Origin of the sequence: Streptomyces spinoverrucosus (assembly GCF_006539505.1) — a bacterium.
Taxonomy (GTDB): Bacteria; Actinomycetota; Actinomycetes; order Streptomycetales; family Streptomycetaceae; genus Streptomyces; species Streptomyces spinoverrucosus.
Window position 1 is genome coordinate 1 of record NZ_BJND01000003.1, and the last position, 55,207, is coordinate 55,207.

Consider the following 55,207-nt stretch of genomic DNA (forward strand, 5'->3'; position numbering starts at 1 on the left):
GGTGGCCTTCGTGATGCTGCCGGCCCAGCGCGAGGAGGACTCCTCGGTCAGGACACGCTTACGCTGCGCCCACTGCTCACCGTCGTGCTCCAGCCCGGCCGCGCACCGCGCCTTCAGGTCACGCGAGGCGAGCGTGCCGAGCAGATCGCCGACCAGGCGAAGAACTTTCTCGTCCCCGGCGGTCAAGTGCTTGAGCCGGGTACGGATCGCCACCCCCGAGGGGCCGGGCACCACGAGCGGCGCCGCCACCTCGCGCAGTCCACCCATCCCATTCACCCCCGGTCCCGCATCGAGAAGCCCGCCACCACACCCAACGACCACCACCGGCCAAGGTCACGCATTCGATGCAAGAACTCTCGTTCCCCACCGCGGGAGTGTGCCGGTCGCAGCCCGGACGCTCACTCATACGTGCCAGAACGCGCTCAAGTCCCGTCGATCGCTACCTGTTCACCACCCCTCGCGACAGGACGAGTGGACGACCGTGAAGTGCCGTTCGCGGCCGGGGTTCTCGAGTTCGTCGAGCACGGCGACGGCCAGGTTCTCGACGCTGATCCACGACCGGCCGTCAGCGGTGGTGAGCAGGGTGTCGGTGCCGCGCCGGTAGCGGCCGGTGCGTGCATCGGGTTCGAGCAGGGCCGGAGGGCTCAGGTACACCCAGTCCGCGCCGGTGTGGGCCCGGCAGGCCCGCAGCTGGGCGACCCCGGCGACGGCGACGGGCCGGTACTCGGCGGGCACGTACATGGGGTTGTCGGCGACGAGCAGATCCCGGTCGCCGGGGCTGCGCAGGGCACCGGCGCCGCCGACGACGAGGACGCGTATCCCGTGCCGGGCGGCGATGTCCAGCACGGTACGGGTCGCGCCGACCAGGAACTCCTGGTCGGCCGGAATGGTCCGGACGGTCACCACGACGGCGTCCGGGACGGCACCGTGGGCCGCGGAGCCTGCCAGCGCCTCGCGCAGGGCGTGCGGGTCGTTCGCGTCGACCGCGACGGGCGTCACGTTCGGGTCGTCGCTCGCGGGCTTCCGGGACAGGGCGAGCACCCGGTGCCCGCGCGCACCGGCCTCGTCGATCACCCGGCTGCCCACCATGCCGGTGGCACCGAGCACGGCGATTGTCCTGCGGGTCGTCGTCAAACCGGTGTCCATGAAACCTGTGCTCATCAAACCCGTCCTCATCGAACCTGTCGTCATCGAACCTGTCGTCACCGAACCTGTCGTCATCGAACCTGTGGTCATCGCGTCCGCTCCTGTTGGATGTGGTCTCCCACGGGCCCACGGCGCGCTATATGGCCGCGCAGGATCGGGGCGTTGAACTGCGCGGCGAGCAACGCCGCCAGCGCCAGGACGAATCCGCAGGACTGCGGCAGGCTCAGCGACTCGCCCAGCCCGATGCCTACGACCGTCGCGACCAGCGGGGACAGCAGGACCAGCGGTGCGGACGCGCCGACCGGCAGCCGCCCGATCCCGCGGAACCACAGCGTGTACGCGATCAGCCCGCCCATGCTGCCGAGCCACAGGTAGCCGCCGACCGCCGCGGCGTCGATCCGCTGCGGTACCCCTTCGATCGCGAGGGCGAGCGGGAGCAACAGCAGGCCACCGGCCGTCAGTTGCCAGCCCGCCAAGGTCAGGGCACCCACCCCCGTGGGGCGCCCCCAGCGTTTGGTGAGGACGACTCCGCCCGCCATCGCGGCCGTACCGCCCAGGCCCGCGAGGACCCCGACGGCGTCCAGCCGCGCCTGCGGTCCGAGCACGACGAGTCCGACCCCGAGCACGCCGAGCACACCCCAGGTCCACCGCCAGGCCGTCGGCCGGTCGTGGAGCACCGCGATGGCCAGCCCGGCGACCAGCAGTGGCTGGGTGGCGCTGAGGGTGGCGGCGACTCCGCCGGGGAGGCGTTCGGCCGCCAGGAAAAGCAGGGGGAACAGCGCGCCGATGTTGAGCACGCCGAGGACGGCGGCCTTCCACCGCCAGTCCCCGCGCGGGAGCACGCGGGTGAGCGCCAGCCCGACCAGCCCGGCGGGCAGGGCGCGCATCAGACCGGCGAACAGCGGATGCCCGGGCGGGAGCAGTTCCGTGGTCACGGCGTACGTGGTGCCCCAAGCCGCCGGGGCGAGGGCGGTCAGCGCGACGGTCGCCACCTGCTGCGCGGACGCGGTCCGCGGCGAGGCCGGTGACCGCTCGGTCAGAGTCTCCATGCGAGGAAGTCTCGGCTTCCCGGGCCATGAGTCCAAAGCATACTTGTCATGGCAGCCATGAATGATGACGATGGAAGGGTGGATCTGCAGCAGATGCGCTACGTCGTCGCCCTCGCCGAAACCCGCAACTTCACCCGCGCCGCCGAGCGCTGCTCGGTCGTGCAGTCCTCGCTCAGCCACCGGATCGCCGGTCTGGAACGCGAGCTGGGGGTGCGGCTCTTCGCCCGGTCCAGCCGTCGCGTCGAACTGACCAGTGCCGGAGCGGCGTTCGTCGCCGGGGCCCGCGAGTGCCTGGCCGCCGCCGACCGCGCGGCCGCCGACGCCGCCGCGGCGACCGGCGTGGTACGCGGGCGGCTCGCCGTCGGTGTGATCGTGACCGCGGCCGCCGTCGACGTGCCCGAGCTGCTCCAGCGGTACCGCGCCCAGCACCCGCAGGTGAGCGTGGCCCTGCGTTCTGGACGCAGCGACGACCTGGTCATGGCGATCCGCGAGGGTGACCTGGACATCGCCTTCCTCGGCCTGCCGGAGGGCGAGCAGCCGTCCGGGGTGGAGAGCGTCGTCCTCGATCACGACCGGCATGTGCTGGTGGTGCCGGCCGGGCACCGGCTCGCGGGCGCGGCCCGGGTCACGCTGGAGGAGATCGCCGGGGAGACCTTCGTGGACTTCGCGGCCGGAACACCCGCGCGGGCCCAGTCCGACCAGGCGTTCACCGCGGCCGGTCTGGTCCGCGACGTCGCGTACGAGGGGGCCGTCGTGGAGCTGATGACCCGGCTGATCGCGCGGGGGCTGGGCATCGCGCTGATGCCGTCGGCGTACATCCGCCCGCTGGCCGCCGACTCTCCGGAACTGGCCCTGGTCCCAGTGGTCGACGGCCCGCGCCGGGTCGAGTATCTGGCGTGGAGCCGTTTCAATCCCAGCCCCGCGACCCGAGCCATGCTCGACGTCCTCGGCGTCAGAACACCGGCACAGCACGGGCGCCCGACGACCGGATGATTCAACGCCCCTGCCTAGTCGACGGGTGCGAGGAACTCCTTCCGGGACAGTGGCCGGTCGACGATGCGGGTGTCGCCCAGCCAGCCGTAGAAACCCTGGCCGAAACGCTCGTCGAACGGTGTGGCGCCGAGGATGAAGGGCTTGGCGAGGGTGGCGATGCCGGTCGACGGCTGGGAGGGGTTGCGGGATCTTCGAGCCATCCACGTACATCACCGTGCGGCGGCCGTCGTTGACGACGGCGATGTGCATCCAGCGGCCGACGGGGACGGCGTGGCTCCACGAGGTCGGGTCGGCGTCCTGGCGGTGGGGATAGACGACGAATTGGAGGAAGCGCTCCGGGGACACGTTGAGGCCGCAGGTCGGCTCCAGCGGGGACCAACCTGTGGTCTTGCCCGCGTCGCCGCTGCGGCGGCCCTGCCTCGAGAGATCGGGATCCCGGCCAGGCCCTGGGCAACATCCCACCCTGCTCCCGTCTCTCGGACACACGAGATCTGACCATCCACGCATAATGCGGGGCATGGACCTACGCTCGGAGTTGCGTCCGCCGCCCGTGGACCAAGAGCAACTTGATGAGATCTGCAGTGAGATCGAGCGGATCTCAGACCTGATTGCTCGCGGGGGCCCCGCGGACGACGCCGTCGCCGCCTTCAACCAGAAGACCGGGCACGAATACACGATCCTCGACTTCGCCGAGTACTACGGATGGCGCAGCCTGGAGGACTTCACCCGGGAAGCCGCCCGGCCGGCATGGCCCAAGGTGCCCGACATCACGCGCGACGAACTCGTCGAAATTGTCCGTAGAATCCTGGCCAACGACCCCGAGGCCCGCTTCTACCTGCGGCTTTTTGAAGTCAACGTGCCCCATCCGCGGGCAGCTGACCTGATCTTCCACCCTCCGGCCGAGTTGCAGGACGCTCCCGCCGAGACGGTCACCGATGCGGCGCTGAGCTACCGCGCGATCTCGTTGTGACGCTTCGCTCAGCCCCGGAAGATTGTCACACCAGCACTTGAGCTGCGACTTCAAGTTGGCGGAGGCTCACCGCACCGCACCACCCCACCACTCCCCGTCAGACCTCCAACAGCTCCCCCACCCCAACCACCCACCCCGCCCCCAACGACTCATTCGCCGCCAGCCCCGTCACCAACGACCGCGCCCCCGCCGTCGCGTCAGCCGCCCGCCCCAGCGGGTCGGCACCCCCCGCCCCGAACAGATCGCCCAGCATCCGGACATCCCCTCCCCCATGCCCGCCCTCCCCCACCGGCACCTCGATCTCCCGCGGCCGTTCCCAGAACCGCCGCAGCAGCAACTCGGTGCGCCCGGCGTCCTCGTCGGTCTCGGCGCCGTGCAGGGCCGTCTGGATGCCGGGGCGGGACCAGGTCGTCTCCTCGACGAGGAGTTCGAGGCGGCCCTCGCTGCCGTTGAAGGCGATCCGGTAGCCCTCCCACGGCGCGTAGGCGGTGAGGTGATACGTCAGGGTCGCGCCGGAGTCGTAGCGGACGAGGACCGCCATGTCGTCCTCGATGGTCACGCCCGGCGCGAAGACGTTCTGGTCGCGGTGGTAGCCGTCCTCCGACTCGGCGTCCAGGTAGAGGGACTTGAGCAGCGGCTCGTCGGCGAGGCGCAGGGCGAAGGGGTCACCCTCGGCCGCCGGGGAGCCGTGGGCGCGGGTGTAGTCGCGGGCGAGGCCGCGGCGCCGGCCGGCTTCATCGCCGTAGAAGAAGAGCCCGCCCTGGGCGAAGACCGTGTCGGGGCTTGCGTCGAGCCACCAGTTGACGAGGTCGAAGTGGTGGGTGGACTTGTGGACGAGGAGGCCGCCGGAGTTGGCCTTGTCGCGGTGCCAGCGGCGGAAGTAGTCGGCGCCGTGCCGCAGGTCGAGGAGCCACTCGAAGTGCACGGAGCCGACCTCGCCTATCTCGCCGCGCGCGAGGAGTTGCCGTACGGCCGAATGCACGGGGTTGTAGCGGTAGTTGAAGGCCACCCGCACCGAGCGGCCGGTGCGCCGCCGGGCGTCCAGGATGCGGCGGGCGCGGTCGGCGTCCGTCGTCATCGGTTTCTCGGTCACGACGTCGCAGCCCGCCTCCAGAGCGCGCACGATGTACTCGTCGTGTGTGCGGTCCACCGTGCACACCACCACGAGGTCGACCCGCTCGCGGCGCAGCATCTCGTCGAAGTCCTCGGCCCGGTACGCCGGGACCGGCCCGGCGGGCGCGATCCATTCGTTGTGCACGGCCATGCGGTGCGCGTTGACGTCGCAGAACGCCACGAGTTCGGCCCGGTCGGCGTGCGGGCCGGTGAGGGCCTGGGTGTAGAGCCGGGCGCGGGCGCCGAGGCCCACCACGGCACAGCGGCGTCGGGGCGCGGAGTCCAAGGTCATGCGGAGCCTTTCGTTCCGATAATGCGGTGCACGGGTCTTGTCGTGACATCCGGACGTCCCTAGGGTCCCAGAAGGGCGCAAGCGCTTTCTAGAGTCTGGAGAGGGGTGACCCGCATGCCCGGAAACAGGACGAGGAGGTCCTGTGTCACGGCGGTCGTGCTCGCACTGTGCGCGGTGCTGTCCGGCTGCTCGGGTGGGACCGAGTCGGGCGGCAGCGGCGGCAAGGTTGTGCTGCGCTACACCTGGTGGGGCAATCCGGACCGGGCGGCCAGGACCGAGGAGGCGATCGGGCTCTTCGAGAAGAAGTACCCGGGCATCGAGGTGCAGTCGTCGTTCTCCGGCTACGACACCTACAAGCAGAAGCTGGCCACGCAGGCCGCCGGCGGCGACGCCCCCGATGTGATGCAGCTCGACTACCGCATGATCGACCAGTACGCGTCCGGCGGTGTGCTCTACGACCTCGGCCGGCAGAAGTCCGTGCTGCGGACGGATCAGATCGACGCGGGCCTGCTCGCCACCGGCGCGCTGGACGGCAGGCAGTACGCCGTCCCGCAGGGGCGTGGCACGGAGACGGTGGTGTACGACGCGGAGCAGTGGAAGGCCACCGGCGTTCCCCTGCCGAGCGGGGCGTGGACGTGGAGCGAGTGGGCCGACGCCATGCGGGCCCTGGCCGAGAAGACCGGCGCGCCGGCGGCCACCGACCCCGGTCAGAGCGAGGACGCCTTCGAGGTGTGGCTGCGCGGCCAGGGCAAGGACCTCTACACCAAGGACGGCGAACTCGGTTTCAGCGCCGATGACCTGACGCGCTGGTGGACCTTCACCGACCGGCTCCGCCGGGACGGCGTGGTCTCCCCCGCCGAGCAGACCACCCAGCTCGACGGCACCGTGGAGAACACCCCGCTGGGCCGCGGCAAGGCGATCGTGGACATCAACTGGGACGCGCCCGCGAGTGGTTTCGTCTCCCTGGTCGGCGAGGGGGTGACGCTCGCGCCGATGCCGTCCGGCGAGGACGGAACGCCCGGGCAGTACTTCAAGCCGTCGATGTTCATGGGCATCGCCGCCAACACCGGGCATCCCGAGGAGGCCGCCCGGCTGATCGACTTCATGCTCAACGACCCCGGCGCCGCACGCGTCCTCGGTGCGACACGCAGCATGCCGGTCAACGAGACCCTGCGCGAGGAGATCGCCCCCGATCTCAAGGACTTCGACAAGGTCATCAACGACTACCACGCCACCGTCGAGGGCAAGCTCAACGATCCGCCGCAGGCGCCGCCCTCCGGGGACAGCGCCCTGCAGACGACCTTCCAGCGGGACTACGACCAGGTGTCGTACGAGCGGATGTCGCCCCGCGAGGCGGCCGAGAACTACATCACCGAGGCGAAGGCGGAGCTGAGGTCATGACCACCACGGAAGTGCCGACGGCCGCACCCCCGAAGCGTGTTGCCGTGCCGGGCAGGCCCGCACGCCGTCGGCGCGAGGGCGCCGCCTGGGTGTTCCTGTCCCCCTGGGTGCTCGGCGCGTGCGTGCTGACGCTGTTGCCGATGGCCGTCTCGCTGTATCTGTCGTTCACCGACTACGACCTGTTCAACCCGCCGAGCTGGGTGGGCCTGCGCAACTACACGCAGATGTTCACCGAGGACCCCCGCTACTGGCGCTCGGTGGTCGCGACGCTGACGTATGTCGTCATCGCCGTACCGCTGCAACTCGCGCTCGCCCTGGCCGTGGCGCTCGCGCTGAAGTCGATGCGCCGGGGCCGGGCCTTCTACCGCTCGGCGTTCTACGCACCCTCACTGCTCGGCGCCTCGATGTCGATCGCGCTGGTCTGGCGGGCGATCTTCAACGACGGCGGCACCGTGGACAACCTGTTCGGCACCGGCGGCTGGGTCAACAAGCCGGGCTGGGCACTGTTCGCGGTCGCGCTGCTGACGGTGTGGCAGTTCGGTGCGCCGATGGTCATCTTCCTCGCCGGACTGCTGCAGATTCCGGGCGAGTTGTACGAGGCTGCCGCCGTCGACGGGGCGAGCCGCTGGCGCCAGTTCGCGCACATCACGATCCCCATGCTGTCGCCGGTGCTGTTCTTCAACCTCGTCCTGCAGACCATCCAGGCCTTCCAGGTCTTCACCCCGGCCTTCGCGGTCAGCGCGGGCAAGGGCGGACCGGCCGACTCGACCCTCTTCTACACGCTCTATCTCTACGACCGCGGCTTCGTCGCCTCCCACATGGGCTACGCCTCCGCCATGGCCTGGGTGCTGCTGATCGTCATCGGCGCGGTGACCGCCGTGCTGTTCCGCACCTCGCGCTCCTGGGTCTTCTACGCCTCCGAGGGGGACCGATGACTACGGCAACTCCCGCTGTCCGCACGTCTTTTCCGTGGCGGCGCATCGCTCTGCACGTAGGCTGTCTGGCCGCCCTGCTGGTGATGCTGTACCCGCTGGCCTGGCTGCTGGCGACCTCGCTCAAGCCCGCCGACGAAGTGATCGCCAGCCTCAACCTGCTGCCGAGCCGCCTGGATTGGTCCAACTACTCCACCGCTCTGGACGGCGTCAACGACGTCTCCGTGGCCCAGCTGCTCGGCAACTCGCTCTTGATCGCGGGCGGCGCGGTCGTCGGCAACGTGCTGTCCTGCTCGCTGGCCGCGTACGCCTTCGCGCGGCTGCGGTTCCGTTTCCGGGGCCCGCTGTTCGCGTTCATGATCGCCACGATCATGCTGCCGCACCACGCGGTGCTGATCCCGCAGTACATCATCTTCAACCAGCTCGGCATGGTGAACACCTACTGGCCGCTGATCCTGCCCAAGTTCCTGGCGACGGAGGCGTTCTTCGTCTTCCTGATCGTGCAGTTCATGCGCGGCCTGCCGCGGGAGCTGGAGGAGGCGGCGCGGATCGACGGCTGCGGCCCGTTCCGCAGCTTCTTCCTGGTCATCCTGCCACTCACCCGGCCCGCGCTGATCACCACGGCGATCTTCACCTTCATCTGGACCTGGAACGACTTCTTCACCCAGCTGATCTATCTCTTCTCGCCGGAGAAGTTCACGCTGACGCTGGCCCTGCGGGCGTTCGTGGACGCCTCCAGCCAGTCGTCGTTCGGTCCGATGTTCGCGATGTCGGTGATCGCGCTGCTGCCGATCGTGCTGTTCTTCCTCGCCTTCCAGCGGTTCCTGGTGGAGGGCATGGCCAGTTCGGGGGTCAAGGGGTGAGCGTGCGGACCACCCGGGAGCCGGGCGAGCTGTTCGGTCCTCGCACGACGCTGTTCGCGGACGTGCTCAGCGTGGGCCTCGCCACCGCCGTGGTGTGTCTGCCGCTGGTGACCGCACCGGCGGCGCTGTCCACGGCGTGCGCCGTGCTGCGCGGCGTACGTGAGGACCGGCCCGCCACGGCCGGGCGGTACTTCGGTCTGCTGCGACAGCGGCTGCGCGGCGGGGATCTGGCCGCCGGTGCGGTGGTCCTGGCCGGGGTGCTGCTGCTGGTCGCGGATCTGGCGCTGGCGGGGGCCGGGCTGCCGGGGGCGCGGTTGTTCGCCGTGCTCGCGGGGGCGATCGGGGCGGGCGCGGCGGTCGTGGGGCTGCGGGCGTGCGCCCGGCCGGCCTCGCTCACCGACTGGCCCGCGGCCGTGCGCGAGGCGGCCCGGGACGCCGTACGGGATCCGGGTGGGAGCGGCCTGGTCCTGCTGGCTCTCGCGGCGGCCGTGCTGTGCGCATGGATGCTGCTGCCGCTGGCCTTTCTCGCGCCGGGGCCGCTGGCCCTGGCTCTGACCGCAGTCGACGTACGACAGGAGAGCGCGTGATCGCCCGTAGAACCTTCCTCTCCACGACCGCGACGGCCGCCGCGGCCACCGGGATCAGTGGCGCGCCCGCCGCGGCCGGATCCCGTACGGACGCCGCCTTCATGTCCCTGCTGACCGAGACCGCCGACCGGCGGGCCGCCGAGCTGCTCACCACGTACGGCGAAACGGTCACCGACCTGCGCGACCGGGGCCGGGCGCGGGCCGCCGCCCGGGCGCTGCGGACGTTCACCTCGGTCTACGTCCACGAGGACTCGGCGTACCACCATTCCCGCAATCTGCTCGGGCCGCTGGGTGAGCTGGCCGATGTGCTCGCGGCGGAGCAGTACGACGACGGTCTGTACGACCAGGGGGCCGTGCACTCGCCGCCGGACACCGCCTTCTCCGTGGTCGATCTGAACCTGGCGTACGCCCTGCTGGAGCGGGACGGGCACCGGGCGACCGAGGGCATGCGCCGGACCGTCGCCGGGGTGCTGCGGAAGGCGGGGCCGGGGCTCGCCCACGGGGGCGTGCACACGGCCAACCACCGCTGGCTGGTGTGCTCGGCGCTCGCCCGGATCCACGGCCGCTGGCCCGACCCGGCGTACGCGCGGCGCATCGACGCCTGGCTGGCGGAGGGCATCGACCGGCTGCCGGGCGGCGAGTACAGCGAGCGCAGCCCCACCTACTCGGCCGTCGTCACCAACCCGGCGCTGCTGACACTGGCCCGCCACTACGGCCGTAACGAGCTGTACGGCCATGTGCGGGCCAACCTCAAGGCCACCCTCTTCGTCATCGAGCCGAACGGCGAGGTGGAGAGCGTGCATTCGCGGCGCCAGGACCAGACGGCGTTGCGTTTTCTGCCGGAGTTCTGGCTCCAGTACCGGGAGATGGCGATCCGCGACGGCGACGGGCGGTTCGCCGCGGTGGCCGCGCTGCTGCACGAGCGCGGGACGGAGCAGACGTTCGGTGAGACGCCGCTGGGCGACCGTCTGGCGGAGGTGCTGGACCGGCCGGAGCTGGCCCGTCCGCTGCCCGAAGCGGCCCCGCTTCCCGAGGAGTTCGTGCATCACGACACCGACTGCCGGCTGGTCCGGGTGCGGCGTGGCACGGACACCGCGACGATCTTCGGCGGCACCGACTTCCCCGAAAAGCAGGCGATTTCCTCGGGGCTGTCGACCAATCCGACCTTCTTCAAGATGCGCAAGGGAGCGGCGATCCTGGACTCGCTGCGGCTGTCGCCGCAGTTCTTCTCCCTGGGGCATTTCCGCGCCGAGGGGCTTCAGCGGGTGGACGGCGGCTGGCGGCTGCACGCCGAGGTGCGGGCGGCGTTCCACCAGCCGCTGCCGCCGCAGCACCGACGGGCCGACGGCGACTATCCGCTCTCCAACGACGGACGGTTCTGGTCGGCGATGGACTTCCCGCACCGGCCCAAGGAGTGGCGGACCCTGCGCACCGAGGTGCTGGTACGGCAAGTGCCGGGCGGCGGCTGGCAGTTGGACTTCGACGTGTCGCAGTCGGCGGTGCCGCTCGCGCTGGAGCTGTGCTTCCGGCGCGGCGGCTCGCTGACCGGCGACGGGCTCACGCCCGTGGCGGGGCAGGCCGACACCTACCAGCTGGTGACCGGCGAGGCCGCGTACACCGTCGGCGACGACCGGATCGTGTTCGGGCCGGGCAATGGCGCGGGCGGCAAGCAGCCGCCGGTCGTCGACGCGGGGGAACGCTACTCGTGGATGAACGGCTCCCTCACGCCGGACGGCATCCGTGTCCTGATCACCGGGAGGTCCCCGCTGCGGTACCGGCTCACCATCGCCTGAGTCACCGCGCGGGCTCGGCGGGCCGCCCCATGCGGCAGTAGCAGGACGACTCGATCGGTACGTCCGCCAGGGCAGCGGCGATCTTCAGCTGCTGCGCCACGATCCCGGCCTCCGCCGTCTTGCCGAGCCGCATCAGGCATTCGTGGAAGCCGTGCAGGGACCAGACGTTGCCGGGGTGCTGCAACGGGCGGGGCAGTGTTTCGTCGAGTCCGAGGTCGGCCCGGTAGACCGCCTCGGCCTCGGCGACCCGGCCCTGTTCGAGGAGCAGGGCGCCGTAGGCGTGGCGGGTGGGCTGCATCCAGCCCCAGGGCTCGTCGTAGGGCAGGCTGTCGTCGAGTTCGATCGACCGTTCCAGCGCGGCGAAGGCCTCGGTGTGGTTGCCCTTGCGGTACTCCAGCTCACCGTCGAGCATCTCCGAGGCGACGGCGAGGATGTCGACGCAGGTGTTGTTGAACAGGGTGCGGGACGGCGGGACCCGGGCGACGGCCTCGCGGAACAGCAGCCGTTCGGCCTCGGCCTCGTCGATCCGGCCGGTCGCGGAGAGGGCGACGCCGCGGGCGTAGTGGAGCATCGCGGTGGTCACGCAGTAGAGCTGCGCGTCCTCGGGGAGGGGCAGGTGCAGGATGTCCGCCCAGCGGCCGAAGCGGATCAGGACGTGGACCCGCATGGCCAGGAAGCCCTCCAGCCAGTCGGCCATGGGCGGGCTCTGCACCCGCAGCAGCTCCTCCGTGATGGTCTCTTCGAGCTGGGCGGCGGTTTCCAGGGCGGTCCTGGACTGGCCGAGGAACATCGCGCCGTAGATCTTGAAGTGGTAGTTGTGCGACCGGTACAGGGTGTAGAAGTTCATCGCGCCGGACTGGGCGAGGAACTTCTCGTCGGCGGCGATCGCGTCGCTGTTGCCCGAGACCACGCGCCGGTAGTCGCCGCACAGCACGTCCAGGTGCGAGGGCATGTGCAGGAGGTGCCCGGCGTCCGGCACCAGGCCGCGCAGCCGGTCGGCGACGGTCAGGGCCGATTCGGGGGTGGCGGACATCTCCATCAGGTGGATGTACATGTGCAGCACGCCGGGGTGCCGTGCCCCGTCCTCGGTGGCGATCGCGCGCTCCAGGACGTCCTTGGCCTCAAGGGTGCGGGAGCCCTCGGCGGGCTCTCCGGTGGTGATGTCCCACAGCTGCCAGGGGGTGAGGTTCATCAGGGCGTCGGCGTACAGGGTGGCGATGTCGAGGTCGTCGGGGGCGAGGTCGTACACCGCGCGCATGCGGTCGGCGTAGGGCTCGTTCCACACCGAGCAGTCCTCGACGGCATTCGGCTGCGGGTAGCGGGCGCGCAGGGCCTCGATCAGGGCGCGTTCGACGGGCGAGGCGCCGGCCGCCTTCTCGTGGGCGCGTTCCACGGCGGCGTGGGTGCGGTCGACGCTGTCGACCAGTTCCCGCGCGTCGAAGGCCTCCCAGGGTTTGTTGTAGTTGGGGCCGAGGGCGTAGGCGATGCCCCAGTAGGCCATGGCGCAGTCGGGGTCGGCGGCCGCGGCGGCTTCGAAGCAGGAGACGGCTTCCTCGTGGTGGAAGCCGTACGTCCAGTTCAGGCCGCGGTCGAACCACAGCTGGGCTTCGGGGGACGTGGTCGTCACCGGGCGGGTGTGGGTGCCGAGGTCGTAGTAGTCCATCCGTGTCTCCTGTGATCGCGCGGGCGTCGCGGCGCCGGCGCCCCGGCGTCGAGGAGGCCTGCAAGGCCAAGGATGCCCCTCGGTCACACCAAGCGCACCTCAACCCCTGGCCATGAATTCACCATGCCAGTCCATGATTCAGTAGTGTGAACACCGCGGGCCCCTCCCGGGCATACGTTCAGGCCGTGAACCTCGATGACACCCCTCTCAGAACCACGGCGGCGCCCGCCCGCCGTGGCCTTCTGCGCGCCGCTCTGACCGGCGCCGCGGCGCTCGGTGCCGGCCTCGCCCTCGACGCCTCCCCCGCGTCCGCCGTCACCGCAGCGCCGCACCACCGCCCCAGCACCCCCGCGCAGGCCCTGCGCGCACTGGAGGCGGGCAATCGGCGCTGGCGCACCTTCCGCGAGCGGCACCCGGACGAGACACCGGCCGTCCGGCAGGCGCTGACGTCGGGTCAGCATCCATTCGCGGTGATCCTCAGCTGCGTCGACTCCCGTGTTCCTCCGGAGCTGGTCTTCGACCAGGGACTCGGTGACCTGCTCACGGTGCGCAGCGCCGGTGAGGTCCTGGACGAGGCGGTGCTAGGCAGCGTCGCCTACGGGGTCCTCGAACTGGCCATACCGCTGGTCCTGGTCCTCGGCCACCAGTCCTGCGGCGCCGTGGGGGCCGCCGTCGCGGCGGAGGAGTCCGGGGAGCCACTCCCGGCCCACATCCAGTACCTGGCCGACCAGATCAGCCCGGCCATCGACCACACGAAGGAGGGCTCCGCCCGCGTCGACGCGAGCATCGACGCCAACATACGGCTCGTCCGGTCCCGCCTCGCCGCCGAGCCCGACCTCGCGGCCAAGGTGAGGTCCGGTGATCTCGCCATCGTGGGCGCGCGGTACGAGCTGACGACCCAGCGGGTGCATCGCATTTCCTGACGTGCACGCAAGGGGGCGGGCGGGCCGGTGTGGTCCGCCCGCCCCACGGTGGGTCGGGGCGGGTCAGTTGGGGTTGTCCCCATGCGTGAGGGTCTCCCAGGCCACGAACAGGTTGTTGCTGCCGGACGGGCGGTTGCGCTCGGTCAGTGCCTGGGTGTTGGTCATGGCGTGGCCGAGCCGGTTGTGCAGGGCGTTGTAGCCGACCTCGGTGACCGGCCCGAGCCCCAGGTGCAGGGAGCCGCCGCACAGCCAGCTCGGGACGGCCGCGCCCATCTCGTACTTGGCCTGGAAGCCGAGCGCGTGCCGCAGCCGTTCGCCGACGTCGGTGCCGTAGAGGTCCTGGCCCTGGATGCGGCTGGTCTCGGCGACGTGGGAGATGGCGGAGATGCCGTAGCCGGTGTGGGTGAGGTCGCGGCAGGTCTCCTGGGTGAGGCCGGTGACGAAGGTGGACTGGCCCTGCCAGTACTTGACGATCTTCTCCCGGGTGTTCAGGTTCTGGCTCGGGACCGTCTTCGGCAGGTCGCCGTCGGAGGCGAGGTAGACATAGGCGGCGGTGCGGGTGCGGAACTTCGCCATGGCCTTGTCGTACGAGGTCTTGTCCTCCAGGAAGACGGAGATGCCGATCGCGGCCTCCATCATCGACAGCTCCCAGTTTCCGTTGGAGTTCGAGCCGTTGATGATCTCGGGGAGGTAGACGGTGCGGAGCATGGTGGCGAAGCGGCCGGAGTTCGCCCAGCCGCCGGTGTACGTGTACTTGATGATCTCGGCGGCCTTGGGCCAGGAGGAGCCCGCCCAGCCGGTCTGGAGCGGGGCGTTGCTGTTGGTGTGGTCGCGGATCACGGCCGACCAGGCGTCCATCAGCTCGATGGCCTTGCGGGCGTGCCGGTCGTCGCGCGTGATGTACCAGGCGAGGGCGTGGGTGTAGGCGGCGATCGCGTCCTCACGCTCGTCGGTGCAGCCGTAGTTGGGGTTGGAGTACGAGCCGCACTCGACGACCGCACGGGGCTTGGGGGTGCGGTTCAGGTCGGCGTACTTGCTGGCCATCATCCGGTCGAAGGCGCCCTTCCAGGGCTGGGCGCCGGCGTTGACCTTGCTCCGGGTGAAGTCCAACTGGCTCTTGGAGACGGTCACTCCGGGGTGGACGAAGGTGGCGGGGGCGGCGTCGGCGCGGGGCGCGCCGGGACCGGCGAGCACGGTGGCCACAAGTGCGGCCGCGGTGGCGGTGGTTGCGGCGAGGAGTGAGCGGCGGAGCCTGCGGCGGGGTCGAACGGGTGCGTCGGCCATGGGGGGGTCCGTTCTTGTATGTGAACGACGGGTGAATGACTGAACGCGCGCGCTGGCCGTGACCATAGGTACAGACCAGCCTTCCGTCAAGACGCAAGGGAAGACGAGGCGTCGGGAGGTGGGGCGCGAAAAGTTACCTATAGGTATGTCGTGACTTCGTATGCCGACGGCAGTAGAACCCGTTTCGATTCACTCGAAAACGAGGAGTGCCGTATGAGCGCTGACCTCCAGAACAGACGCCCACTAAGCGGAATCTCCCGCCGCCGATTCATCGCTGGAACGAGTTTCATTGCAGGCGCGGCGGTGATCGGCGGCCACAACTCTCCGACCCTTGCGGCCCGGCAACAGAACACCGCCGTCATCGAACCGGGTGCGCGGATTCCGGTCCTGGTGATCGGCACCGGATACGGCGGCTCGGTCGCCGCTCTCCGGCTCGCGCAGGCCGGCGTCGAAGTCCACATGGCCGAAATGGGAATGGCCTGGGACACCCCGGGTCCGGACGGAAAGATCTTCGCCAACACCACGAGCCCCGACTATCGGTCTTTCTGGCTGCGCACCAGAACCAAACAACCCATCAGCAACTTCCTGGGCTATCCGCTCGACAAGGACGTGCCCCGCTACACCGGGATTCTCGATGCCGAGGAAATGGGCGGGATCACGGTCTATCAGGGACGCGGAGTCGGCGGCGGATCACTGGTCAACGGCGGCATGGCCGTGACGCCGCAGCGGGAGAACTTCGGCGCCGTGCTGCCGTCCGTCGACGCCGACGAGATGTACGACGTGTACTACCCGCGCGCCAACACCGAACTCGGCGTCAGCACCATCGACCCGGCCTGGTTCGAGACGGCGGCGTGCTACCAGTACGCCCGCGTGGGCCGCAAACACGCCCAGCGTTCCGGGTTCCCCTTCGTCTTCGTCCCGGACGTCTACGACTGGGACTACATGAAGCAGGAGGCCGCCGGTACGGTCCCGAAATCGGCGCTGGCCGGCGAGATCCTTTACGGCAACAACCACGGCAAGAAGACCCTCCAGCAGACCTATCTCGCCCGGGCCCGGGCGACCGGAAAGGTCACCGTCTCGCCGCTGCACAGGGTCGTCTCCGTGGCTCCCGCGGCCTCCGGTGGCTACACGGTCGGCATGGAGCAACTCGACACCGGCGGCGCCGTCACGGCCACGAAGACGGTCACCGCGGGCCGCGTGTTCTTCGCCGCCGGCAGCGTCGGCACCTGCAAACTCCTGGTCCGCCTGAAGGCGAACGGCGCGCTGCCCGGGCTGAACGGCGAGATCGGCAAGGGCTGGGGCGACAACGGCAATGTCATGTGCGGGCGGGCCAACCACATGTGGGATCCCACCGGCGCCCTGCAATCTGCGATTCCCACCGCGGGTATCGACAACTGGGCCGCGGGCGGCGCCTTCGCCGAAGTCGCGCCGCTGCCCACCGGAATCGAGACGTACGCCTCCTTCTATCTGTCGATCACCAGGAATCCGCACCGCGCGGAGTTCTCGTGGAACCCGGCCAGCGGAAAGGTCGAACTCAACTGGCAGACGTCCTGGAAACAGCCGTCCATCACCATGGCCAAGTCGATATTCGACCGGATCAACGCGAAAGAGGGCACGATCTACCGCACCGATCTCTTCGGCGCGTACAAGATCTGGGGCGACCACCTCACCTACCATCCCCTGGGCGGCGCGGTGCTGAACAAGGCGACGGACAACTACGGCCGCCTGCACGGCCATTCCGGCCTCTATGTCATCGATGGGGCGCTCATTCCGGGCAACACGAGCGTGAACCCCTTCGTCACCATCACGGCGCTCGCCGAACGGAACATCGAAAAGATCATCGCCGCGGACTTCTGAACCGCCTCACCGCTGGGGCAGGACACAGACGCTGTCCAGCCCCAGCACATGGTTGAGCCGGCCGAACGCCAGCCAGGACCCGATGCTCATGGTGAGTTCCACGATCTCCGCCTGGCTGTAGTGGGCCGTCATCCGGCTCCAGAAGTCCTCGTCGAGGCCGTGGTGGTCCAAGGCGTAGCGCTCGGCGTACTCGGCGGCCAGGCGGGTGCGTTCGTCGAAGGCGTCCGTGGTGCGCCAGGCGGTGACCGACTCCGGGAAGTCGTCCTCCACCATCTTCCCGTCGCGTTCGGTGCGCCAGTCCAGGCAGAAGGCGCAGCCGTTGATCTGCGCGATGCGCAGCCGCGCCGCCTCGAACTCACGCAGGCCCAGGGTGGTGTGGGCGTACACGGCCAGCGAGAAGTTCGACGCCGCCGCGCCGATCTGGGGGACCATCTCGCCCCACACGTACGGGATGGGGTCCGCTCCGTCGGGGATGTCGATACGCAGGGTCACCGGTCAGGTCCTTCCGAGTCGGCCGGCCGAGGGGCGCAGCGGGACGTCGAGCGCGTCGTAGAGGCCGGGTTTGGCCTCGGTGAGCCAGTCGATGGCGTTGACCAGGCGGCCGGCGGCGGTGGCGTTGCCGCCCGCCGACCGGTTGCCGCCCTCGTCGCTCGCCTCGACGGTGACCTCGATACGGGGGCGGCCCTCGATGACGACCCGGTGTGCTCCGGCCCCGCCGTCAGGGGCCTGCGGCCAGTCCGGGGCGCAGGAGCCGTGGATGCGGGTGACGTGCTCGACGACGATGCGGGGCCGTCCGCCGACGAGGCCCTGCACTTCGAAGCGCACGGCGCCCTGGGTACCGGCCGCGAACTCGCCCATGGTGGGCGTGGTGACGGTGGCCTCCAGGGGGCGTCGCTCCAAGGTCTCCCGAATCTCGTCCAGTTCCACTCCCAGCCCTCGGGCCATCATCCGCAGCTGCCCGCCCCACACCATCGTCGGCACCCCCTCGACGAGCATCGGCGGCTGGTAGTCCATCGGATGCCCCATGCCGACCAGGTGCCGTACCGAGTCCTCCTGGTCGTACGTGGCGTAGTCGAAGATCTCCTGGCAGCGCACCGCGTCGATCCGTGAGCCGAGGCCGGTGATCAGCAGGGGCAGGGTGTCGTTCGCCCAGCCGGGGTCCACGCCGGAGACGAACAGGGACCCGCCGCCCGCCGCGACGGCCTCCAGCAGCGGTTCCCTGATCTCGGGCGGGGCGCCCCGGTGGTCGTACATCCCGTACACGGACGGGGTGACGACGACCGCCCCGGCCCGGACCGCCCGTCCGATGTCCCGCAGGGCCTCGTCGGGTCGTACGTCCCCCGAGGCCGCGTAGACGACCGCGCGGGGGCCGGTCGCGAGCACGGCGGAGACGTCGTCGGTCGCCGTCACGCCCAGCCGACGGCCCAGTCCACTCAGGTCGCCCGCGTCCCGGCCGACCTTGGCGGGGTCGGCGACCAGCACGGCCGCGAGGCCCAGCGACGGATGCGCGTCGACGGCACGGATCGCCGCGCGGCCGACATTGCCCGTACCCCACACAACCGTGGAAATCATGGGCGGAGGGTAGCCAGGCGTGGCAAAGGTTCCCAGAGCCGTGCGGGGAGATCTTTCCGGGCCGAAAAGGGATCTTTCTTCGGAACCGGCGACAGCGGGGTGGGCAGCAGGTCGGCGAGGTCATGATCATCCGTGCCGAAGTGTGCCCCGCGATCCAGGGGTAGGCTGCGGACAGGGCAGCCGAGGCGGTGCTCGGTCATGCTCCGACCGGTGCGTGAGTGGCCGGGTCCGGCGGGTGGGTCCCGGCGGTCGGCCTTCGGGTTCCTTCCGACGCGAAGGTACGACGAGCGGGACGGTGGACACGGATGGACTGGCGTGCGTTTGCCGAAGAGATGGCCGAGCTCGCCCGGCATCTGCTGGCGCAGGGCTCCACGCAGGAGACGCTCGACGCGATCGCCGAGCGGGGCGTGGAGTTGCTCGACGGGTGCGACGCGGCCGGGATCCTGGCCGTACGCAAGGGCCGGGCGGTGACGCTGTCCGCGTGCGGGGACATGGCCGTGGAGTCCGACCGGTTGCAGGGTGAACTGGGTGAGGGCCCGTGTTTCGACGCCGCCCGTCGCACCAACGGCGAGCGGCTGTTCCGGATCACCGACATGACCAAGCCGCAGCCGGAGTGGCCGCGCTTCGCGCCCGCCGCCCGCGAACTGGGCGTGGGCAGCATGATGGGCTTCCTGCTCTACACCCGGGACGACGACTTCGGCGCGCTCAACCTCTACTCCGGCCGGCCCGGCGCCTTCACGCCCGAGATGGAGACGGCCGGCTGGCTGCTCGCCTCGCACGCCGCCGTGGCCCTGGCCAGCGCCCGCACGGTCGACCAGCTCGAACACGCCCTGGACACCCGGCACGCCATCGGCGAGGCCATGGGCATCCTGCGCGAGCGGCACCACCTGAGCGAGGACGAGGCCTTCGACGTACTGCGGCGCATCTCCCAGACCCACAACGTCAAGCTGCGCGACGTCGCCCAGTCCATCCGCGCCAGGGCCGTCCCGGAGCGCTGAGCCCGCCTCGCTGGGAATGCCCACGGCATCGTTGTTCGGATGCCGACAAGGGCGATTCAGCCGCGCGCGAGGAGGGGTACCTGGAGGGCAGACGAAGCCGGTGCCGCGGACCCAGCTTCGTCAGGTGTCGTGGTTCGGACCAGAGCCACGACACCGCCGTGTCCGCACACGCCGCCGTGACCGGGCACTCTTAGGACGGCGGACTCGGGTTACTCGGCGGTCATGGCGAAGCTGCATCTCCCAGGGCACAGAGATCACCGCGACGGAGCGAATCCGGCGCCCGAGGAGGCCGGGCCCCGGCCGGAGGTGGAACGGGCCGCGCCCGACTCGCCGACGAAGCTGCCGAGGCGGTCGTGGGGCGCGGTGCTGAAGGGGAGCCTGCGCGAGTTCAAGGACGACGAGCTGACCGACCGGGCGGCGGCCCTGACGTACTACACGGTGCTGTCGCTGTTCCCGGCACTGCTGGTGCTCGTGTCGCTGCTGGGCGTCACCAGCAGGTCCGTCACGGACCGGCTGCTGGACGAACTCCAGCAGTTCGCCCCCGGGGCCGGCCGGGACATCATCACTCAGGCCGTGCAGCAACTGCAGAACAATGCGGGCATCGGCTCGATCATGGCCGTCGTCGGCCTGGTGCTGGCCGTGTGGTCGGCGTCGGGCTATGTGGCGGCGTTCATGCGCACCTCGAACGCCGTGTACGACATCCCCGAGGGGCGGCCGATGTGGAAGATCCTGCCGGTGCGCCTCGGGCTGACCGTCGTCCTGATGGTGCTGGCCGTGATCAGTGCGGTGATCGTGGTCTTCACCGGCGGTCTGGCTCGCCGGGCCGGGGACATCCTGGGCCTGGGCGACGCCGCACTGACGGCGTGGTCGATCGCCAAATGGCCGGTGCTGGTCCTGCTGGTCACGCTGATGATCGCGATCCTCTACTGGGCCAGCCCGAACGCCAAGGTCAGGGGGTGGCGGTGGATCACCCCGGGCAGCTTCCTGGCGCTGCTGGTCTGGATGATCGCGTCCGCGGGCTTCGCCTTCTACGTCGCCAACTTCGCCTCGTACAACAAGACGTACGGCACGATGGCGGGCGTCATCGTCTTCCTCATCTGGCTGTGGGTGACCAACCTGGCTATCCTCCTCGGCCTGGAGTTCGACGCGGAAACCGCACGTCAGCGAGCCATCGCCGGCGGGCATCCCCCCGAGGCCGAGCCGTACACCGAGCCGCGGGACACCCGCGCGTGGGACGAGCAGGACCGGCGGAAGGTGGATGGCGGAACCTCCTGACCGCTTCGATGGGTGGCCGCTGATGGCGGCAACGGGCCGCCAGAGACGCGGCTGGCCGCACCGCGGGCGAGGGCCGCAGCCACTCCGGCAACTGCGCTCAGGTAGCGCACCGGGGACGGGTCGCTGCACGCACGTGTGCCGCCGCCCCGGATCGCCCCACAGACCCCACGCCGTCATCCTGGAACGGTAGGGACTCGCCTCGCTGCCGGAGGGAGGGGCGATGAAGGCAGTACGAACCCATGATCGTGACGCGGCTGTGGACAGCCTGGTCGTGGAGGAGGCACCGTACCCGTACGCGGGCGAGGGCGATGTCATCGTCAGGGTGCGCGCGGCCTGCTTCACCCCGAACGAGCTGGACTGGCCGGCCACTTGGGTCGACCGGGGCGGCAGGGACCGAGCGCCCGTCACTCCAGGACACGAGGTGTCGGGTGAGGTCGCCGAGGTAGCGGTCGGCACGACCGGGCTGTCGGCCGGCCAACGTGTCATGGGGCTCACCGACTGGAACCGGGACGGCACTCTCGCGGAGTACGTCGCGGTGGAGGCGCGCAATCTGGCACCGCTGCCCGCGGGAATCGACCACGTGCAGGCGGCGGCTCTGCCGATGCCGGGCCTGACCGCCTGGCAGGGCCTCTTCGTGCACGGAAGGCTGGAGGCCGGGCAGAGCGTGCTGGTGCACGGAGCGGCAGGGGGCGTGGGAATGGCCGCGACTCAGCTTGCCGGCGATGCCGGGGCGCGTGTGATCGGGACGGGGCGCGGGAGGAACCGGGACCTGGTGCTGGAGTTCGGCGCAGAGGTGTTCCTCGACCTCGAACAGCCGGGGTGGGAGGACGCCGTGGGGCGCGTCGACCTCGTCTTCGACGCCATCGGCGGGGACGTACTCGACCGCTCGGCCGCCCTGCTCAGGCCCGGCGGCACCCTGGTGACCATCGCCGAGCCCCCGACCGTACGGCCCGAGGACGGCCGGGCCATGTACTTCATCGTCGAACCCGACCGTGGTCACCTCCTGGAGATCCTCCGCAGGCACCGGGAGGGCCGGCTGCGCCCGCTGGTGGGCGCAGTCCATCCCCTCGACCGTGCGCCGGAGGCGTTCCGCGCGAAGAAGGGAACAGCCGGCAAGACGGTCATTCGAGTTGCGTGAGCTCACGCAGAGGCCGGAAGACGCGGTCGCCGAGAACGAGAAGTAAGCCAAAGGAAGAAGATGGCCCCCCATGGATCTGAAGCTCGAACTCATCGTGCTGCCCGTCTCCGACGTCGATCGGGCCAAGGCCTTCTACGAGGCCGCGGGATTCCGTCTGGACCTCGATGCCGCGCCCAGTGAGGGCTGGCGCGCGGTACACCTCACGCCGCCCGGTTCGGAGTGCTCGATCATCTTCGGCAAGGGGCTCACCCGCGCCGCGCCGGGCTCGGTGCAGGGCCTGTACCTCGTCGTCTTGGACATCGAGGAGGCCCGCGCCGAGCTCGTCGGCCGAGGCATCGAGGTGAGCGAGGTGTTCCACGATGACGGAGGCATCTTCTACCACGGCCATGAAGCCGGCGGGGTCGTCCACCATGGCCAGGACCAGGGGCGGTTGGCCGGCCCGCACCCCGACCGTGCCTCCTACGGCTCCTACGCCACCTTCAACGACCCGGACGGCAACGGCTGGGTGCTCCAGGAGGTCAAGCAGCGGGCCCCCGGCCGCTGACACGGCCTCAGACCCTCGGTACGGCAACGGCGCACAGTGATGAACCAGGCCATTGATGAACGGTGACCGGGCGCACCTACGATGTGATCATCCTCGGTTGGCCAGGGCCGACGCGCGCCGGGTGCACGGGCTGCGCCAGGCGGTGGATGGGCCCCTGCACGTCGCCGCGGTCCCCGCCCACCGTGGCCGTCGAGATGGCCACCGCCTGGCAGGCGCTCGGCTCTGAGGTGACCATGTTGGTCCGCGGCGCCGGACTGCTTGCCAGGATGGAGGCAGACGGCGCGGAGCTGGCCGCGGATGAGATCCTCTTCGCGACCGGCCGGGCCCCGCGGACCGCCGACCTCGGCCTGGAGACCATCGGTCTCACTCCGGGCACCTGGGTGACCGTGGACGACACATGCTGGGTGACCGCCGTCGCCGTGGAGAGACTCTGGCACGCCGTGTCGGCGTTTCCCACGATCATCGAGGTACGGCTGAGGCTGCTGGAGACCTACCGGGACCTGTCAGCGGAGCCTTCTTGACGGACTCCCTCGACGTAGGCCGCCTCGACCTGGGCGACGCGGTTGGCTTCTTCGAACACGCTGACGACCTGTGCGGCGGGGACGACGACAGCGCCGGACGCGTCCGCGAACACGTAGTCACCCGGGCGGACGGTCACGCCGGACACGACGACCGGCCGGTTGGCCTCGAAGGGCGTGACGACATCGCCGCCCCACTTGGTCGTCTGCCCCAAGCAGTAGGCGGCGAAGTCGTACGTCGTGATGTCGACGAAGTCCCGAAGACGACCGTCGGCCAGGACGCCCGCGAGACCGTGCGCCGCCACCAGCGACAGCTTTGATCCGCCCCCGAGGGATACGTCGGTATGCCCGTTGCTCGCCAGAACCAGCACGCGGCCCTGTGCGCCCTGCCGGATGGCCTCACGGAACAGTCGGGAGAAGGTGTACTGCTCAGGTGGGAGCGCTTCCTTGCACGAGGGGAGATAAGAGATCGTTATCGCCGGGCCCAGGAGGACGCGCCCCGGGGTCGGGCTCACCAGGTCGTTGATGTGACACCGATGGCGGTGCATCCGTCCCATGGCATCGACGACGTCGGGGGTACGTACGCGCGAGGCGAGTTCTCGCACACGGTCGTTCATGTCTGTACCGGTACCGGCATCCGGACGTAAGCCAGTCCGCCGGCGTCGAGCCACATCTGGGTGGGAGAGCGGACCAGGCGAAGCAGGACGCTGTCGCAGCCGGGGCAGCGCAGCACCATCCCTGGACCGCCGAGGTAAGCGTGCGTTTGGGCAAGCACCATCTGTTCGCTGCAGCCGCGGCACCGTCCGGACGCCATGGTCATATCGGTTCCGAACAGAGACTCGAGCTCCCCGGCGGCGGCGTTGCCGTCGAGGAAGTCAGGCGTCAGGCTCATGGAGATTCGCTCCTTATCCGCTGGGTCCGAAACGCTCGGTTCGGATACGGCCCGGGTGGTGGCCGAGGGCCACCAGCAGTCCGGCGGCCGTCTCGACAAATCCGGTGGAACCGCAGACGTAGCAAGTGGGCTCGAAGTCCGGTGGCCACCCGGCGCCTGACAGGTCGGAAGCGGTGAAACGCCCGGGAGGACGCGGCCACTCCGGTGGGGTCGAGCGGCTGTAGAGGTACCTCTTGTCGAGGCCCGGGTCGTCCCGTCTCAACTCGGGGACGAAGAGTTGGTACTCAGGGCTGCGTACGGAGTACACCAGCTTGAAGGGCGTGCGGCTGCCGACCGCGCGGCGCATGCGGATCATCGCCATGAGGGGTACCACGCCGGAGCCGCCGGCGACGAGCAGAATCGGTTCCTTCTGCTCGGGCCGCCACACGAACCAGCCTCCGACCGGCCCACGCAGTTCCACCACGTCGCCCACTGCGAGTTCGTCCGTCAGGTACGGGGAGACCTCGCCGTCGTCGACACGCTGAACGGTCAACTCGACGCTCTCGCCGTCGGGCGCCGACGCCAGTGAGTAACTGCGCTGGGTGGAGTAGCCGTCCTCCGCCGTGAGCCGCAGATCGACATGCTGCCCAGCCAGATGACCCGGCCAGTCCGGCACCTCGAACACGAGGGTGCGCGCAACCTGGGACTCGCTGCGCCGATCAGCCAGACGGGCGGGCTTCCAGCGCAGTCGGCCGCCTAGTCGCCCTGGTACCGCTGCTCGCGCCATGGGTCCCCATAATCGTGGTAGCCGATGTTTTCCCAGAAACCCCGCTCTTCGTCGTCGAGCAACTGAATTCCGCGCACCCACTTGGCGGACTTCCAGAAGTACAGGTGCGGAATCAGCAGTCGGGCGGGGCCGCCGTGTTCCGGCGCGAGTTCCTCACCGTCGTATCGGTAGGCGATCCATGCCTGCCCGTCGAGGAGGTCCTCCAGGGGCAGGTTGGTGGTGTAGTCACCGTAGGAGTGAACAAGCGCATACTCAGCACCGGTCGCGACGGCCTCCAAAAGGACGTCCAAGGACACTCCTTGCCACTCCGTGTCGAACTTCGACCACTTGGTGACACAGTGCAGGTCGACGGTCGGTGTCTCGGCGGGCAACGCCATGAAATCGGCCCAGTTCCAGATGTGCCGTGCGCCCGTCTCCGTGCGTATGGTGAACTCCCAGTCGTCGAGGTCCACCGTGGGTGTGGGCCCGGCGGACAGAACGGGGAAGTCGGCGGTCTCGTACTGCCCAGGAGGAAGTTTGTGCCGCGCATCGCGCGCCCGGCCGTGAAATCCGCGTGAAATGATGGGCATGTCGTGCCCCTTGTTCTTCGAATTGGGCCTTTCCCATTCTCCCGGACACCGCACAGCAAAGCATCTCGGCAGGAGCTTGATCGATGGTCGCCAGCAACCTGGTTCTCCTCGGCAACGCCGGTGACGTGGGCCGCGCGGTCCTCAAGCAACTGCGCGCACAGGACGTGCCCGTACGCGTCATGGTGCGTCGCGACGACGAACGGGCGGCTGAGCTGCGTGGCCTCGGCGGGGAGGTCGTCCTCGGCGATCTGACCCGGCCCGAGAGCGTCGCGGCGGCGCTGGAGGGCGTCGGCAGGATGTACTTCGCCATGCCCGTATCACCGGACCATCTGCTGGCCGCGACCGTGGTGGCCAGCGTGGCGCGCGAGCACGGAGACCTGGACGCACTCGTGGGCATGTCCCAGATGACGGTATCGCAGATGACCGCCACCAGCACCGCCGAGTCGCGCCAGCAGCGGCTGCACTGGCTGGCGGAGCAGGTACTGAACTGGTCGGGCCTGCCGGTGGTACACATCAGGCCGACGTCGTTCCTGGACAACCCGCTGTTCACCGTGTTGCCGGCCCGCACGATCCGGGAGAGCGGCACGATCGCGCTGCCGTTCGGCACTGGGCGCACCTCGCCGGTCGCCGTGGAGGACGTCGCCCGAGTCGTCGCCACCGTGCTGCGAGACCCGGGCCCGCACATCGGACATGTCTACGAGCTCACCGGCCCGCGCTCGGTGGACATGACGGAGATGGCCGAGGAGTTCTCCCGGGCGTTGGGGACTCCGGTGACCTATGTGGACGTCCCGCCGGACGAGTGGCGGGCCGGAGTCCTCGCCAAGGTGGGCCTGCCGTCGCACACCGAAGAGCACATCGCCACCATGGCCCGGCTGCATCGCGAGAACCGCTACGACCGTGCGACGAACGACGTACAGCAGGTCACGAGCGTACCTGCGCGATCGGTCGAAGAGTTCGTGGCCGCTCGCAGGGACTTCTACCTGGGCTGAGCCGCGACGTGTGATCGCGCCCCCTCCGGTCGACCGCCGCGGCTCCAGCGCTCCGTGGCACTACTGTCGACGGCATGAGTGAGAAATCCGAGCGATCCGCGCGTTCCGTTGTCGTAGAGCGCACGAGCAGTGGCCACTTCGTCGCGACCAACGCCCGCGGCGGATCGATCAGTTTCGGTACGGCCTCCGGTGCCGGCGAGGACACCGAGTTCACCCCGGTCGAGCTGTTCCTTGCCGCGATCGGGGGCTGCACGGCCGTGGACGTCGATGTCGCGACCAGTCGCCATGCGGAGCCCACCGAATTCTCCGTCGCGGTGACCGGCGACAAGATCAGCGACGATCTCGGCAACCGCATGGTCAACCTCGCGGTCACCTTCACCGTTGCCTTCCCGGACGGCGAGGGCGCGGAGCGCGCACGCGCCATTCTTCCCCGCGCCGTCAGGACATCCCATGACCGTCTGTGCACGGTCAGCCGCACGGTCGAGACCGGCACCCCCGTGACCGCGACAATCAAGGACGTCTGACGTTCTGCTCGACGTCACGCACAGGGGCCGGGCCGTGCGGCCCGGCCCCGGCGAGGGTGGCTACGACGACGCCGCCGTGCGGTCGCGGCGTACGAGTCGCTTCAGCAGGGGCCAGGCCAGCAGCACGACGATCACCGCGTACACGGTCACCGCGAACGGCGTGTTGACCAGGCCGGTGACGCTGCCGTCGCTGATCTGCAGGGCGCGGCGGAGCTGCTGCTCGGCGTTGGGGCCGAGGATGACGCCGATGACAGCGGGCAGCACGGGCAGCCCGTAGCGGCGCATACCGAAGCCGATCAGGCCGATGATCAGCAGGATCACCAGGTCGACGACCTCGCCGCCGACCGCGTACGCGCCGACCGCCGCGAAGAAGAGGATCCCCGCGTAGAGGTACGGCCGCGGAATGCGCAGCAGCTTCGCCCACAGCGGCGCGAGCGGCAGGTTGAGGGCGAGCAGCAGCACCATGCCGACGAACAGCGAGGCGATCAGGCCCCACACCAGCTCGGGCTCGCGTTCGAAGAGCAGCGGGCCGGGCTGGATGCCGTACTGCTGGAAGGCAGCCAGCATCACCGCGGCGACCGCCGTGGTCGGCAAGCCCAGCGTGAGCATCGACACCAGCGTGCCGGCCGCCGAGGCCGACGCGGCGGACTCGGGTCCGGCGACGCCCTCGATGGCGCCCTTGCCCCACTCGTCCTTGTGCTTCGACAGGCGCTTTTCGGTGACGTAGGAGAGGAAGGTGGGGATCTCGGCGCCGCCCGCGGGGATCGCGCCGAAGGGGAAGCCGATGAACGGGCCGCGCAGCCAGGACTTCCAGGTGCGCCGCACATCGCCGCGCCCCAGCCACGGTCGGCCCACCGGGATCGGCTCGGCCGGCCGGCGCCGCAGATGGGCGGCGACCCACAGGGCCTCGCCGATCGCGAACAGGCCGACCGCGACGATCACGACGTCGATGCCGTCGGCGAGTTGGAGCGAGCCGAAGGTGAGTCTTTGCTGTCCGGTCATCTGGTCCAGGCCCACCAGACCCAGCGTCAGCCCGATGAGCAGCGAGGCGAGCCCGCGGATGCGGGAGGAGCCCAGGACGGATGTCACCGCGATGAAGGCGAGCACCATGATGGCGAAGTAGTCGGGTGCGCCGATGTCGACGGCGAGCCGGGCGACCGTCGGGGCGAGTGCGACCAGCAGGATGGTGCCGACCATGCCGCCGGCGAAGTGGCCGATGGCGGCGGCCGCCAGCGCCTGTGCGCCGCGCCCCGCCTTGGCCATCGGGTTGCCTTCCATCGCGGCGACCACGGCGGCGCTCTCACCGGGGGTGTTGAGCAGGATCGAGGTGGTCGAGCCGCCGAACATGGCGCCGTAGTAGATGCCCGCGAACATGATGAACGCGCCGATGGGGTCGAGTCCGTACGTCACCGGCAGCAGCAGCGCGACCGCCATGGCCGGGCCGATGCCGGGCAGGACGCCGATCGCGGTACCCAGCAGGACGCCCAGGGCGGCCCAGAGCAGGTTGATCGGGGTCAGTGCCGTGCCGAAGCCGTCCAGCAGGGAGTTGAGGGCGTTCATCTCACAGCGCTCCCATCAGGGGGCCGCCGGGCAGCGGCACTCCGAGCAGGTTGTTGAACACGGCGTAGGTGACGAGGGACAGCACGGCCGCGATGAGCGGATCGCGGTCGAGGCGACGGCTGCCGAGGGCGAACGCGGCACCCCAGAAGAGGAGAGCGCCCGCGATGGGGAAGCCGAGCGGTTCGATGAGGACGGCGGCGCCCAGGAACACGCCGGCGAGCAGCAGGACCGTACGCCAGTCGGCGGGTTCGGACAGGTCGATGTCCTCGCCGGTCTCGGCCTGGCCGCGGCCGCCGCGCAGCACGTCGACGGCGAGCAGGGCGGCGATGAGCAGCAGTCCGGCGCCGACGACAATGGGCACGGTCTTGGGGCCGACGGGGCCGCGCTGGGCGATGTCGACGTCCATGGCGAGCGCGTCGGTGAGGACCAGCACGCCGAGGGCCAGCAGCAGGACGCAGACGCCGAGTTCGGAGTGGTCGCGAAGCCAGGAGCGGCGGGCGGAGGCGGGCGCCGGGGGGATGTCGGTGGTCTGAGTCGTCACAGTCCCAGCTCCTTCAGTACCGAGACCACACGCTGGTCCTGGGCGTTGAGGAAGTCCCCGAACTCCTCGCCGGACAGGAAGGCGTCGTCCCAGCCGTTCTGTTTCAGGGACGCCTGCCACTCGGGCGAGTCGTGGAGTTCCTCGATGAGGCGGACGAGTTTGTCGCGCTCCGCGTCGGTCAGGCCGGGCGGGGCGACGATGCCGCGCCAGTTGGTGAAGTTCACGTCGTAGCCCGCCTCTTGGAGGGTGGGCGCGTCCAGGCCGTCGACCCGCTCGGGGCCGGTGACCGCGAGGAGGCGCAGTTCGCCCGCCTTGATCTGGTCGAGGTACTCGCCGACGCCGGAGACGCCGAAGGCGACCTTGTTGCCGAGGATGGAGGCGAGGAGTTCGCCGCCGCCGTCGAACGGGATGTAGTTGACCTGCTTCGGGGAGATCCCGGCGGCCTGCGCCATCAGCATCGGCGCGAGGTGGTCGGGGCCGCCGGGTGAGGAGCCGCCGCCGACCGGGAGTTTGCCGGGGTCGGCCTTCCAGGCGTCGATGAGGTCGTCGATGGTCCGGTACGGGGAGTCCTTGGCGACCACCACGACGTCCTGTTCCTCGGTGAGGCGGGCGATCGGGGTGGTGTCGGCGAGGGTCTTGGGCGCGTCGTTGGAGCGGACGGCGCCGACGACGCCGAGCCCCATCGACATCGCGAGCTTGCCGTTGCCGTGCTCACTGACCAGGCGGGTGAGGCCGACGGTGCCGCCGGCGCCGGGCAGGTTGAACACCTCGATGTTGGGGGTGAGTCCGGCGTCCTCGGCGTTCTTGGCGGCCGTACGGGCGGTGATGTCGTAGCCGCCGCCGGGTGTGTTGGGGACCATGAAGCGCAGGCCGGGGATCTGGGTGCCGGTCTCGGTGCTGCTGCCGGTGGTCAGCAGCGGTGGTCCGAGGAGGACGAGCACGGCGGCCCCGAACAGGGCGAGGGGGGTGCGCAGGCGCACGAGTGCCACCACCTGTCGGTTGGTCGATGCGGTTGGGGAAAGCCCTGTGGGGGAGGGTGAGGTGGGCCACATGTTGCCCCCGCGTTAACGGGCTGTCCCGCTTGCGGAACCAACGAAGGTTTTGGTCTTTGTGTCAACTTCGTCTTTGTGTCGACGGCGCCCGCGGCTGCCGTCTTGCCGGCGACCGGTCTCTTTCCTCCGGCGCAGGTGGAGGCCATGATGGGGCGACCCCGCCCCGGAAGCCCCCTGCCGAAAGATCGAGTACGTCGTGGTCGCCACCTTCCGTCGTCAGACCCTCGCCGGCGAGATGCTGGTGCTCCAGCTCGCCATCGTGGTGGTCGTGCTGGTGGCGATCGCCGCGGTCTCGCTGGCCCAGTCGGAGGCGACCTTCGACCGGGTGGAGGGCCGCCGGGTGAGCGCGCTGGCCGAGCAGCTGGCGGCGAATCCGCTGGTGCGCGGCCAGCTGGTGCTGCCGTTGCCGCGGGAGGCGCTGGCGCCGCTGGTGAACGCCACGCAGTCGCAGTCCGGGGTGACCTCGGTCACGGTGGCGGACGCGGAGGGGCGGATCGTCAGTTCCACGGACCCGACGGCGATCGGCAAGGCGCTGCCGCTCGGGGACGGCGCGGTCGAGGGGCGCGGCTGGTCGGGCGAGCTGTCGCTGGACGGCGGGCGCGAGCGGGTGGCTCAGGTGCCGGTGCTGGGGGCGACGCGGGAGAACCTCGGTGAGCACCTGGGCACGGTGATGATCGGCGAGGCCTCCCCCACCGTGTGGCAGCGGCTGAGTGGCGCCTCCTCGTATCTCCTCGCCTATCTGGGCATCGCGAGCGGGCTGGGGCTGGCCGGGTCCCTGCTGCTGGCTCGGCGGGTCAAGCGGCAGACGCTCGGCCTGGAGCCGCGGGAGATCGCGGGGCTGGCCGAGCACCGGGAGGCGATGCTGTACGGGATCGCCGAGGGTGTGGTCGCTCTCGATCCGCAGCACCGGCTGACGCTGGTGAACGAGGTGGGGCGGCGGTTGCTCGACCTGCCCGAGGACTGCGTGGGGCGGAGCCTGGCCGACCTCGGTGTCGAGGGGCGGCTGCGGGACGTGCTGGCCGGGGACCGGGACGGTGCGGCCGACAAGCGGGACGAGGTGGTCATCCGGCGCGGTCGGGTCCTGGTCATGAACCGGATGACGGTACGCAAGGACGGGCGGCTGCTCGGCTCGGTCACCACCCTGCGGGACCGTACCGAACTGGCGCGGCTGGAGCGGGAGATCGGCTCCTTCCGCAGCTCGTCCGAGCTGCTGCGCGCCCAGGCGCACGAGTTCGCCAACCAGCTGCACACCATCTCCGGGCTGATCCAGATCGGCGAGCAGGAGGAGGTGGTGCGCTACATCCGCGCCCTGAACCAGCACCGCCAGTCCCTGGACATCACCCTCAGCCGCCGCGTCCGCGACACCACGGTGGCCGCCCTCCTCATGGCGAAGTCCTCCCAGGCCGCCGAACGCAAGGTCCACCTGCGCATCTCGGACCACACAGCCCTCGACCGCCTGACACCGGAGGACGCGGCGGACGTGGCGACGGTGGTGGGCAACCTGGTGGACAACGCGGTGGATGCGGCGGCGGGAGGTGCCGGGCGATCGGACAGTGGGGGTGAGTCCTGGGGCGGCAGCGAACCGGGCGGAGGCGATGAGGACGGGCGTGACGGCCGACCCGACGGGGGCGACGAGGACCGGCGTGACGGCCAGCCCGGCGGGAGCGATGAAGACCGGCGTGACGGCCAGCCCGGCGGGGGCGACGAGGACCGGCGTGACGGCCGACCCGGCGGCCGCCGTCAAGCCTCGGGCAGCGGTCAACCCGGCGGTCGGCGTGAGGCGTGGGTCGAGGTTGAGTTGCGGCAGGATGCCGCCAGTGTGGAGATCGCTGTGCGGGACTCCGGGCCAGGTGTGGCGCCTGAGCTGGCGCGGGAGGTGTTCTCGCACGGCTTCACCACCAAGGCCGCCCAGAACGGCGAGCGCGGGATCGGCCTGGCGCTGACCCGGCTGGTCTGCGAGCGTCACGGCGGGGAGATCTCGGTGCGCAACACACCCGACGGCGCCCTGTTCACCGCACGCATGACCGTCAGCCACCTCACCGACGCGGTGGCGGAAGGAGCGGGCCGATGACCGGCAGAGAGGAAACGTCCGGTACGCCGGACGCGATCGACGTCCTCGTGGTCGACGACGACTTCATGGTGGCCAGGGTGCACCGCGCCTTCGTCGAACGGGTCAGTCCGTTCCGCGTGGTCGGCGTCGCCAGCAGTGGCCGGCAGGCCATCGACGCCGTCGACGAGCTGCGCCCCGACCTCGTCCTGCTCGACCTGTATCTGCCGGACATGTTCGGCCTGGACGTCATCCCCCGGCTGCGCACCGCCGGCCACGACTGCGACGTCATGGTGATCAGCGCCGCCCGCGAGGCCGACACGGTACGCGGTGCCGTGCGCCATGGCGTGGTCGACTACCTGCTCAAGCCGTTCGAGTTCGAGGACCTGCGGGCCCGCCTGGAGCGGTACGCCGCCCAGCGCGGCCGTCTGCTGACCACCGTCGTACGCGGCCAGGCGGACGTGGACCGTGTCCTGGCCGGAGCCGCGCCCACGCCTGCCGCGGGCGGGCTGCCCAAGGGCATGAGCGTGGAGACCGCCGAACTCATCGAGCGCGCCCTGCGCACCGCCGACGGCACCCTCTCCGCCACCGAGTGCGCCACCCTGACCGGCGTCTCCCGCGTCAGCGCCCGCCGCTACCTGGAGTACTTCCACACCACCGGCAACGCCGACGTGTCCCTGCGGTACGGCGTGGCCGGACGGCCCGAGCGGCGGTACAGCTGGCGCGTGTGAGCACGGCCCCGCCCGTGTTAGTCCGCCGCGCGCAGGGCACTCGTGCGGCGGCGGGTCTCATCCGGAGCCGCCGTGCTCACGCAGGAGGCAAGGATCATGGGACATGGTGGAAACGTCATCGACGAGCTGGTGACCGATCACCGAGAGGTCGAGGAGCTGTTCGGTCGCATCGAGGCGCTGCCGCCCGGTGAGAAGGACCGCAAGCTCCACGCCGACCAGGTCACGATGGAGCTGGTCCGGCACTCGGTGGCCGAGGAGGCCTACCTCTACCCCGCGGTACGCGAGCACGTGCCGAACGGCGACGCCCTGGCCGACAAGGAGATCGACGACCACTCCAAGGCCGAGCAGATCATGAAGGACCTGGAGAGCTGCGACGCGGACGACCCCGAGTTCGACCGCCTCATCGGCATGCTCATGAACGAGATCCGCGCGCACGTGGCCGACGAGGAGGAGAACCTCTTCCCCAAGCTGCGCGCCGCGTGTTCGCCGCAGGCGCTGGAGGAGCTGGGCGACAAGGTCCGCCAGGCGAAGATGATCGCACCAACCCGTCCGCACCCGTCGGCCCCGGACAAGCCGCCGCTGAACAAGCTGCTGGCGCCGGGCGCGGGGCTCGTGGACCGGGTGCGGGACGCGCTGACGGGTCGCGGGAAAGAGGCGTGAACCGACGGCAAACCGAGTGAACCGCCGAGGCTGTCCGGCCGGCGGAGGCCCGTCGGCCACGGCCTCAGGCGATCAGCGCCTGCCCCGGCCCCAGCCGGTCCAGCAGCCCGTCCTGGTGCAGCTCGGCGACCGGTGCCAGGAGGTCGGGGTGGCGCAACAGCGCCGCCGCCCGCCGGTCGCTCGCGTCGGGCGCGAGCAGGCGGCGGAACTCCGTCGGTATCCCGGTCGTATGACTGCCGTCGGCCAGCGCGGCCACCGCCAGGTGGGCAAGCTCGGGGTCGGTGAGCAGGCAGGCGGCCCAGCTCGCCACGACCTCGTCCACCCAGGTCCGCCAGGCGTAGGCGTCCGGGTCGTCCGCCCCGCCCGCGTCCGCGCCGGTGATCCAGTCGAGCCGGTCGGAGCCTCCGGGCCCCGCCATCCCGACCAGCGCGGCGTCCATCTGCGTCGGATACCGCAGCCACGCCGCGACGGTCACGGCCTGCCGCGCCTGCACCTCGCACAGGGCGGAGGCCAGGGCTCCGCCGGACGCCGGGTAGGCGCGCGTGAGCCACTGGGCGGTCGCCGCGATGAGGGGGGAGAGATCTGCGAGCACTGCCGAGCCGTCCGAGTCCTGGGTGCGGAGGGGCGTCCGCGCCGTGTGCGAGGGGATGGGTCTGGCCAAAAACGGTAGCCCGCGACCCTGGGGTGACGACATGGCTCGGAGCTCATCGATGGCGTGGTTTCGGACACACGTCCGGGACCCCGTTGGGTGTCACACGGTCGATGCACCCGGGTGGCGAGGCGTCGGGGCGGGACCTAGTAATGGTCAGGGACATCGCGTGTCGCGCTTCGGCAGCGCAGGAGCGGCCGCACGAACTCCCTTGGAGCTCAGGATGACCACGCGTTCTTCACCAGAGCAGTCGAACCCGTCCGACATAGTCTTCGGCGAGCCCGCCCCCGTCGGCGAGCCGCCGCCGTCCGCTGCCGCCCTCGTCGGCACCGCACCTGTCGGCGAACCGGCACCCGCTACCGCCCTCGTCGGCGAGCCACCGACCGGTACCACCCCGGCCGTCGGCACGGCGTCCGCCATGGGTGCAGCGCTCGGCAGCGACCCTTCGGCCCTCCTCGGATCCGCGCACCCGCTGGACGACACCGCTCCCCAGCGCCCCGCCGCGCCCGACCCCGGCGCGGGCGGCAGTGTGCCGGATTCGGCGTTCCTGGATCCGGTCGGTGACCTCGTCCATGCCGCGGTCAGCGATCGGCCGCTGGAGGAGATCGTCCGGCTGGTCACGCTGATGGAGCAGTCGCCTGAGTACGCGCAGACCGTCGGCGCCGTGCTGCGGGCGGTCGCGTTGGACCGTCCCGTCGAGGACGTGGCCCGACTGGTCGTCGAGTTGACCCGGCCGCCGCGCGAGGCGGACAGCGCGGACGAAACGATCCGCGTGGCGGTCGAGCGACGGTGCCTTGAGGACGTGTCCCGGCTGATGGCGCTGCTGCACCAGGCCTCGCTGCAGCCGCACTGCGGACAGGAGGCGGTTCGCGCGGCGGCCACCGGGCGGCCCATAGAGGAACTCGTGGAGCTGATCGGCCGGCTGGCCCAGGAACGGCAGTGCGAGGCGGAAGCGGCGGCGGACGTGCGGCCGCTCGCCGAGGGCACCCCGGAGACGGCTTTCGCACAGGCCGCGATGCCTGCGCCGGACTCGGAGGTGGCGCGTCCGCGCGCCAGGCGGCACCTGCGCATACGGCGCGCGCGTCCCCCGGCGCAGCCCAAGAGGCCGGTCTTCTGGCCGAGTTGGCTCGCTGCTGCGGCGCTCGTCGTGTGCGGTGCGGCGTACTTCCCGCTGCGCCGGGACGGCGCGCCGCTCAGCGTCTTCGCGGTCACGCTCGGCATGTCCGGGCTGTGCCTGACGCTCGCCGTGGTGCTGGCGCTGCGGACCAGTGTCGCGGCACTGATGACGGGCATGCTGCTGCCGGCGGGGCTGGCAGGTGCCGGGCTTCTGGAGAGCCGGGTCCATTCGGCGGGGCTTTCGCAGGCCATGCACCTCACGGTGGCCCCACCCTGGAGCGCAGGCCTCACGGCGGTGTCCGCCTCACTGGCCTCACTGGCGGCCCTGCTCCTGCTGCTGATGGTCCAGGTGGCGGAGCGCTATCCGGCAGTGCATCCGACAGCCGAGGCGAGCCGGGCTGCGGAGTGATCGGCCCCGTCGGGGTGGGGCGGACGACCACCCGGGCTGGGCGGATGCCGCGCGTGCGGATGACCGGACCGCCGGTGCGGGCTGACGCAGGAGCCTCTGGAGACCCCAGAGGCCGCGATCGCAGAGCCGGGGCTGGGCGGATACCACGCCTGCGGACGACCGGACCGCCGGTGCCGGCTGACGCAGGCGCCTCCGGAGACCCCGGAGGCCGCGATCGCCGAGCCGGGACCGGGCGGATACCGCGCCTGCGGACGACCGGCCCGCCGGTGCGGGCTGACGCGGGAACCCGGACGGTCGCGATCGCCGAGCTGAGGCTGGGCGGATGCGGGCGGCTCCGCCCCCGGCTCCATCAGCCCCTACAGCCACATCAGCCCTGCGGCTCCATCAGCCCCAGGGCCCGGCGCACACGGCCCCATCGGCACCCACCGCTCCCTCGCCGCCCACCGCTCCCTCGCCGCCCACGGCTCCATCAGCCTCCCACCGCTCCCTCGCCGCCCACGGCTCCATCAGGCACCCAGCGCTCCCTCGCCGCCCACGGCTCCATCAGCCTCCCACCGCTCCCTCGCCGCCCACGGCTCCATCAGGCACCCAACGCTCCCTCGCCGCCCACGGCTCCATCAGGCACCCACCGTTCCCTCGCCGCCCACAGGCCCCATCGGCGCCCTCAGCTGCATCAGCCCCTACGACTCCATCAACCCGGCCGCAACCGTCGCCCCCAGCTCCCAGCAGCTCTCGATGTCGGCCCGGTCCGGCTCGCCGGTCACGGTGACCGCCTCGGCCGTGCGTCGCCAGCCCAGGCCGGTCGTGATCGACTCGATGCCGCGCACCGCGCCGGTGACGTCGTTGCCGCCGTGCACGTAGTAGCCGAAGGGTCGGCCGCGCGTCTCGTCCAGGCACGGGTAGTAGACCTGGTCGAAGAAGTGTTTGAGGGCGCCGGACATGTAGCCGAGGTTCGCCGGGGTGCCCAGAAGGTAGCCGTCGGCGGCCAGCACGTCGGACGCCGTGGCGGACAGCGCCGCCCGTCGCTCGACCCGGACGTTCTCGATCTCCGGCGTCGTCGCACCGGAGATCACCGCTTCCAGCATGGCCTGGCAGTTGGGCGAGGGCGTGTGATGCACGATCAACAAGGTGGTCACGCCCGCACCCTGCCGTGACGGCCCAGCCGACCGCAACCGCCCCAGCCGCAAGCCACTCCCCCCCAAGGGCACCTTGCCCGCCATAACCCGTTGTGACCCCGGCCCGTGAATGGAACGATGCACGGCACATCCGTGACGAAGGGACGCATCGTGACCGACGGGGATCACCGGCCGCCCGCCGCAACCGCGTTCGACGCGATCGGGGCGGCGTACGAGAAGGCGTTCGCGGGGTCCGATGCGCACCGGGCGTCGCTTGAGTGGTTGCTCGCGCAACTGGAACCCGGCAGCCGCGTACTGGACGTCGGCAGCGGGACCGGACGTCCCACGGCGCAGACGCTCGCCGAGGCGGGCCACGACGTCCTGGGCGTCGATGTCTCACCCGTGATGGTGGACCTCGCGAGCCGGCAGGTGCCGGGCGCCGCCTTCCAGTGCGCCGACATCCGCGAACTGCCGCTCGCCGACGGGTCGTTCGACGCGGTGTGCGTGTACTTCTCCCTGCTCCAGATGTCCCGCGAGGAGCAGTCCGCGCTCGTACGGCGGCTGGCGCGGGCGGTGCGGTCCGGCGGTCACCTGGTGCTCGCCACCGTGCCGCTGGACGTGCAGGACGTCGAGGCCGTCTTCATGGGGCAGCCCGTACGGGTGACGAGTTTCGGCGCCGAGGAGTTCGCCGCGATGGCGGGCGGGGCGGGGCTCACGGTGCTCCGGCAGGACCGCACGGTCTTCACTCCCGCACATCCGGAGGCGATCCCCGAGCCGCACCTGTTCCTGTACTGCCGACGTGACGGAGACCCGGCCCACTGACCGTCCTAGGACCTGTCGTTTGGATCACGCCGGCGTCGCGGGGCCTGGCACGTACTCCCCCAGAGGGGGTGCCCCCAGCCGCGTTGTCGTCGGTTGCCGACTCCCCCACGCTCGAACCAGCTCGCGCGGGGGCACCCCCATCGCCCCCGCTCGGGTCGGCTGAAAGCCGCAGTCTCTCTCAGCCGACCTGATCCAAACGACAGGCCCTGGGCCCGGACCTGCCGACCGGGCGGCGTCCGCGTTTCTGCGCGACCATGGCCAAGTGGCCGCCCACCGGCGAAGGGACTGTGACGTGCGGGAACTGGCGATCATCGAGGCGCCGTCCGTCCTGGGGCTGCGGCCGTCCGGCGTCCAGGACCTCCCGGCGGCCCTTTTCGCCGCCGGTCTGCTGGACATCCCGGGCGCGGTACGGGCCGGCCGGGTCGAACCGCCCGCCTACGACCCGAAGCGGGACCCCGACACCGGGGTCCTCAACAGCACCGGCATCGCGGAGTACTCCTTCCGGCTCGCCGACGCGGTCGGCGAGGCGCTCGACTCCGGCCGCTTTCCCGTCGTGCTCGGCGGCGACTGCAGCATCCTGCTCGGCAATCTGCTCGCCCTGAAGCGGCGCGGCCGGCACGGCCTGCTGTTCCTCGACGGCCACACCGACTTCTACCAGCCGGAGGCGGAACCGATGGGCGAGGCCGCCTCGATGGACCTCGCGCTGGCCACCGGCCGCGGCCCCCGGCTGCTCGCCGACCTGGCGGGCCGCGGCCCCCTGGTGCGCGACGAGGACGTGGTCGTACTCGGCTACCGCGACGCCGCGGAGTCCGCCCAGTTCGGTATGCAGCCCCTGCCGCCCGAGTTGTACGCCATGGACCTCGACGGGGTCCGTGCCGTCGGCGCCGGCACGGCCGCACGCCAGGCGGTCGAGCGGCTGGCGAGCGTACCCGGCGGCTACTGGGTGCACCTCGACGTCGATGTCCTGGACGACGCGGTCATGCCGGCCGTCGACTACCGCCAGCCCGGTGGACTGACGTGGCTTGAGCTGGAGGACGTGCTGAGCACGGCCCTGGCCGACGAACGAGCCGTCGGCCTGGACGTCACGATCTTCAACCCCCGCCTGGACCCCGACGGGAGCATCGCGGCCGGTCTGACGGAGTGCCTGCGTCACGGGCTGTCGGCCCGCGCGGACGCGGGCTGACGACCCGGATCGCCATCCGGGCTGACGACCCCGGGAGACGACCCGCATCCGCCCGGGTTCAGCGCCGGCCGAGCGCCTTCAGTACGGCCTCGGCGGTCGCCGTGCTGGACTGCGGGTTCTGACCGGTGATCAGGTTGCCGTCCACCACGACCGTGTTGCTCCACGCGGGGCCGGTCTCGACCACGGCACCCTGCTCACGCAGCCTGCTCTCCAGGTAGTAGGGCATCTTGTCGCCCAGACCGCCCTGGCGCTCCTCCTCGTCGCTGAACGACGTCAGCGTGCGTCCGGCGAAGGTGAAGCCGCCGTCCTGCCGCTCGGCGCTGAGCAGACCGGCGACACCGTGACACAGGGCCGCCACCGCCCTGCCTGCCGCGTCGGCCTCGTTGAGCAGCCGGCCCAGGTCGGCGTCCTGCGTGAGGTCGGCCATCGGGGCGTGGCCGCCGGGGAGATAGAGGGCGTCGTAGTCGTCGAGCCGTACGCCGGACAGGGCGAGCGGCGCGGCAAGCTGGTCGGCGAGGGTGTCGAGGTAGGCGCGGAACCGCTCGGCGTCGGCCTCCGGCACGCCGCCCCGCTCGTCGAGGCTGAGGGCGTCGACGGTGGGACGTACGCCGCCGGGGGTGGCGATCGACACCTGGACGCCCGCGTCGGTGAGCACCTGGTGGGAGGCGGCGACCTCCTCCGCCCAGTAGCCGGTGGGGTGGGTGGAACCGTCGGCCAGCTGCATGCTGTCCGCGCCTGAGATGACCATCAGAATCTTCGTCATGGCTCCAGGTTCCATCAGCGATCAGCGAAGTGCATTCCTCAGGCCATAAGACTGCTTATGGCTCACACTTGCGCACCGGAGCCGCACCGACTACCGACCCTTGACGACCCGAGAATGTGAGTGATTAAGTACTCACATGAAGGCAGAACAGCGTCGACTCTCCACCGCCGAGGAGCGCAGGGAGACCGTGCTGCGCACCGCCATCGGAGCGTTCGCGGCCCGCGGCTACTTCGGCACCACCACGACGGAAGTGGCCAAGGCGGCCGGTATCTCACAGGCGTACGTCTACCGGCTCTTCCCGAACAAGGAGGCACTGTTCACCGCGGTCGTGGAGCACTGCTTCGTCCAGGTGCGCGCCGCCCTCGAACGCGGGGCAGCCGAAGCGAAGGGCAGTACACCCGAAGCGGCACTGGAGTCGATGGGCGATGCCTACGCGCGTCTGATCAGCGACAACGACCTGCTGCTGGTACAGCTGCACGCCCAGGCGGCGGCGGTCTCCGAGCCCGCCATCAGGGATGCGGTCAGGGCGGGATACGCCCGGACGGTCGAATACGTCCGCGGCGCCTCCGGCGGCAGCGAGCAGCAGATCCAGCAGTTCTTCGCGACCGGCATGCTCTGCCACCTGATCGTCTCGATCGACGCGAACGCCGTCGACGCGCCCTGGACGCGCACGCTGGCGGCGGGCATCACGCACTACTGACCGACCGAACCGACCCGGGCGGCCGTCCGGTTCCTCCACGGACCGACAGCCGCCCCTCACAAGCCCCAGTGAGTGAGTGGTTAATCACTAACTCAGTCGAAGAAGGAGCCAACCATGCGAGCCACCGAAGTCGTCCTCCCCGCCGTCGGAGAGCCCGAGAGCCTCGAACTCAGGATGCGGGACCTGCCGACGCCCGGCCCGGGCCAGGCCCTGGTGCGGGTCGAGGCCAGTGGCGTGACCTTCGCCGAGCAGCAGATGCGGCGCGGCAAGTACTACGACATGCCGAAGTTCCCCTTCGTCCCCGGCTACGACCTCGTCGGCGTCGTCGAGCAGCTCGGCTCCCCGGAGTCCGGCCCCGTGGCCCTGGGGCAGCGGGTCGCCGCGCTCACCAAGACCGGCGGCTGGGCGGACCGTGTCCTGCTGGACGCGGCGGATCTGGTGCCGGTCCCCGAGGGGGTCACGGCGGTGGAGGCCGAGACGTTGGTCACCAACGGCGCGACGGCCTGGCGCATGCTGTTCCGCACGGCGAAGGTCCGAAGCGGCGACACCGTCGTGGTGCACGGCGCCAATGGCGGCGTCGGAAGTGTGCTGGTCCAGCTGGCCCGCAGCAGCGGCATCCACGTCATCGGCACCGCCTCCGCCCGCAACCAGGAGGCCGTCGCCGCGATGGGCGCCACGCCGGTCGACTACCGCGGGAATGTCCTCACCCGCGTCCGGGAGCTGGCGCCGCGCGGGGTGGCGGCGGTCTTCGACCACGTGGGCGGCAAGGGCATCGAGGACTCGTGGCGGATGCTCGCCCCCGGCGGCACCCTCGTCTCGTACGGCAGCGCCTCGACCCGCGATCGGCCCGGCAGCGGCACGATCACGGTCCTGAAGCTGGTCGTGAAGCTAGCGGTGTGGAACGCCCTTCCCAACGGCCGCCATGCCCACTTCTTCAACCTGTGGGCCGGGAAGGCCCGGCATGCGGAGCGGTACCGGACGGAGTTGGGCGAGGACCTCTCGCAGATCTTCGGGATGCTGCGATCCGGCGCGATCGAGGCCAGGATCGACCGGGTCTATCCACTCCAGGAGGCGGCCGCCGCGCTGCGGCACGCCGAGTCCGGCACCGTCGTGGGCAAGGTCGTGATCGCCCCCGGCGCGGGGCAGGCGGGGTGAGGCTCAGAGCGTGTTCCACCGGCGCGCGGCCTGCTGGAGGCGGTCGCGGAGCACGGTCACGGCGGGGCCGGCCGGGGCGCCCCGCCGTACGGCCAGATACAGCGTGTTGAGCGGCGCCACCTCGGGGTGGTGGAGCTGCACGACCTCCCCGGCGGCGAGGGCCGGGGCGGCGATGTAGCGGGGCAGGACGGAGATCCCGGCGCCCGCGACCACCGCCGCCAGGACGGCCCGCAAGTCCGGGACGACCATGGCCACCGGGTTCGGTGGGCGGCGGCCGAACTCGCTGCGCCAGTAGCGGCGCACGACGGGCAGCTCGTCGGCGTACGCCACCAGCGGCAGATGGGCGAGCGCGGCCACCGGTTCGGCCCGCAGCCGGTCGGCGTCGATGGTGTGGGCCAGCGCGGGCGGGGCGACCAGGACGAACTCCTCGTCCACCAACGGCACCGCGAGCAGGGCCTGTTGGGACGGACGTACTGCCGAGACGACGAGGTCGAGTCGGCCGTTGGCCAGCTGCGACAGCAGGTCGTCGGCGAGTCCCAGAGTAACGTGGACGGTCACGCCCCGGCCGACCAGTTCGGCCAGCACCGGCAGCACCCGCAGGGTCATCACCTCGGCCGCTCCCCCGACCTTCACCGTCCCCTGGAGGGGCGCCTCGGTGTCGGCCGGGTGCAGGGCCTCGCGCAGGCCGTCCACATGGACGCCGATGCGGGACGCGAGCGCGGCGGCCCGCTGTGTCGGCGTGACGCCCCTGTGCGTACGGACGAACAGGGGCTCGCCGATCTGCTCCTCCAGCCGCGCGAGTTGGCCGGTGACGGCGGGCTGGGTCACGCCGAGCCGCTGGGCGGCGGCGGACAGCGAGCCCGCCCGGTAGATCTCCAGGAACGTCGACAGCAGGTCCAGGGGCGGCATACCACCGCGGGTTTGGTTCACGGCCACAGGCAGAAGGAAAGCACCGTGGCAGGTAGCGTGCCGGGAGGGCCACGGTGGCCGCTTATGGATCCCATAAGGCGGCCTTATGAGCTCATAGGTCGGACCCGCGTACCAGGTAAGGCATGCCTTAGCTTAGGCTTCCCGTCGAGTCGCAACATCACCGCTCGAAGGGAACCTGATCATGCCCCGCCCGCTGCGGGTAGCCATCGTCGGAGCCGGCCCGGCCGGGATCTACGCCGCCGACGCCCTGCTCAAGTCCGACGTGGCCGCCGAACCCGGCGTGTCCATCGACCTCTTCGAGCGGATGCCGGCGCCGTTCGGACTGATCCGTTACGGCGTCGCCCCCGACCACCCCCGGATCAAGGGCATCATCACGGCCCTTCACCAGGTCCTCGACAAGCCGCAGATCCGGCTCTTCGGCAACGTCGACTACCCGACCGACATCAGCCTGGACGACCTGCGCTCGTTCTACGACGGTGTGATCTTCTCCACTGGCGCGACGGCCGACCGCGCGCTGCCGATCCCGGGCATCGACCTCGACGGCTCCTACGGCGCCGCCGACTTCGTGTCCTGGTACGACGGCCACCCGGACGTGCCGCGCACCTGGCCCCTGGAAGCGGAGAAGGTCGCCGTCCTGGGCGTCGGCAACGTCGCCCTCGACATCGCGCGCGTCCTCGCCAAGACCGCGGACGAGCTGCTGCCGACGGAGATCCCGCCGAACGTCTACGACGGCCTGAAGGCCAACCGGGCCAAGGAGATCCACGTCTTCGGCCGACGCGGCCCGGCGCAGGCCAAGTTCAGCCCGATGGAGCTGCGCGAGCTGGACCACTCCCCCAACATCGAGGTCATCGTCGACCCCGAGGACATCGACTACGACGAGGGCTCGATCGAGACCCGGCGTGGCAACAAGCAGGCCGACATGGTCGCCAAGACACTGGAGAACTGGGCGATCCGCGACGTCGGCAACCGGCCGCACAAGCTGTTCCTGCACTTCTTCGAGTCGCCGACGGAGATCCTCGGCGAGGACGGCAAGGTCGTCGGCCTGCGCACCGAGCGCACGGAGCTGGACGGCACCGGCAACGTCAAGGGCACCGGCACGTTCACCGACTGGGACGTCACCGCGGTCTACCGCGCCGTCGGCTACCTCTCCGACAAGCTCCCCAAGCTGCCCTGGGACATCGACTCGGGCACGGTCCCGGACGAGGGCGGCCGGGTCGTCGAGGAGGGCGGCACGCACCTTCAGTCGGTGTACGTCACCGGCTGGATCCGGCGCGGCCCAGTGGGCCTGATCGGCCACACCAAGGGCGACGCCAACGAGACGGTGTCCAACCTGCTGGACGACTTCGCCAACAGCCGTCTGCACACGCCGTCGGCGCCGGAGCCCGAGGCCGTGGACGCCTTCCTCGCCGAGCGCAATGTCCGCTTCACCACCTGGGAGGGCTGGTACAAGCTGGACGCCGCGGAGAAGGCCCTCGGTGAGCCGCAGGGCCGGGAGCGCGTGAAGATCGTCGAGCGTGAGGACATGCTCAGGGAGAGCGGCGCGTAAGCGAGCCCGTTCTCAAGGGGTCCGGCGGCTATGCCGCCGGACCCCTTGCGTGTCTTACGGACCTGTGACGTGCCGGGCGCGGATCGGCGGCGGGGCCGGTCCGCCGACCTAGCGTGTGGACATGCGAGTACTGGTCACCGGCGGTGCCGGGTTCATCGGGTCCCATGTGGTCGAGGCGCTGACGGCGGGCGGGCACGAGCCCGTCGTGTACGACGTGCGCGTGGACGCCGGTTCGGACGTGCGGGACGCCGACGCCGTCCGCCACGCCCTGTCCGGCGTCGACGCCGTGTGCCACCAGGCGGCGATGGTCGGCCTGGGGACCGGCTTCACCGACGCGCCGGACTACGTCTCCGCCAACGACCTCGGCACGGCCGTCCTGCTCGCCGCGATGGCCGAGACCGGCGTACGGCGGCTGGTGCTGGCGGGGTCGATGGTGGTCTACGGCGAGGGACGGTACAGCTGCGCGCGGCACGGCGTGGTACGGCCCGGGCCCCGGGCCGTCGCCGATCTGGCGGCGGGACGCTTCGAACCCCTTTGCCCCGCGTGCGGTGCCGAGCTGACGCCCGGTCTGGTCACCGAGGACGCCCCGGTGGATCCGCGCAACGTGTACGCGACGACCAAGCTCACCCAGGAGCATCTGGCGGCGGCCTGGGCGCGGACCACGGGCGGATCGGCGGTGTCGCTGCGGTACCACAACGTGTACGGACCCCGGATGCCCCGCGACACGCCGTACGCCGGGGTCGCGTCCTTCTTCCGCTCGGCGCTCGCCCGCGATGAAGCCCCGCGTGTGTTCGAGGACGGTCGGCAGCGGCGGGACTTCGTGCACGTACGGGATGTGGCGGCGGCCAACGCGGCCGCGCTGGAGGCGGGTTCCGCGCCGGGCGCGCTCACGGCGTACAACACCGGCAGCGGCGAGCCGCACACGGTCGGCGAGATGGCCCGGGCGCTGGCGCACGCGTACGGCGGGCCGGAACCCGTGGTGACCGGCGAGTACCGCCTGGGGGACGTACGGCACATCACCGCCGACTCCGCACGGCTGCGCTCCGAGCTGGGCTGGAAGCCCGAGGTCGGGTTCGAGGACGGCATGCGGGAGTTCGCGCGGGCCGGGCTGCGCGAGGTGTGAGCCGAGGGCCGCGCCCGCCCTCCGACGTCCGTGTTTCGTAAGCAACCAAAGTCCGATATGCCCGCCTTCCATTCGTAGGGTGAAAGCCGTGACGACCCCTCACCCCTCCCCCGCTGTCGACGTGATCCTGCCCTGCCTGAACGAGGCCGAGGCGCTGCCCTGGGTGCTGGAGCGCATCCCGGCCGGATGGCGCGCCCTCGTCGTGGACAACGGCTCCACCGACGGCTCGGCGGACCTCGCCCGCGCGCTCGGCGCGACCGTCGTCCACGAGCCGCTGCGCGGATTCGGCGCCGCGTGCCATGCGGGCCTCACCGCCGCCACCGCGGACATCGTCTGCTTCTGCGACTGCGACGCCTCGCTCGACCCGTCCCTCCTCGTCCCGTTCGTACGGGAAGTGCAGGCCGGTGAGGCGGACCTGGTACTGGGCCGGCGCCGGCCACGGGGCCGCAACGCCTGGCCCGCACACGCGCGCGTGGGCAACGCCGCGCTGGCAGTGCTGCTGCGGCGGCGCACGGGGCTGCGGCTGCACGACCTGGGTCCGCTGCGGGCCGCCCGGCGTGCGGCGCTGCTCGGTCTGCGGCTCACCGACCGGCGCAGCGGCTATCCGCTCCAGATGGTCGTGCGCGCCGCCGACGCGGGCTGGCACGTCACCGAGCACGACGTGCCGTATCTGCCCCGCACCGGCGCGTCCAAGGTCACCGGCACCTGGCGCGGCACCTGGCACGCGGTACGGGACATGCGCCGCGTCCTGGCCGAACCGCCCACCGCACTCGAAGGGAGCCGCCGATGACCACCCTGCTCGTCATCGCCAAGGAGCCCCGCCCGGGGCGTGTCAAGACACGGCTGACGCCGCCGTTCACGCCCGTCGAGGCGGCAGCGCTGGCCGAGGCGGCCCTGGTGGACACCCTGCGGACGGTGGCCGCGACACCGGCCCGCCGCCGGATCCTGGTGCTGGAGGGGCGTCCGGGACCCTGGCTGCCGCCGGGTTTCGACGTCGTACCGCAGTGCGCGGGCGGGCTGGACGAGCGGCTGGCCGCGGCATTCGCCGGGTGTGGGGGACCTGCGCTGCTGATCGGGATGGACACGCCGCAGGTGACGCCGGAGCTGCTGACGGTGGACTTCGCCGGGTGCGACGCGTACCTCGGTCCGGCCGAGGACGGGGGCTTCTGGGCGCTGGGGCTCGCCGAGCCCGCGCCGGAGTTGCTGCGGGGGGTTCCGATGTCGACGCCGGTCACCGGGGCCGTCCAGCGCGACCGGCTGGTCGCCGCCGGGCTGCGGGTGCGGGATCTGCCGCGGCTGCGGGACGTCGACACGGCCGCCGACGCCGACGCGGTGGCCGGGCTGGCACCGCACGGCCGGTTCGCCGCGGAACTGGCACGGCTGCGGGCGGCCGCCCACCGATGAGCGCCCCCCAAGAGACGCGGAGTCTGCTGCCCTGGACCGCCGACGACCCCTATGTGCACGCCCTGCGCACCGGGCGCGGCCCGCTCTTCCTGCGCCGCAGTGACGGCTGGCTGCTCCCGCTGGACGTGGAGCGGTGGTGCGCCCGCCCGGACGAGGCCGACCTCACCGTGCTGGCCCGCTGCGAGGGCGCTGTGCTCGACGTGGGCTGCGGTCCCGGACGGCTGGTGGCCGAACTCGCCGCCCGAGGTCGTACGGCGCTCGGCATCGACGTCAGCGAGGCCGCCGTCGCGCACACCGCGCGCCTCGGCGGCCGGGCCCTGCGCCGCTCCGTCTTCCAGCCGCTGCCCCGCGAACGCCGGTGGGGCACCGCCCTGCTGATCGACGGCAACCTCGGCATCGGCGGCGACCCGCACGCCCTGCTCGACCGGCTGGCCCGGCTCCTCGCGCCGGGCGGTCTGGTGATCGCCGAGACGGTGCCCGTGGACGTCGACGAACGTGTCCAGGTCCATGTCACCGACGGGCGGGGCACGGCGGGCGCCCCGTTCCCGTGGGCCCGCCTCGGCACCCCGGCGCTGCTGCGGCACGCGCGCGTGCTGGGCCTCGCCGTGGACGGTCAGTGGTCGGTCGAAGGCCGCTGCTTCGTCGCCCTGCGCACCCGCAGCGCCAGCAGCAGCGCCGAGCCGCCGAACAGGACGGCGGTGATCAGCAGCCAGCGGGCGAGGAAACCGTCCGCCGACAGCCCGGTGGCCAGCCGGTAGCGCTCGTCGACCCGGCCGCTGATCAGCGGGAACCACACGAGCAGCAGCAGCCCGGACAGGGCGGCCGGGACCCGGACGTACCCGATCCACTCCCGCCGCCGCACCGCGCCCAGCGCGCCCGTCAGCGCCCGGTCGGCCGCCGCGTACAGCGGCACCAGCACCAGGTCGTGCAGCACGGCCGCACCCACGAACCAGAGCACGACCTGGAACCAGTCGCCCGCGAGCAGCCGTACGCCCGCGTACCCGGCGAGCGCGAACGAACAGCCGAGCAGCAGCAGCTGGAACGGGCTGCCGACGACGAGGCGCGGTCGGATGAGGGTGCGGCGCATCAGAGGTCTCCGAACGTCATCCGGGCCACCCACTTGGTGTTCAGCACGCCCGGCGCGGCGGGCACGATGATCCGGGCGGGGTAGCCGTGGTCGAGGGTCAGCGGCTCGCCGTTGACATCGAGGGCGAGCAGGGAGCGCGGGTCGGCCACCTGGTTGGCGCGCAGCGCGGCCCGGCGGAAGGCGCCGCGCCGTTGCAGGGACTCCACCAGGACGTCGGCCGGGTCGTCGTACCCGACGAGGGCGGCGAGGTCCCGCAGTCGGACGCCGCGCCACCACTGGTCGGACGTCGACCAGCCCTCCACGCAGGCGATCGGCAGCGCGGCACTGTGCAGCGGCAGTCGCAGCAGGTCCTCGCGGCTCAGCCGGACGTCGCCCGTCCGCCCGGTGACGACCAGCTGCCAGGTGTCGCCAGTGGTCTCCCGGGTGTCGATCCCGGCGTAGGCGGCCGTCTTGTTGATCTGGAAGCCGCCGGGACCACTGCCGGGTTCCGGTCCCCCGTGCGGCGTGAGGAGGGCGGTCTGGCGCAGCGGCCCGTCGAAGTTGCGGCCCACGGACGTCGCGAACAGCAGCAGGGAGGCGCCTCCGACCAGCCCGAACGCGCCCCGCCGGGACACGGTGGGCTCGGCGGGCCGCGGAGTCACCAGATCGCTGTCCTCCGGTTTCTCCGCATTCTCCGGTTTCTCCGCTTTCTCCGCGCGGAGTCGGCGCAGATTGCGCAGCGCCGTCGGCAGCTTCAGGGCGACGTGTGCGACGAACGCGGCGAAGAAGACCCAGGCGCCGTAGAAGTGCAGCGTGTAGAAGGAGCCCGGGAAGACGTAGTCCAGCTGGACGTTGAGCACACCGGTCGTGAACTGGAACAGGGCGCCCCCGACCAGCAGGAGCAGCGAGATCCGCTCCAGGGCGTGCGCCAGCGATCGGGCCGGTGGCAGCGTGAACAGCCTGGGCACGACCGACCACAGCTTGGCCAGCAGAACGGGGATGAGCGTGATCCCGAGGGTGACGTGGACGCCCTGGTTGAGCCGGTACAGCCAGTACGGGTTCGTCGGCCAGGAGAACAGGTAGAAACCGAGGATCCCCTTGTCCGGAGTCTGGTCGTTCACCGGCGACAGATTCGGGTTGTAGGCGGCGTACGACAGCAGTCCGGTCACGAACAACACCGTGATGCCCACCAGCAGGACGATCCCGAGCACAGCGGTGAAGCGGGGGCCGCGCAAGGGGCTGCGCCAGAAGCCGGGCGAGGAGGGAAGCCGTAGGTCTCGCATGTCCCGACGGTAGGCCGGAACCGGGCGGAAAGGGGCCGCGCAACCGATGACGAAACGCTGACGTCAGGGCGCCGGACCTGCTGACCGGGCCGGTGGCGGCCTAGCGTCCAGCGTGTGATCCGCTCCTCTCATCTCCGTGACCTGGCCGCCGCCCTGGCCGCCGTGCTGCTGTTCGTGGCGGCGGTGCTGGTCGGCCGCCACATCCAGAACACCGACGGCACGCTGTTTCTCAACTGGCCCCCTTTGTTCGCGTCCTGGGGCCCGCACGTGGGGCCCGGTACCCCGGCCGCCGTGGTGGTGGCGGGCGCGGTGGTCGTGTACGGGCCCGCGCTCGCCGCCCGGCTGTCGTGGCGTGCGCTGCTCGCCGTGTCCTGCGGCGCCGCGATGGCCTGGACGTGGTCCCTCGCCCTCATCGACGGCTGGCACCGGGGCATCGCCGCGCGGCTGACCACGCGGTACGAGTACCTCCAGGTCATCGACCGCTTCCACGACATCCCGGCGGCCCTGCGCGACTTCACCGAGCACATCCTGATCCAGGGCCCCGAATACCACTGGCCCGCGCACGTCGCCGGTCACCCGCCCGGGGCCACGCTCACCTTCGTCTGGCTCGACCGGATCGGGCTGGGCGGCGGTGCCTGGGCGGGCGTCTGGTGCATCACCGTGGGGGCCACGGCGGTGGTGGCCGTGCTGGTGACGGTCCGGGCGCTGGCCGCGGAGGGGCTCGCGCGGCGGGCGGCGCCGTTCCTGGTGCTGGCGCCGGGTGCGGTGTGGATGGGGACGTCGGCCGACGGGTACTTCACGGCGGTCGCCGCCTGGGCCGTGGCGCTGTTCGCGCTCGCGGTGACGGGGCGACGGCCACGGGCGGCGGCGTTCGGGGCGGGACTGCTCTACGGGCTGACCTGTTATCTGTCGTACGGGCTGACGCTGATCGGGGTCATCGGGCTGGGCGTGCTGGTCCTCGGGCGCAACCGGCGAGCGGTGCTGTTGCCGCTGGTGGCCGGGGTGATCGTGGTGCCGTTGGCGTTAGCCCTCGCCGGGTTCAACTACTGGGAGGCGTACCACCTGCTGGTGGAGCGCTACAACCAAGGCGCCGGTGGTGTCCGGCCCTACTGGTACTGGGTGTGGGCGAATCCGGCGTGCACGGTGCTGGTGGTGGGGTTGGCGACGGTGGCGGGGCTGGTGCGCGCGGGTGGGGTACTGCGGCGGCAGCGCAAACAGGACGGCTTCCTGAGCACGCCCGAGCCCCGTCTCGCCGTACTGCTCCTCGCCGCGCTCCTCGCCATCCTCGTCGCCGATCTGTCGGGGATGAGCAAGGCGGAGACGGAACGGATCTGGCTGCCGTTCGCCATCTGGCTGCTGGCCGCCGGTGCCTTCCTGCCCCGTCCCCGCGCCTGGCTCGCGGCACAGGCCGTGGTCGCGCTGCTCGTCAACCACCTGTTGTGGACGGGCTGGTGAGCGGCGGATCCATAGATCTAGGGCAGGATCGAGTCCACGTATCCCCCGTCGACCCGCACGGCCGCGCCCGTCGTGGCGGACGCCAGCGCTGAGCTCAGGTACACGACGAGGTGGGCGATCTCTTCAGGCTCGATCAGGCGCTGGAGCAGTGACTGCGGGCGGTAGCTGCGCATGAAGACGCGCTGGGCCTCGTCCCAGGGCAGGTCGCGGTCGACCAGCTGGTACACGAAGTCCTCGACGCCCTCGGTGTGGGTGGGGCCGGCGATGACGGAGTTCACGGTGACGCCGCTGCCCGCCGCCTCCTTCGCGAAGCCTCGGCTCACCGCGAGCAGCGCGGTCTTCGACATGCCGTAGTGGATCATCTCGGCCGGGATGACGACGGCGGAGTCGCTCGCGATGTTCAGCACCCGGCCCCACCCCTGGTCGATCATCCGGGGGAGGTACGAGCGGATGAGCCGGACTCCCGACAGGACGTTGATCTCGAAGTAGCGGCGCCACTCGTCGTCGCTGATGTCGAGGGCGGGGGTGGGGCCGAAGATGCCGAGGTTGTTGACCAGGATGTCGACGTCGGGCATGGCGTCCACGGCACGGGCGGCGCCCTCCTCGGTGCCCAGGTCGGCGGCGACGGGCACGAACAGGCCGTCCGGCACCTCGGTCCGGAGTTTCTCGACACTCCTTTCGAGGCGTTCGGCGTCCCGTCCGTTGACGCCCACACGGGCGCCCGCCCGGGCCAGGCCCACCGCGATCGCCGCTCCGATGCCCTGGGAGGAGCCTGTCACCAGCGCGGTTCGCCCGCCGAGGTTGACGTTCACAGGGGTCACCCCTTTTCCGGTTTCCGCCGTAGAGTCAGCCGATGTCCTCCTGCCCACCATCGCCGACCTCGCACGTGACCGCAGGCGGACCGCCTCCTCGCCGGGTGCCCCCCGGATGATCCCGGACCGTCCGCGGCGACGATACTGGCAGCAGCACGTCGCCCCCGTTCACAGATGGACTCATGCCGACCTCCACCTCCGTCCGCCCCATGACTCCCCCCACGGTGTGGCTGGCTCGCGGCCGCCATGTCGGGCCCGCCGCGGAAGACGTACTCCGACGGCATGTGCAGCAGCTCAAGGACAGCGTGGTGCTCCGCGACTGGCTGGAGCTGCCCGAGGCCGAGGACGCGCAGGAGCGGGTCTTCGAGGCGCGCTGGGAGACCGGCGAAGGGGTGACCGTGCGGGCCAGGCTGTCACTGGCGCACGACGGGGAGTGGGTACTGGCGGCGGAGGCGGCGGCCGCGTGGGATCCGCGGTGGCCGTCGCCCGCGACCATGTTCTGGCCGGACGATCCCGACGCGCCCTGGGACCACGAGGTGGAGACGGGCGCGGAGCTGCGGTTCCGGGACGTCAACCCGCTTCCGTCGGACGACAAGGAGCTGCGGCGCGTCCTCAAGGGCGCCGCGCGCAGCGGGTGGTCCGTCCACGTGGTCGTCCACGAGGCCATGACGCCCGACGCGCGCGGCCGCCTGCCGCTGGCCCGGCTGCTGCCGCCGGGGCTGCGGCACCGGGTGGTGGAGCACCGGGCCGCCCCGCACCAGCTGCGGGCCGTGAACTGGGCGCTGCGGGACTCGGGGGTGCAGGTGCCGCGCGGTGGTGCCGTGGTGCTGCCCGGCGCACCGGCGCCGGAGGGGTACGACGGTGACGCCTTCGCCGTCCGCAGTGTCTTCCTGGACGGCTCGGAACCGGCCGAGCTGATCGAGACGCTGAGCCGGTTCGCCGCCTCGACGCGGCCGCTGCCCGACGGGGCCGAGGAGGTGCTGACCGCGCTGCGGGATGACTGGCATCTGCTGACCCTGGAGGAGGAGCTGACGCGCGAGCGGGCGCTGGTGAAGATGTACGCCGAGGCGCTGGAGGCCATGACCAGGTCCCGGGACCTGTACCGGGAGGCCGCCGAACGCGCCCACGAGGCCCTGACCGCCTACCGCGAGTCGGCCGCCGCCCTCCCCGAGCCGCCGCCCACCCGCGAACAGCCCCAGGACACGCCCACCGCGTCCCCGCTCCAGCAGCTGACCCGCACCCTGGAACGCCTCAAGGTCGGCAAGGGCCGCCGCCCGACGGATTAGCCCCGCTCCACGCGTTCACGGGCGTCAACCCAGGCACACCCGTACCTGGTCAGGATGTGCCGAGGGGCACAAACGCCGCAACAGAGGCAATACCGGAGCCATATCAGGGAATCCAAGAAGTGCACGCGCGTAGCGCGTGCACCGGACCGAGGAGGGCCCGTTGGATTCCACCACAGCAGTGCTCGCTGTCGTCGCCGTGCTCGCGGCGCTCCTGCTCGCCGCGGCCGTGGGGCTGCTGGTACGGCTGGTCCGGGCCCGGCGCGGACTGCGGCGGGCCGGGCTGCCGACCGGGCCACGCTGGGTGTTCTGGGGCGCCGTCCTGTATTTCGTACTGCCGACCGACCTGTTGCCCGATCCGGTGTACCTCGACGACATCGGCGTACTGCTGCTCGCTCTGCGCACCCTGCGCGCCCCCCTTGCCGCCCGGGCTCCCCGTACCCCCGCCGAGGTCGGCAGGCCCGGCGAACCCGTCTGACGTTTCCGGACGGATCCCCGCACTCCGCACCTCACTCAAGGGCGCGGCCCGAGCCACACGCCCCCGCGACCGCCCCGATGCGCCCCACCGCCGCTCCGTGTGCGCGGCTCTCGACCCAACGACCAGTCAACCGACCGACTCTGTCGGCCGTCTCAGGTTCAGAGCGGCCAACTCGCCCGCGATCACGGAGCGTAAGGAAACCAACCACCCGTTCGATTCGTATAAGTCCATGGAAGCCCCGGACAACGAGCGGGAGATGCCACCACACGGCAGGCCGACGGCCTGACCGGGGCAGCACCGAGAGGGAGAGACGATGCAACCGTTCGCGCTCAACTACGCACGCCCGGCGGCGGAGTTGGACGTCGCCACGCCGTACGCGTACGACCCCGGCCTGCAGTTGAACGTGCTGTTCGACGGGCGGATAGCCGCCACGGACCTCGCGCTGCTCAGAGAGCTGGCGACAACGACCTCCACCGCCGGCTCGAAGACGCACTTCGACGACTGACCCCGGGCCGTCGACATGACCGTACTGATCCTGACCAACGACGAGGACGTCACGGCGGACATGGTGGTGGTCCACCTGCACGCGTCCGGGGTTCCGGTGGTCCGCCTCGATCCCGCCGATCTGATCGGCGGTGCCGCCCTGTCGGGCGAGTATGTGCACGGCGCGTTCCGCGGACACCTGTGGTCCGCGGGCCGCCTGGTGAGCATGGACGGACTGCGGTCCGTGTGGGTGCGCCGGCCCGGGGCTCCGGCCACGCGGGTGGCCGAGCCGTCCGCGTGGCTGACGGAGGAGTCCTCGCAGGCGCTGTACGGCATGCTGCGCAGCTCCGGCGCGCGCTGGATGAACCACCCGGACGCGGCCCGCCGGGCCCGGCACAAGCCGTGGCAGCTACGGCTGGCCCAGCGCTGCGGGCTGCCGGTGCCGGCCACGCTGATCACGACGTTCCCGCAGGCCGCGCGGGACTTCGCCGAGCGCTTCCCCGACCTGGTGGTCAAACCGGTCTCGGGGGCGCACCCCCAGGAACCGCCGAGGGCGGTGCCGACCAGCCGGGTGGCACCGGACGCCGACTTCGCCGCGGTCGCCTTCGGGCCGACGCTCCTGCAGCGGCGTATCGCCAAACGGGCCGACATCAGGCTCACCGTGGTCGGCGAGCGGCTGCTGGCCGCCCGCAAGCCGACCGCGCCCGACGCCGATCCCGAGGAGGTGGACGTCCGCTTCGCCGCGGACCGAACGCCGTGGCGGTGCACCGAGGTGCCGCCGAGGGTCGCCGAGGGCGTGCGGTCGTATCTGCGGGAGGCGGAACTGGCCTATGGCGCCTTCGACTTCGTCGAGGACGCCGATGGGACGTGGTGGTTCCTGGAGTGCAACCAGTCCGGGCAGTTCGGCTTCGTCGAGGCCGACACGGGTCAGCCGATCGCCCGGACCATCGCCGAGTGGCTGGCGAGACCCGCCGCCGAAAAGCAGCGGCGGGTCAATGGCACCACGACGACCGTGCCGTGACGGCCATGGACCGCGCGGCGCTGGTCAGACGGCCAGCGACAGTCCGCTCTCCCCGTCCGGGTCGGTGGGGCGCTCGCCCATCAGCAAGGCGTCCGCCTTGGCGATCGCGTCATGGATGCTGGTCGTGCCCATCATCACGCACAGTGTGTAACTGACGTCCTCCAACTCCCGTGCAGTCGTCGACGTCTCACTCTCCGCCTGGGCGATGCGCAGCGATGCGTACCGGGTCAGCAGCTTCCTGACGACCTTCGGGTCCGGAACAAGCACGGGGCGCCCCTCTCTCGACTTTTGCGCACCGTATGCCCGAATGGAGCCGGACCATTCACCTCCTTGGGCCCGGGACACCCAATTGACGCAATACCGTTGCCTACCGGGACAGTCCCGCCGCCCGCCGTTCACCTCTCAGGCCACCTGGCCGCTGTGCAGCGCCGCGTAGGCTCCGCCCCGGCGCAGCAGCTCCTCGTGGCGGCCGATCTCCTGGATCCGGCCGTCGGCCATGACCACGATCCGGTCCGCGCCGCGCACGGTGGACAGCCGGTGCGCCACCACGAACGTGGTACGTCCCCGCAGCAGCCGGGCGAGCGCCTGCTGGACCAGGGCCTCGGAGCGGGTGTCCAGCGCGGAGGTCGCCTCGTCCAGGACGAGCACCTTGGGGTCGCGGATCAGGGCGCGGGCGATGGCGAGGCGCTGCCGCTGCCCGCCGGACAACCGTGCCCCGCGCTCGCCGACCAGGGTGTCGAGCCCCTGCGGCAGCGCGTCGACGAACTCCAGCGCGTTGGCGTCCCGCAGTGCCGCCCGGACCGTCTCCTCGTCGGCGTCGTCCATGCCGTAGGCGACGTTCTCCCGGACCGTCCCGTCGAACAGGATCGACTCCTGCGGCACCACCGACACGAACCGCCGGTAGGTGCGCAGGTCGAGGGTGGCCATATCGGTGCCGTCGAGCAGCAGCCGGCCCGAGGTGGGGCGGATGAAGCCGATGACGAGGTTGAGCACCGTGGACTTGCCCGCGCCGGACGCGCCGACCAGGGCGATGGTCTCGCCGGGCCGGACGGAGAGGGTGAAGTCGCGGACCGCCGCCCGGCCGCCGTCCTCGTACGCGTGGCACACGTTCTGGAAGGTGACGTGCCCGCGCAGTTCGGTGAGCTCGGCCTTGCCTTCGTTGTCCTCCA

Annotated in this window: 56 protein-coding genes and 2 pseudogenes (1 of these 58 cut by a window edge); 34 read left to right on the forward strand and 24 right to left on the reverse strand. The window is 71.1% G+C overall.

What is annotated here, in order from left to right; translation table 11 throughout:
• From SSP24_RS00485 to SSP24_RS00495, 3 genes and pseudogenes are all read right to left on the reverse strand, one after another.
• Positions 1–267, reverse strand: a pseudogene (locus SSP24_RS00485) (hypothetical protein); the annotation flags it as partial.
• A gap of 180 nt (positions 268–447) precedes the next feature.
• The gene (locus SSP24_RS00490) at positions 448–1,161 is read right to left on the reverse strand and encodes an NAD(P)-dependent oxidoreductase (RefSeq protein WP_229864813.1); all 714 of its coding nucleotides are present in this window, start codon (positions 1,159–1,161) and stop codon (positions 448–450) included.
• Between the two features lie 71 nt (positions 1,162–1,232).
• Positions 1,233–2,195 carry an EamA family transporter gene (locus tag SSP24_RS00495; protein ID WP_141306524.1) on the reverse strand — a complete coding sequence of 321 codons (963 nt, stop codon included), beginning with the start codon at positions 2,193–2,195 and terminating at the stop codon, positions 1,233–1,235.
• 78 nt (positions 2,196–2,273) lie between these two features.
• Here SSP24_RS00495 and SSP24_RS00500 point away from each other — a divergent pair, with 78 nt between their 5' ends.
• Positions 2,274–3,188, forward strand: a complete 915-nt coding sequence (locus SSP24_RS00500; protein ID WP_141306525.1) for a LysR family transcriptional regulator — start codon at positions 2,274–2,276, stop codon at positions 3,186–3,188.
• 14 nt (positions 3,189–3,202) lie between these two features.
• Here SSP24_RS00500 and SSP24_RS43725 read toward each other — a convergent pair whose 3' ends face one another.
• Positions 3,203–3,388 (reverse strand): hypothetical protein, encoded by a 186-nt coding sequence (locus tag SSP24_RS43725; RefSeq protein ID WP_229864812.1) that lies wholly within the window; start codon positions 3,386–3,388, stop codon positions 3,203–3,205.
• A gap of 317 nt (positions 3,389–3,705) precedes the next feature.
• Between SSP24_RS43725 and SSP24_RS00510 the strand changes: the two genes are divergently transcribed.
• Positions 3,706–4,158, forward strand: coding sequence for a bacteriocin immunity protein (locus tag SSP24_RS00510; RefSeq protein ID WP_229864811.1), 453 nt, complete (start codon positions 3,706–3,708; stop codon positions 4,156–4,158).
• Between the two features lie 97 nt (positions 4,159–4,255).
• Here SSP24_RS00510 and SSP24_RS00515 read toward each other — a convergent pair whose 3' ends face one another.
• A complete protein-coding gene (locus tag SSP24_RS00515; RefSeq protein WP_141306527.1) occupies positions 4,256–5,563 on the reverse strand; it encodes a Gfo/Idh/MocA family protein in 1,308 nt (435 codons plus the stop codon).
• A gap of 114 nt (positions 5,564–5,677) precedes the next feature.
• Here SSP24_RS00515 and SSP24_RS00520 point away from each other — a divergent pair, with 114 nt between their 5' ends.
• Genes SSP24_RS00520 through SSP24_RS00540 form a run of 5 tightly spaced genes read left to right on the forward strand, consistent with a single transcriptional unit; the run spans position 5,678 to position 11,139 of the window.
• Positions 5,678–6,964: an ABC transporter substrate-binding protein gene (locus SSP24_RS00520; RefSeq protein ID WP_141306528.1), complete on the forward strand. Its 1,287-nt coding sequence runs from the start codon at positions 5,678–5,680 to the stop codon at positions 6,962–6,964.
• Complete coding sequence (locus SSP24_RS00525; protein ID WP_141306529.1) at positions 6,961–7,899, forward strand: carbohydrate ABC transporter permease; 939 nt, start codon at positions 6,961–6,963, stop codon at positions 7,897–7,899. The genes SSP24_RS00520 and SSP24_RS00525 overlap by 4 nt, the downstream gene beginning before the upstream one ends.
• On the forward strand, positions 7,896–8,759 hold the full coding sequence (locus SSP24_RS00530; RefSeq protein WP_141306530.1) for a carbohydrate ABC transporter permease: 864 nt from the start codon (positions 7,896–7,898) through the stop codon (positions 8,757–8,759). Before SSP24_RS00525 ends, SSP24_RS00530 begins: the two co-directional genes overlap by 4 nt.
• Positions 8,756–9,346: a hypothetical protein gene (locus SSP24_RS00535; RefSeq protein WP_141306531.1), complete on the forward strand. Its 591-nt coding sequence runs from the start codon at positions 8,756–8,758 to the stop codon at positions 9,344–9,346. Before SSP24_RS00530 ends, SSP24_RS00535 begins: the two co-directional genes overlap by 4 nt.
• Entirely contained in the window at positions 9,343–11,139 is a 1,797-nt protein-coding gene (locus tag SSP24_RS00540) for a hypothetical protein (protein ID WP_229864810.1), read from the forward strand. The genes SSP24_RS00535 and SSP24_RS00540 overlap by 4 nt, the downstream gene beginning before the upstream one ends.
• Position 11,140: 1 nt before the next feature.
• On the opposite strand, the gene SSP24_RS00545 is transcribed toward SSP24_RS00540, so the two are convergent.
• Positions 11,141–12,802, reverse strand: coding sequence for a tetratricopeptide repeat protein (locus tag SSP24_RS00545; RefSeq protein WP_141306532.1), 1,662 nt, complete (start codon positions 12,800–12,802; stop codon positions 11,141–11,143).
• 185 nt (positions 12,803–12,987) lie between these two features.
• Here SSP24_RS00545 and SSP24_RS00550 point away from each other — a divergent pair, with 185 nt between their 5' ends.
• Positions 12,988–13,725 (forward strand): carbonic anhydrase, encoded by a 738-nt coding sequence (locus SSP24_RS00550; protein ID WP_141306533.1) that lies wholly within the window; start codon positions 12,988–12,990, stop codon positions 13,723–13,725.
• Positions 13,726–13,788: 63 nt separating this feature from the next.
• Here SSP24_RS00550 and SSP24_RS00555 read toward each other — a convergent pair whose 3' ends face one another.
• Entirely contained in the window at positions 13,789–15,009 is a 1,221-nt protein-coding gene (locus tag SSP24_RS00555) for an alginate lyase family protein (RefSeq protein ID WP_141306534.1), read from the reverse strand.
• Positions 15,010–15,222: 213 nt separating this feature from the next.
• Between SSP24_RS00555 and SSP24_RS00560 the strand changes: the two genes are divergently transcribed.
• On the forward strand, positions 15,223–16,866 hold the full coding sequence (locus SSP24_RS00560; RefSeq protein WP_141306535.1) for a GMC oxidoreductase: 1,644 nt from the start codon (positions 15,223–15,225) through the stop codon (positions 16,864–16,866).
• 6 nt (positions 16,867–16,872) lie between these two features.
• Here SSP24_RS00560 and SSP24_RS00565 read toward each other — a convergent pair whose 3' ends face one another.
• Positions 16,873–17,298 (reverse strand): carboxymuconolactone decarboxylase family protein, encoded by a 426-nt coding sequence (locus tag SSP24_RS00565; RefSeq protein WP_373306647.1) that lies wholly within the window; start codon positions 17,296–17,298, stop codon positions 16,873–16,875.
• 63 nt (positions 17,299–17,361) lie between these two features.
• Positions 17,362–18,438, reverse strand: coding sequence for an NAD(P)H-dependent amine dehydrogenase family protein (locus SSP24_RS00570; RefSeq protein WP_141306536.1), 1,077 nt, complete (start codon positions 18,436–18,438; stop codon positions 17,362–17,364).
• A 305-nt stretch (positions 18,439–18,743) separates the two neighbouring features.
• Here SSP24_RS00570 and SSP24_RS00575 point away from each other — a divergent pair, with 305 nt between their 5' ends.
• The 5 genes and pseudogenes from SSP24_RS00575 to SSP24_RS00595 all read left to right on the forward strand — a co-directional run.
• A complete protein-coding gene (locus tag SSP24_RS00575) occupies positions 18,744–19,436 on the forward strand; it encodes a GAF and ANTAR domain-containing protein (RefSeq protein ID WP_141306537.1) in 693 nt (230 codons plus the stop codon).
• A gap of 222 nt (positions 19,437–19,658) precedes the next feature.
• Complete coding sequence (locus SSP24_RS00580; protein ID WP_141306538.1) at positions 19,659–20,711, forward strand: YihY/virulence factor BrkB family protein; 1,053 nt, start codon at positions 19,659–19,661, stop codon at positions 20,709–20,711.
• 220 nt (positions 20,712–20,931) lie between these two features.
• Complete coding sequence (locus tag SSP24_RS00585) at positions 20,932–21,849, forward strand: NADP-dependent oxidoreductase (protein WP_174864558.1); 918 nt, start codon at positions 20,932–20,934, stop codon at positions 21,847–21,849.
• Between the two features lie 70 nt (positions 21,850–21,919).
• On the forward strand, positions 21,920–22,393 hold the full coding sequence (locus SSP24_RS00590; protein ID WP_141306539.1) for a VOC family protein: 474 nt from the start codon (positions 21,920–21,922) through the stop codon (positions 22,391–22,393).
• Positions 22,394–22,575: 182 nt separating this feature from the next.
• Positions 22,576–22,914 (forward strand): annotated as a pseudogene (locus SSP24_RS00595) (NAD-binding protein); the annotation flags it as partial.
• Here SSP24_RS00595 and SSP24_RS00600 read toward each other — a convergent pair.
• Genes SSP24_RS00600 through SSP24_RS00615 form a run of 4 tightly spaced genes read right to left on the reverse strand, consistent with a single transcriptional unit; the run spans position 22,884 to position 25,138 of the window.
• Complete coding sequence (locus SSP24_RS00600; RefSeq protein ID WP_141306540.1) at positions 22,884–23,528, reverse strand: RraA family protein; 645 nt, start codon at positions 23,526–23,528, stop codon at positions 22,884–22,886. The pseudogene SSP24_RS00595 and the gene SSP24_RS00600 overlap by 31 nt on opposite strands.
• Positions 23,525–23,803, reverse strand: a complete 279-nt coding sequence (locus SSP24_RS00605; protein ID WP_141306541.1) for a DUF6510 family protein — start codon at positions 23,801–23,803, stop codon at positions 23,525–23,527. Before SSP24_RS00605 ends, SSP24_RS00600 begins: the two co-directional genes overlap by 4 nt.
• A gap of 13 nt (positions 23,804–23,816) precedes the next feature.
• A complete protein-coding gene (locus tag SSP24_RS00610; RefSeq protein ID WP_141306542.1) occupies positions 23,817–24,569 on the reverse strand; it encodes a ferredoxin reductase in 753 nt (250 codons plus the stop codon).
• On the reverse strand, positions 24,539–25,138 hold the full coding sequence (locus SSP24_RS00615) for a sulfite oxidase-like oxidoreductase (RefSeq protein ID WP_141306543.1): 600 nt from the start codon (positions 25,136–25,138) through the stop codon (positions 24,539–24,541). The genes SSP24_RS00610 and SSP24_RS00615 overlap by 31 nt, the downstream gene beginning before the upstream one ends.
• A gap of 83 nt (positions 25,139–25,221) precedes the next feature.
• Between SSP24_RS00615 and SSP24_RS00620 the strand changes: the two genes are divergently transcribed.
• Both SSP24_RS00620 and SSP24_RS00625 read left to right on the forward strand, forming a co-directional pair.
• Positions 25,222–26,127, forward strand: coding sequence for an NmrA family NAD(P)-binding protein (locus SSP24_RS00620; RefSeq protein WP_141306544.1), 906 nt, complete (start codon positions 25,222–25,224; stop codon positions 26,125–26,127).
• Positions 26,128–26,201: 74 nt separating this feature from the next.
• Complete coding sequence (locus SSP24_RS00625; RefSeq protein ID WP_141306545.1) at positions 26,202–26,651, forward strand: OsmC family protein; 450 nt, start codon at positions 26,202–26,204, stop codon at positions 26,649–26,651.
• A gap of 60 nt (positions 26,652–26,711) precedes the next feature.
• Here SSP24_RS00625 and SSP24_RS00630 read toward each other — a convergent pair whose 3' ends face one another.
• From SSP24_RS00630 to SSP24_RS00640, 3 genes are read right to left on the reverse strand one after another with little or no spacing between them, the layout of a single operon-like run.
• On the reverse strand, positions 26,712–28,211 hold the full coding sequence (locus SSP24_RS00630) for a tripartite tricarboxylate transporter permease (RefSeq protein ID WP_141306546.1): 1,500 nt from the start codon (positions 28,209–28,211) through the stop codon (positions 26,712–26,714).
• Between the two features lies 1 nt (position 28,212).
• Positions 28,213–28,752 carry a tripartite tricarboxylate transporter TctB family protein gene (locus SSP24_RS00635; protein WP_141306547.1) on the reverse strand — a complete coding sequence of 180 codons (540 nt, stop codon included), beginning with the start codon at positions 28,750–28,752 and terminating at the stop codon, positions 28,213–28,215.
• Entirely contained in the window at positions 28,749–29,732 is a 984-nt protein-coding gene (locus tag SSP24_RS00640; protein WP_167529473.1) for a Bug family tripartite tricarboxylate transporter substrate binding protein, read from the reverse strand. The genes SSP24_RS00635 and SSP24_RS00640 overlap by 4 nt, the downstream gene beginning before the upstream one ends.
• Positions 29,733–30,000: 268 nt before the next feature.
• Between SSP24_RS00640 and SSP24_RS00645 the strand changes: the two genes are divergently transcribed.
• From SSP24_RS00645 to SSP24_RS00655, 3 genes are all read left to right on the forward strand, one after another.
• Positions 30,001–31,875 carry a sensor histidine kinase gene (locus SSP24_RS00645; RefSeq protein WP_229864809.1) on the forward strand — a complete coding sequence of 625 codons (1,875 nt, stop codon included), beginning with the start codon at positions 30,001–30,003 and terminating at the stop codon, positions 31,873–31,875.
• Entirely contained in the window at positions 31,872–32,582 is a 711-nt protein-coding gene (locus SSP24_RS00650) for a response regulator (protein WP_141306550.1), read from the forward strand. The genes SSP24_RS00645 and SSP24_RS00650 overlap by 4 nt, the downstream gene beginning before the upstream one ends.
• Before the next feature lie 96 nt (positions 32,583–32,678).
• The gene (locus SSP24_RS00655) at positions 32,679–33,242 is read left to right on the forward strand and encodes a hemerythrin domain-containing protein (protein WP_141306551.1); all 564 of its coding nucleotides are present in this window, start codon (positions 32,679–32,681) and stop codon (positions 33,240–33,242) included.
• 64 nt (positions 33,243–33,306) lie between these two features.
• Here SSP24_RS00655 and SSP24_RS00660 read toward each other — a convergent pair whose 3' ends face one another.
• Complete coding sequence (locus tag SSP24_RS00660) at positions 33,307–33,834, reverse strand: hypothetical protein (protein ID WP_141306738.1); 528 nt, start codon at positions 33,832–33,834, stop codon at positions 33,307–33,309.
• A gap of 280 nt (positions 33,835–34,114) precedes the next feature.
• Between SSP24_RS00660 and SSP24_RS00665 the strand changes: the two genes are divergently transcribed.
• On the forward strand, positions 34,115–35,416 hold the full coding sequence (locus SSP24_RS00665; protein WP_229864808.1) for a hypothetical protein: 1,302 nt from the start codon (positions 34,115–34,117) through the stop codon (positions 35,414–35,416).
• A 680-nt stretch (positions 35,417–36,096) separates the two neighbouring features.
• On the opposite strand, the gene SSP24_RS00670 is transcribed toward SSP24_RS00665, so the two are convergent.
• Positions 36,097–36,552: a flavodoxin family protein gene (locus SSP24_RS00670; RefSeq protein WP_141306552.1), complete on the reverse strand. Its 456-nt coding sequence runs from the start codon at positions 36,550–36,552 to the stop codon at positions 36,097–36,099.
• 117 nt (positions 36,553–36,669) lie between these two features.
• Here SSP24_RS00670 and SSP24_RS00675 point away from each other — a divergent pair, with 117 nt between their 5' ends.
• Together SSP24_RS00675 and SSP24_RS00680 are read left to right on the forward strand one after the other, a co-directional pair.
• On the forward strand, positions 36,670–37,353 hold the full coding sequence (locus SSP24_RS00675) for a class I SAM-dependent methyltransferase (RefSeq protein WP_141306553.1): 684 nt from the start codon (positions 36,670–36,672) through the stop codon (positions 37,351–37,353).
• A gap of 292 nt (positions 37,354–37,645) precedes the next feature.
• Positions 37,646–38,536 carry an arginase family protein gene (locus SSP24_RS00680; RefSeq protein ID WP_141306554.1) on the forward strand — a complete coding sequence of 297 codons (891 nt, stop codon included), beginning with the start codon at positions 37,646–37,648 and terminating at the stop codon, positions 38,534–38,536.
• Between the two features lie 58 nt (positions 38,537–38,594).
• Here the strand turns inward: SSP24_RS00680 and SSP24_RS00685 are convergent, their stop codons facing one another.
• A complete protein-coding gene (locus SSP24_RS00685) occupies positions 38,595–39,299 on the reverse strand; it encodes a type 1 glutamine amidotransferase domain-containing protein (RefSeq protein ID WP_141306555.1) in 705 nt (234 codons plus the stop codon).
• Between the two features lie 136 nt (positions 39,300–39,435).
• Here SSP24_RS00685 and SSP24_RS00690 point away from each other — a divergent pair, with 136 nt between their 5' ends.
• A complete protein-coding gene (locus SSP24_RS00690) occupies positions 39,436–39,999 on the forward strand; it encodes a TetR/AcrR family transcriptional regulator (protein WP_141306556.1) in 564 nt (187 codons plus the stop codon).
• Between the two features lie 114 nt (positions 40,000–40,113).
• Positions 40,114–41,154, forward strand: a complete 1,041-nt coding sequence (locus tag SSP24_RS00695; RefSeq protein ID WP_141306557.1) for a medium chain dehydrogenase/reductase family protein — start codon at positions 40,114–40,116, stop codon at positions 41,152–41,154.
• 3 nt (positions 41,155–41,157) lie between these two features.
• On the opposite strand, the gene SSP24_RS00700 is transcribed toward SSP24_RS00695, so the two are convergent.
• A complete protein-coding gene (locus tag SSP24_RS00700) occupies positions 41,158–42,090 on the reverse strand; it encodes a LysR family transcriptional regulator (RefSeq protein ID WP_229864807.1) in 933 nt (310 codons plus the stop codon).
• Between the two features lie 175 nt (positions 42,091–42,265).
• Here SSP24_RS00700 and SSP24_RS00705 point away from each other — a divergent pair, with 175 nt between their 5' ends.
• From SSP24_RS00705 to SSP24_RS00725, 5 genes are all read left to right on the forward strand, one after another.
• A complete protein-coding gene (locus SSP24_RS00705) occupies positions 42,266–43,630 on the forward strand; it encodes an FAD-dependent oxidoreductase (RefSeq protein WP_141306558.1) in 1,365 nt (454 codons plus the stop codon).
• Between the two features lie 121 nt (positions 43,631–43,751).
• Entirely contained in the window at positions 43,752–44,753 is a 1,002-nt protein-coding gene (locus SSP24_RS00710; RefSeq protein WP_141306559.1) for an NAD-dependent epimerase/dehydratase family protein, read from the forward strand.
• 79 nt (positions 44,754–44,832) lie between these two features.
• Positions 44,833–45,543 carry a glycosyltransferase family 2 protein gene (locus SSP24_RS00715; RefSeq protein WP_141306560.1) on the forward strand — a complete coding sequence of 237 codons (711 nt, stop codon included), beginning with the start codon at positions 44,833–44,835 and terminating at the stop codon, positions 45,541–45,543.
• Positions 45,540–46,157 carry a TIGR04282 family arsenosugar biosynthesis glycosyltransferase gene (locus SSP24_RS00720; RefSeq protein WP_141306561.1) on the forward strand — a complete coding sequence of 206 codons (618 nt, stop codon included), beginning with the start codon at positions 45,540–45,542 and terminating at the stop codon, positions 46,155–46,157. The genes SSP24_RS00715 and SSP24_RS00720 overlap by 4 nt, the downstream gene beginning before the upstream one ends.
• Positions 46,154–46,915, forward strand: coding sequence for a class I SAM-dependent methyltransferase (locus SSP24_RS00725; RefSeq protein ID WP_141306562.1), 762 nt, complete (start codon positions 46,154–46,156; stop codon positions 46,913–46,915). The genes SSP24_RS00720 and SSP24_RS00725 overlap by 4 nt, the downstream gene beginning before the upstream one ends.
• 328 nt (positions 46,916–47,243) lie before the next feature.
• On the opposite strand, the gene SSP24_RS00735 is transcribed toward SSP24_RS00725, so the two are convergent.
• Positions 47,244–48,506: a molybdopterin-dependent oxidoreductase gene (locus SSP24_RS00735; protein ID WP_141306563.1), complete on the reverse strand. Its 1,263-nt coding sequence runs from the start codon at positions 48,504–48,506 to the stop codon at positions 47,244–47,246.
• 114 nt (positions 48,507–48,620) lie between these two features.
• Here SSP24_RS00735 and SSP24_RS00740 point away from each other — a divergent pair, with 114 nt between their 5' ends.
• Positions 48,621–49,961, forward strand: coding sequence for a hypothetical protein (locus tag SSP24_RS00740; protein ID WP_141306564.1), 1,341 nt, complete (start codon positions 48,621–48,623; stop codon positions 49,959–49,961).
• A gap of 17 nt (positions 49,962–49,978) precedes the next feature.
• Here SSP24_RS00740 and SSP24_RS00745 read toward each other — a convergent pair whose 3' ends face one another.
• Entirely contained in the window at positions 49,979–50,773 is a 795-nt protein-coding gene (locus SSP24_RS00745) for an SDR family NAD(P)-dependent oxidoreductase (protein ID WP_141306565.1), read from the reverse strand.
• Positions 50,774–50,955: 182 nt separating this feature from the next.
• On the opposite strand from SSP24_RS00745, the gene SSP24_RS00750 reads away from it, so the two are divergent.
• From SSP24_RS00750 to tgmB, 4 genes are all read left to right on the forward strand, one after another.
• Positions 50,956–52,059 carry a hypothetical protein gene (locus SSP24_RS00750; protein ID WP_141306566.1) on the forward strand — a complete coding sequence of 368 codons (1,104 nt, stop codon included), beginning with the start codon at positions 50,956–50,958 and terminating at the stop codon, positions 52,057–52,059.
• A gap of 160 nt (positions 52,060–52,219) precedes the next feature.
• The gene (locus tag SSP24_RS00755; RefSeq protein ID WP_141306567.1) at positions 52,220–52,534 is read left to right on the forward strand and encodes a DUF1232 domain-containing protein; all 315 of its coding nucleotides are present in this window, start codon (positions 52,220–52,222) and stop codon (positions 52,532–52,534) included.
• A gap of 313 nt (positions 52,535–52,847) precedes the next feature.
• Positions 52,848–53,039 (forward strand): putative ATP-grasp-modified RiPP, encoded by a 192-nt coding sequence (gene tgmA / locus SSP24_RS00760; protein ID WP_141306568.1) that lies wholly within the window; start codon positions 52,848–52,850, stop codon positions 53,037–53,039.
• Between the two features lie 15 nt (positions 53,040–53,054).
• Positions 53,055–54,038, forward strand: coding sequence for an ATP-grasp ribosomal peptide maturase (gene tgmB / locus SSP24_RS00765; RefSeq protein WP_141306569.1), 984 nt, complete (start codon positions 53,055–53,057; stop codon positions 54,036–54,038).
• A gap of 24 nt (positions 54,039–54,062) precedes the next feature.
• Here the strand turns inward: tgmB and SSP24_RS00770 are convergent, their stop codons facing one another.
• Together SSP24_RS00770 and SSP24_RS00775 are read right to left on the reverse strand one after the other, a co-directional pair.
• Positions 54,063–54,305: a DUF5133 domain-containing protein gene (locus SSP24_RS00770; RefSeq protein WP_141306570.1), complete on the reverse strand. Its 243-nt coding sequence runs from the start codon at positions 54,303–54,305 to the stop codon at positions 54,063–54,065.
• A gap of 135 nt (positions 54,306–54,440) precedes the next feature.
• Positions 54,441–55,207, reverse strand: partial view of an ABC transporter ATP-binding protein gene (locus SSP24_RS00775; protein WP_141306571.1) — the 3' portion only. The gene runs 1,003 nt beyond the window's last position; 767 of the gene's 1,770 nt are visible here — the last part of the coding sequence; the start codon falls outside the window, past its right edge; the stop codon is at positions 54,441–54,443.

Coding starts and splice junctions, on each gene's coding strand:
- SSP24_RS00490 (WP_229864813.1), bottom strand. CDS start 1,161: ATGAGCACAGGTTTCATGGACACCGGTTTGACGACGACCCGCAGGACA.
- SSP24_RS00495 (WP_141306524.1), bottom strand. CDS start 2,195: ATGGAGACTCTGACCGAGCGGTCACCGGCCTCGCCGCGGACCGCGTCC.
- SSP24_RS43725 (WP_229864812.1), bottom strand. CDS start 3,388: ATGGCTCGAAGATCCCGCAACCCCTCCCAGCCGTCGACCGGCATCGCC.
- SSP24_RS00510 (WP_229864811.1), top strand. CDS start 3,706: ATGGACCTACGCTCGGAGTTGCGTCCGCCGCCCGTGGACCAAGAGCAA.
- SSP24_RS00515 (WP_141306527.1), bottom strand. CDS start 5,563: ATGACCTTGGACTCCGCGCCCCGACGCCGCTGTGCCGTGGTGGGCCTC.
- SSP24_RS00520 (WP_141306528.1), top strand. CDS start 5,678: ATGCCCGGAAACAGGACGAGGAGGTCCTGTGTCACGGCGGTCGTGCTC.
- SSP24_RS00525 (WP_141306529.1), top strand. CDS start 6,961: ATGACCACCACGGAAGTGCCGACGGCCGCACCCCCGAAGCGTGTTGCC.
- SSP24_RS00530 (WP_141306530.1), top strand. CDS start 7,896: ATGACTACGGCAACTCCCGCTGTCCGCACGTCTTTTCCGTGGCGGCGC.
- SSP24_RS00545 (WP_141306532.1), bottom strand. CDS start 12,802: ATGGACTACTACGACCTCGGCACCCACACCCGCCCGGTGACGACCACG.
- SSP24_RS00555 (WP_141306534.1), bottom strand. CDS start 15,009: ATGGCCGACGCACCCGTTCGACCCCGCCGCAGGCTCCGCCGCTCACTC.
- SSP24_RS00560 (WP_141306535.1), top strand. CDS start 15,223: ATGAGCGCTGACCTCCAGAACAGACGCCCACTAAGCGGAATCTCCCGC.
- SSP24_RS00565 (WP_373306647.1), bottom strand. CDS start 17,298: ATGGTCCCCCAGATCGGCGCGGCGGCGTCGAACTTCTCGCTGGCCGTG.
- SSP24_RS00570 (WP_141306536.1), bottom strand. CDS start 18,438: ATGATTTCCACGGTTGTGTGGGGTACGGGCAATGTCGGCCGCGCGGCG.
- SSP24_RS00575 (WP_141306537.1), top strand. CDS start 18,744: ATGGACTGGCGTGCGTTTGCCGAAGAGATGGCCGAGCTCGCCCGGCAT.
- SSP24_RS00580 (WP_141306538.1), top strand. CDS start 19,659: ATGGCGAAGCTGCATCTCCCAGGGCACAGAGATCACCGCGACGGAGCG.
- SSP24_RS00585 (WP_174864558.1), top strand. CDS start 20,932: ATGAAGGCAGTACGAACCCATGATCGTGACGCGGCTGTGGACAGCCTG.
- SSP24_RS00590 (WP_141306539.1), top strand. CDS start 21,920: ATGGATCTGAAGCTCGAACTCATCGTGCTGCCCGTCTCCGACGTCGAT.
- SSP24_RS00600 (WP_141306540.1), bottom strand. CDS start 23,528: ATGAACGACCGTGTGCGAGAACTCGCCTCGCGCGTACGTACCCCCGAC.
- SSP24_RS00605 (WP_141306541.1), bottom strand. CDS start 23,803: ATGAGCCTGACGCCTGACTTCCTCGACGGCAACGCCGCCGCCGGGGAG.
- SSP24_RS00610 (WP_141306542.1), bottom strand. CDS start 24,569: ATGGCGCGAGCAGCGGTACCAGGGCGACTAGGCGGCCGACTGCGCTGG.
- SSP24_RS00615 (WP_141306543.1), bottom strand. CDS start 25,138: ATGCCCATCATTTCACGCGGATTTCACGGCCGGGCGCGCGATGCGCGG.
- SSP24_RS00620 (WP_141306544.1), top strand. CDS start 25,222: ATGGTCGCCAGCAACCTGGTTCTCCTCGGCAACGCCGGTGACGTGGGC.
- SSP24_RS00625 (WP_141306545.1), top strand. CDS start 26,202: ATGAGTGAGAAATCCGAGCGATCCGCGCGTTCCGTTGTCGTAGAGCGC.
- SSP24_RS00630 (WP_141306546.1), bottom strand. CDS start 28,211: ATGAACGCCCTCAACTCCCTGCTGGACGGCTTCGGCACGGCACTGACC.
- SSP24_RS00650 (WP_141306550.1), top strand. CDS start 31,872: ATGACCGGCAGAGAGGAAACGTCCGGTACGCCGGACGCGATCGACGTC.
- SSP24_RS00655 (WP_141306551.1), top strand. CDS start 32,679: ATGGGACATGGTGGAAACGTCATCGACGAGCTGGTGACCGATCACCGA.
- SSP24_RS00665 (WP_229864808.1), top strand. CDS start 34,115: ATGACCACGCGTTCTTCACCAGAGCAGTCGAACCCGTCCGACATAGTC.
- SSP24_RS00675 (WP_141306553.1), top strand. CDS start 36,670: ATGCACGGCACATCCGTGACGAAGGGACGCATCGTGACCGACGGGGAT.
- SSP24_RS00685 (WP_141306555.1), bottom strand. CDS start 39,299: ATGACGAAGATTCTGATGGTCATCTCAGGCGCGGACAGCATGCAGCTG.
- SSP24_RS00690 (WP_141306556.1), top strand. CDS start 39,436: ATGAAGGCAGAACAGCGTCGACTCTCCACCGCCGAGGAGCGCAGGGAG.
- SSP24_RS00695 (WP_141306557.1), top strand. CDS start 40,114: ATGCGAGCCACCGAAGTCGTCCTCCCCGCCGTCGGAGAGCCCGAGAGC.
- SSP24_RS00705 (WP_141306558.1), top strand. CDS start 42,266: ATGCCCCGCCCGCTGCGGGTAGCCATCGTCGGAGCCGGCCCGGCCGGG.
- SSP24_RS00710 (WP_141306559.1), top strand. CDS start 43,752: ATGCGAGTACTGGTCACCGGCGGTGCCGGGTTCATCGGGTCCCATGTG.
- SSP24_RS00720 (WP_141306561.1), top strand. CDS start 45,540: ATGACCACCCTGCTCGTCATCGCCAAGGAGCCCCGCCCGGGGCGTGTC.
- SSP24_RS00725 (WP_141306562.1), top strand. CDS start 46,154: ATGAGCGCCCCCCAAGAGACGCGGAGTCTGCTGCCCTGGACCGCCGAC.
- SSP24_RS00735 (WP_141306563.1), bottom strand. CDS start 48,506: ATGCGAGACCTACGGCTTCCCTCCTCGCCCGGCTTCTGGCGCAGCCCC.
- SSP24_RS00750 (WP_141306566.1), top strand. CDS start 50,956: ATGCCGACCTCCACCTCCGTCCGCCCCATGACTCCCCCCACGGTGTGG.
- tgmA (WP_141306568.1), top strand. CDS start 52,848: ATGCAACCGTTCGCGCTCAACTACGCACGCCCGGCGGCGGAGTTGGAC.
- tgmB (WP_141306569.1), top strand. CDS start 53,055: ATGACCGTACTGATCCTGACCAACGACGAGGACGTCACGGCGGACATG.